Genomic DNA, 56,108 nt, shown 5'->3' on the forward strand with positions numbered 1-56,108 from the left:
TTCGGGCAGACCTGCTTCGAACCCGGCGAGGCCAAGTGCACCTACGGCACCGGCGGCTTCCTGCTGATGAACACCGGCACCACACCGGTCCGGTCCCGCCACGGCCTGATCACCACGGTCGGCTACCGGATCGGCGCCGAGAAACCGGTGTTCGCGCTGGAGGGATCGATCGCGATCGCCGGGTCGCTGGTCCAGTGGCTCCGCGACAACCTGGGCCTGATCGGCACCGCCTCGGAGATCGAGACCCTCGCCGGGACGGTCCGCGACAACGGCGGCTGCTACATCGTGCCGGCGTTCTCCGGCCTGTTCGCGCCCTACTGGCAGAGCGAGGCGCGAGGGGTCATCGTGGGGCTGACCTCGTACATCACGAAGGCGCACCTGGCCCGCGCGGTGCTGGAGGCGACCGGCTGGCAGACCCGCGACGTGGTCGACGCGATGAACGCCGACTCCGGCCTGGCGCTGACCGCGCTCAACGTGGACGGTGGAATGACCGCGGACAACCTGCTGATGCAGATCGTCGCCGACTTCCTGGAGGTCCCGGTGCGGCGGCCGATGGTCGCCGAGACGGTGTCGCTGGGCGCCGCCTACGCGGCCGGGCTGGCCGTCGGCTACTGGTCGGACCAGCGGGACCTGCGCGCCAACCGGCACATGGCCGGCCGGTGGCGGCCCCGGATGGACGCGACCCGGCGCGCCACCGAGTACGCGAACTGGCGGCGCGCCATCGAGAGCTCGATCGTGTTCAGCCGGACCGATCAGAGTGGTCTGCGGTAGACCGAGATGTGGTCGGTGCTCTTGTCGTCGAACGGGTCGCGCTGCCAGTTCGCGTAGCGGGCCTCGAGTTCGAGGCCGGCGGCCGCGGCCATCGCGTCGATCTGCTCCGGCCACTGGTAACGCATGCCGAACGGCTGCAACCGGACGCCACCGTCGGTGAAGGTGACGGTCTGCCGGACGAACGTCTGGGCGGCCCGGTCGTAGCGGTGCAGGCGGACGCGGACCGCCTCCTCGGTGACCGAGTGGACCTGGACCTCACGCTCCTCCCGGTCGAACTTCTCCTCGTCGGGCACGAACGCCTCGATGACGAACCGGCCGCCGGGCGTCAGCACCCGGGCCACGTTGCACAGACAGTCCTCCTGACGGCCCGGGACGGTCAGGTTGAACAGGGTGTTGAAGACCAGGTAGACGAGCGGAAAGGGGCCGGGCCGGGGCACGTCCGCCATGTCGGCCACGGTCACCGGCACGGCGTCACCGCCGGGCTTGCCGCGCAACAGCTCCACCATCTCCGGGGAGGCCTCGATGCCTTCGACCGGTACGCCGAGGGCGGCCAGCGGCAGCGCCACCCGGCCGCTGCCGATCGCCAGTTCCAGAGCCGGACCGCCGCCGGCCAGACCGGCCAGGAACGCGGCGGCCGGGCCGGGGTCGGGGTTGCCGGGGGAGTCGTAGACGGCGGCCCACTGGCGGCCGAACAGTCCGGGATCGTCGAGAAGCGCCATGTCTCCACGTCTACCGGCGCCGCCGTGGACCGGCAACCCGAAACGATCCGATCAGGACGGAGGTCAGCGGATGGTGAAGGCGTCGAAGCCCTCGGCCGGTTCGTCGTGGATCTCCAGGTTGTCCACGCGGGCGCCGGTCGGGCCGGTCCGCGCCCAGCTGACCAGCCGCGCCACGCCCTCCGGGTCGCCCTCGAAGACCGCCTCGACCCGGCCGTCCGGCAGGTTGCGCACCCAGCCGCGGACCGCGTGCCGGCAGGCGACGCGGCGGCACGAGTCGCGGAAGAAGACGCCCTGCACCCGCCCTTCGGCGAGGACGCGTTTGCGGATCACCGGCCCACCCTACGTCGGGACGTGTCATCGGGAGTCGCTATTGATCAGGCCTCCGGTGGGCTTTCCGGTTAGCCGGATGGTGAACATTTCCCTTGCCTCACACCAACCCCGGCTGCCTCAAGATCCACTACAGTCGCGTGCACACACGCGCGCCGGCCGGGTCGCGTGAAGCACGCATGCGAAAGGAGGCCGACGTGGGTAAGACCAAGGAGAAGGCCAAGAAGGCGGTAGTGGTCGAGGCCGCGCCGGTTGTCGAGACGCCGGTCGTCCCGGCCAAGGTCAAGAAGGCCAAGAAGGAGAAGGCGGCCGTCGTCGAGGCCGCTCCCGCTCCCGCTCCCGCCAAGCCGGAGAAGAAGTCCAAGAAGGACAAGAAGAAGAAGTGATTCACCGGGCCGCCGCGCGATGGCGCGGCGGTCCGTTCTCACGGGGCCGGTTGTTTCGCGGGGCCGTTCGTTTCACGCGGCGTTCGTTTCACACGGCGTTCGTGAACAGTTCGCAAGTCATGTTGTAGTACCGGTCGGTCTGCCCCAGATGGCGCATGCCGAGCCGTTGGCAGACCGCCTGCGAGGCGGTGTTCTCCGGCCAGGTGACGGCCAGCACCGGGGAGACGCCGGAGCGGGTCGCGTACGCCATCACGGCGGTGGCCGCCTCGGTGGCGTACCCCTTGCCCCACGCGTCCGGATGCAGGTGCCAGCCGATCTCGGTCTCGTCGGTGGGCGCCAGCTTCTCGCCGGAGCCGAGCAGCGGGACCAGCAGCGCGGTGCCGAGCAGGTGGCCGGTCGCCCGGTCCTGGATCGCCCAGATCGTGTGCACGTCGTCCTGCCGGGCCCGCCAGCGGGTCAGCGTGGCGACGGCGTCGTCGTGGCCGCTCAGAGCGCGTGGCGCCGAGCCGAGATAGCGGGCCACCTCCCAGCGCGAGTACATGTCGAGGAGGAAGTCAATGTCCTTCTCCTCCCACTCACGCAGAAGCAGCCGTGGCGAGATCAGTGACCGCATCGCCGCAGCGTAACGGGGAATGTGAAGGAATGTAACCAGCCGGTAACCCGGCAACGTCTGTGACGTTGGAAAGGCGTGCGCTCGGAGGAACTCGCCATCGACATGGTCTACGGTCGGCACGTGCTTGAAGAGGAGACGGAGTCCACTGGTGGCTTCACGGTCCGGTTGGAGAATTTCACCGGGCCGTTCGATCTGCTTCTGCAACTGATCGGCAAGCACAAGCTGGATGTCACCGAGGTGGCGCTGCACCAGGTCACCGACGACTTCATCGCCTACATCCGGGCCATGGGCGACGACTGGGACCTGGGCGAGGCCAGCGAGTTCCTGCTGGTCGCGGCGACCCTGCTGGACCTCAAGGCGGCCCGGCTGCTGCCCGCCGCCGAGGTCGAGGACGAGGAGGACCTGGCCCTGCTGGAGGCGCGCGACCTGCTGTTCGCCCGGCTCCTGCAGTACAAGGCCTTCAAGGAGGCGGCCGCGCACATCGCGGAGCTCGAGGCCACCGGGGCGCGTCGCTGGCCGCGGCTGGTCACCCTCGAGCAGCGGTACGCGGACGCGCTCCCCGAACTGGTCCTCGGCGTCGGCCCGCAACGGCTGCTGAAACTGGCGCTGAAGAGCTTCCTGCCCAAGCCCGGCCCGCCGCAGGTGTCGATCGCCCACATCCACCAGGTGCGGGTGAGCGTCCGGGAACACGCCACGCTGCTGCGTGACCGGTTGCGCCGGGCCGGCACCGCCACGTTCAGCCTGCTGGTCGCCGACTGTGCGAACACCCTCGAGGTGGTGGCCCGGTTCCTGGCCCTGCTGGAGCTCTACCGGGAGGGGCTGATCGACTTCGAGCAGCCGGTCTCCCTGGACGAGCTGACCGTCCGCTGGATCGGCGGTGACTCGGACGTCGAGCTCGACATCGACGACTACGAGGGCAGCAAACCGGAGGCCGAAAGTGCCGAATCGGGCGAAACACCGGCGGAGCGGCTTGACGAGCCCGGCTCCGATGGCGATCTTGGCACGGGTGACGATGCGCCGGTGGCCGTGAAGGAGAGTTCGTGAGCAGCGAGGAGCGTCCCGAGTCGCTGGCGGCGCAGGCGGCCGCGTGGGTGCCGCCGTGGGAGCGGCACCGCGAGCCGGACCGGGAGTACCAGGCCGAGGCCGAGTCCTCGCCCCCGCCTCCGGACGAGCCTTCTGAGCCTTCGCCGTCTTCGGAGCTTTCGGAACCTTCGCCGCCTTCGCCGCCTTCGCCGCCTTCGCCGCTTTCGGAACCTTCGGAACCTTCGGAACCTTCGGAGCTTTCGGAACCTTCGCAGCCGGAGCCTTCGCAGCCGCAGCCGCAGCCGGAGCCTTCGCAGCCGCAGCCGCAGCCGCAGCCGCAGCCGCAGCCGCAGCCGCAGCCGCAGCCGCAGCCGGAGCCGGAGCCGGAGCCCAGGGCCGCGGCGGTCCCCGCCCAGGCACGGCCGCGGCGGGAGGATCCGCCCGCTCCCACCCGTACCCCCGCTGTTGTGATGGACGACGCAGAGCTGGCGGCGGCCCTCGAATCGATCATGCTGGTGGTCGACGAGCCGGTAGGCGAGTTGCAGTTGGCGCAGGTCCTGGAACAGCCGGTGGAGCGGATCGCCCGCGTCCTGGAGGACGTCTCGGCGCGCTACACCGCAGCCGGGCACGGCATCGACCTGCGGCGGGCGGCCGGCGGGTGGCGTCTCTACACCCGCCCGGAGTACGCCCAGTACGTCGAACGGTTCGTCCTCGACGGCCAGTCGGTCCGGCTCACCCAGGCCGCCCTGGAGACACTCGCCGTGGTCGCCTACAAGCAGCCGGTGACCCGATCGCGCATCTCGGCCATCCGCGGTGTGAACTGTGACGGGGTGATGCGTACGCTGGTCACTCGCGGCCTGATCGAGGAGTGCGGCACCGAACCGGAAACCGGGGCATACCTGTACCGGACGACGTCGCTGTTCCTCGAGAAGCTCGGCCTCAACTCGGTCGACCAGCTGCCGCCGCTCGCCCCGTTCCTGCCCGACGATGTGGAAGAAGTGCTCGATGCCTCAGGCTGACACCGCCGAACGCCTCCAGAAAGTCCTGGCTGCGGCCGGTGTTGGATCCCGGCGCGCCTGCGAAGACCTGATCTTCCGGCGGCGCGTGACCGTCAACGGCCGGGTCGCCAAGCTCGGCGACAAGGTCGACCCCGCCACGGCGGAGATCCACGTCGACGGGCAGCGGGTGATCACCAACACCAAGCTCGTCTACGTGGCGCTGAACAAGCCGCGCGGTGTCGTCTCCAGCCTCGACGACGAGAAGGGCCGCACCGAGCTGGCCGACTTCCTCGGCGCCAACTTCGAGCAGCGGCTGTTCCATGTGGGCCGGCTCGACGCCGACTCCGAGGGGCTGCTCCTGTTCACCAACGACGGCGGGCTGGCGCACAAGCTGATGCACCCGTCGTACGAGATCAACAAGACCTATCTGGCCGAGGTGGTCGGGCCGCTGCCGCGCTCGGTGGGCCGGGCCCTGCAGGCCGGTGTCGAGCTGGAGGACGGCCCGGCGAAGGTCGACTCCTTCCGCCTGGTCGACGCGATCGGCAAGACCGCCCAGGTGGAGATCGTGCTGCACGAGGGCCGCAAGCACATCGTCCGCCGGATGATGGACGCCGTGGGGCACCCGGTCACCCGGCTCATCCGGACGGCGGTGGGCCCGATCCGCCTCGGCGACCTGCGGCCGGGCGGGTTCCGCCACCTGTCGCAGGCCGAGGTCGCGGCCCTGTTCAAGGCGGTCGGCGACTAGTAGGTGCGGTCGGGCAGCGCGTCAGCGGCACTGTCGGAGTCGAAGACCGCCTTCTGCGACTCCACGCGCTTCTGCACCTGGCCGCCGAAGAACAGGTCGACGACCACCGTCATCAACTGCTCGCCGATCTCCGGGCTGCACTCGACGACGTAGTTCAGCTTGCCCTCCACCAGGGCCGTCAACCCGGCCCTGGTGGCGTCCACCGTGACGATGCGGACGTCGGTGCCGGGCTTCTTCCCGGCGGCCTGCAACGCCTTGACCGCGCCCAGGCCCATGTCGTCGTTCTGCGCGAAGACGGCGTCGATGTCCTTGACCCGGCGCAGCAGCTTCTTCATGGCCGTCTCGCCGCCGGCCACCGTCCAGTTGCCGGTCTCGCTGTCCATCACCCGCAGCTTGCCGTGCCGGGAGGCGGTCTCCCGGAAGCCCTCGGTACGCAGTTTGGTCGGCGACGATCCGGGCGTGCCGAGCAGCTCCACGACGTTGACGTGGCCGCTGTAGTCCTCGTAGTCGTTCTCCAGGTAGAGCGCCGCCAGGTTGCCCTCGGAGGCGAACTCGGCGCCGATCGAGCTGACGTACAGCGAATCGTCCGTGGTCTCGATGAGCCGGTCGGTGAGCACCACCGGGATGCCGGCGTCGCGCGCCTGGCGCAGCACGCCGTCCCAGCCGGTCTCCACCACCGGGGAGAAGGCGATCACGTTCACCTTCGCGGCGATGTACGACTGGATCGCCGCGATCTGCTTCTTCTGGTCGCCCTCGGCGTTGTCGAATTTCAGCGTGATCCGGTTGCGCTCGGCCGCCTTCTTGATCGACGCGGTGTTCGCCTCACGCCAGCCGCTCTCCGAGCCGACCTGAGAGAACCCCAGTACGATCGGGCCACTGGGGACGTCGCGTAGGTTGAAGCCCTCCGGCTCGTCTCCGCAACCGGCCAGCACCGAGCACACGCCCGCGGTACCGAGTGATAGGAACGAACGTCTGCGCATCGGTGAATCCCCCGTCAACGGCGATCATCAATCCCGGAACGGGTGTCGACGATAACAACGCGTCGATCGGCGCTCTACCCCATGTGGCGCCAGCAGTGGAAAACACCGCCGGCGCCACCGATGATCACGCTCTCATGACCGTGGCGATGGGGATTCCGGCCGCCCGGAGCGCCGGAACGAAGCCACCGAGCACACCGGCGATCAGACCGGCGATCACCCCGGCCACCCCGGCGTCCCAGGGGAAGACGACACCCTGGAGGAACGGCTCGGAGTTGCCCGCCAGCACCACCACACCCTTGAGGGCGGCGGCGCTCACCCCGATCGCCAGAGCCGCGGTGAGCAGGCCGGTGATCAGCGTCTCGGCAAGCACGATGCCGGCCAGCAGGGCCCGCGGTGTGCCGACCGCACGGCGCAGCGCGAACTCCTCGACCCGCTCGCCGACGGTGGCCAGACCGACGTTCAGGATGCCGGCCACGCCGATCAGCAGGACCAGGCCGGCCATCGACAGGAAGATCAGCCGCATCAGGGCCAGTTCCTTCTCCTGGTCCTTGCGCGAGTTGATCAGTTCGACGTACGGCTCCGCGTTGATCGCCTTGAGCTTGCTGGTGAGCACCTGCTCGACCGGCGTGTCCCCGGTCATCAGCACGTTCATCTCGCCCATCGACGGGTCGACGAGTTTCGTGGCCGGGATCCAGTTGGCCATCTCGTCCATCCGCACGTACGCCCGCGGCTGGTAGTCCCCGTCGTCCACCACACCGATGAGCTGCGGTGTCATGTTCGCGCTGGCGCCCGGCACGCGCATCTCGGCCGGCACCCGGTAGCGCTCGAAGCCCTTGGCCGCCTCCTCGTTGAGCACCAGCCGCGGCGCCATCGACGGCACCGAACCGAAGTCGAGCCACTGGCCGGACTTCGGACGGAACGGCTTGAACTGCCGGATGTCGCCGGTGAGCGCGGTCAGGCGTACCTCGATGGCCTGTCCTTCCGGACCGGCCTCCGCGGGCGTCTGCTCCCGGCAGTTGCCGGTCGCATCGCAGACCATCGGCATGCCGTAGAACCCGATCTCGTCGAACGGCGAGGCGTTCGGGTTGACCGGCCGGACCCCGGGCTCACCGATGATCGCCGAGACGCCCACCACGGCCACCGCGTCGTCCCGGCCGGGAACGGTGTCCATGATGATCTCGCTGACCCGCGGCTGCGGGGCCATGCCCATGACCTTGGTGCCGTCGATGCCGCGCTGGAGTTCCATGTCGGCGAGCAGGGCCCGCTCGGCGATGCTGGCGCCGGCCTGCACCACCACGACGGCGAGCACACCGAGGAAGAGGCTCACCATGGACAGCAGGGTGCGGGTCTTGCGGGCCCGGATGCCCTGCAACCCGATGATGAGAGCCGAGCGGAAGCGCCCGGAGAGCCGGATCACACCGCACCTCCGGAAACCCGAACAGGACCGCGATCGTGACGCTCGCTTCGCTCGGTCACGCCGCCACCTTCTGTTCGGCCAACACACCCTCGTTGAGGTGCAGGATCCGGCCCATCCGGGCCGCGTGGTCCCGGTCGTGGGTGACCAGGATGAGCGCGCAGCCGCGTGCGGTGACCCCCTGGAGGGCGTCGATCACCAGCGTGCCGGTCTCGGTGTCCAGGGCGCCGGTCGGCTCGTCGGCCAGCAGGATCCGCGGCTGCCGCACCAGCGCGCGGGCGATCGCCACCCGCTGCTGCTCACCGCCGGACATCTTGGCCGGCCGGTTCTTCGCCAGATGCGCGATGCCGACCTCCTCGAGAGCCGCCATGACCTTGGCCCGGCGCTGCCGGCGGGGCAGCCAGCCCTGGCCGTTGACCAGCGCCATCGCCACGTTCTGTGCCGCGGTCAGATGCTTGAGCAGGAAGAACCGCTGGAACACGAATCCGAAGTGCGAGCTGCGCAGCTTCGCGGCCCGGCGCTCCGGCAGCCGGCTGATCTCGGTGCCGTCGAGCAGATAGCTGCCCTGGTCCGGGCGGTCGAACAGGCCCAGCACACTGAGCAGGGTGCTCTTGCCGGAACCGGACCGGCCGACGATGGCCAGGCTCTCCCCGGGGTGCACGCTCAGGCCGACGCCGTCGAGGATCGTCCGCGGCTGCTCCTGTCCCTTGAGGACCTTGGTGATGCCGTTCAGCTCGATGAGGGCCGTCACCCGGTCACCTCGCCCGGCGCCGGGGTCGGCAGGTTCGGCCCGGGCACCGCGATGGTCTCGTTCCCCTGGAGGCCCTTCTTGATCTCGATGACCTTGCCGTCCGAGATGCCCAGCGTCACGTCGATCGTCTTGCGCCGCCGCTCCTCGCCGATGACCAGGTCGACCTTGCCCTTGCCCTGCGAACCGGCGACCGCCTCGACCGGCAGGACGAGCGCGTCCTCGGACCGGCCGGTGATCACGTCGAGGGTGACGTCCGAGCCGTTGATCAACTTGATCTTCGCCGGGGCGACACAGACCACCTGGAGACCGGTCGGCTCGGAACCGGTCGCGCCACCCGCGTCGGGCGCCGGCTCCTCCTTGGCCACCGGGGGCGCCGACGGGTTCGCGGCCGGCTGCGTGGTCGGATCCGGCTCGGGCTCCGGCAGCGTCCCGGCCGGCAGCGCCGCGATCGTGCCGATCGGCTTGCAGCTGAACGGCCCCGGACCGTTCTTGATCTGCGCCTTGATCGACTTCACGGCGCCGGAGATCCGGTACGCCTGCGCGCTGTCGATGTCGGCCACGATGCCGTAGCCGACATGCTTCGCCGAGATGATCGGCATGCCCTTCGACACCGGCGACTTGTCGGCCATCAGCCGCCCGGCCATGATCGAGCCCTCCGGGATGTACACCCGGCGCGGGGCGCCCCCGTCCCACACCGACGCCACCCAGGTGTCCCGCACCACCGGCACGGTCGTCGGCTGCCGGTCGGTGAACCGGAGCTCGCCCTCGGCCGGCGCGACGATCCCGAAAGTCGGGTTGATGGTCACCTTCCCGGCCAGGCTGATCTGGTTCACCAGATCCTGCCGCGTCGGCTGAACGGTGGTGAGCACGGTCCCGCGGGCCTCGAGCTCCGGAGTCTGCGCCTGCTCGCCCTCCGACGTACAGCCACCCAGGAGCACCACGACAGCCGAGGCCATCACGCACACACGTCTCTTCACCCGGTTCCCCGATCACCTTCGATAGCGGACATACCGGCATCGAAGGTGATGCCTCCCGACCCCGGCGCGACGGAACGGTACATGACCGTCGCAAGCCAGGGCGAGTCCATGAGTCCCGGTATTCGAGACGCCACGATGAGTCATCGCCGGGTGTGCGACATCTGTTGCTGTGCGGCAGCTGTGAGTGATCGACAGGCCGTGTGCCCGACAGCCCTTCCCCGGCCGGCCTCGTGGGTCATCGGCGGGCCGGGACCGGCTCAGTCCCCGCGGTATCCGTGTGCCGCGAGCACCGTCAGCAGCCTCTCGTCGAACGCCGTCTCGTCCCCGTCACGCCACCGGTGCCCGCCGGGGCACTCCCAGTTGGGTGGTTGCCGGGGCATGACACAGCCACCGAGGGCCAGCTCTCCGCTGCGCGCGGCCGCGAGCGCCTCCGGCATCGGAAGACCGAAGATCAGCGGCACCCCGGCCACACCGCATTCGGGACACGAACTCACTCCCGCACCGTACCCGCGACCTCGCCCACCACACCCGGGTCTTCCGCCTCGGCTACGCCTTCGCCTCCACCCCGGTCACCCCGGTCGTTCCCCTTCCGCCCTTTCCCGGTACGCCTACGCGCCCCGCGTCGTGCAGCCGGCGACCTGACTGCCACGCGCGCCCGCGACGTCCGGCGCGGGCCTCGCGGGCGTGCCCGGCAGGCGGGTCGCCACCGGCACGATGGGGGGCGCGTAGGCGTACAAAAGCAAGAAAGAGGCGAAGCGGAGCGAGCCGGGTCAGGTCAGACGGGTGACCAGGATGCGGCCGCCCTCGAAGACGCCGCCGTCGACGGCGATGACCCGGCCGCCGGTGTAGCGGTGGGCGGAGAGGGCCTGGGCCGGGGTGAGGCCGAAGTGGCTGAGCAGCGTGCTGTGGCCGTGCACGATGGTGGAGCCGCCGTAGGCGGACAGCAGCTTGTCGACGGCGGCGGGGGAGCCGAGGTCGCCGCGGCCGCAGAAGCGGGACCACAGGTGCAGCCAGATGTACGGGTCGCTGCTGGCCAGGGCGCCGGTCACGTGCTCGTTGACGGCGGTGCGGGTGGCGCCGAACTCGAGGTACGCGGTGCTGTCGCAGTGTGCCAGCAGGTGATCGTCGGCGACGGTCAGCGCCGGGAGGGTGGCCAGCCAAGCCAGGTGGTCGGGGGTGAGGCCGCGCAGATCGTTCTCGCGGCCGCCGTAGAGGCGCCAGGCCCCGTAGTAGCCGCCCTGCGACGGTGCCCATCCCGGCACCGGATCGGTGCCGAAGCGGTGTGCGGCCAGCAGGAAGATCTCGTGGTTGCCGAGCAGCGCCCGGACGTTGCCGCCGGACTGGACGTTCAGGCGGCGGATGTCGTCGACGATGCCGAGGCCGTCGGGGCCGCGGTCGAAGTAGTCGCCGAGCAGCCACAGCCGGGCGTCCGCGCCGCACCAGTCGCCGGCCGCGTCGATCAGGCCGGCTTCGTGCAGGGCGTCGCGGAACTCGGTTCGGTGTCCGTGCATGTCACTGGCGGCGAAGAGAGGCGGCACGGGCGAGGACTATAGCCCTGTCATGTGTCGGTGGTGTTGAGATTCATGCCGTCAGCATGGGGGCGTTGAGCAGGGCGTCGATGCCTTCGGCCGGGATCGGGCGGGCGAAGTGGTAGCCCTGGGCGTACCGGTAGCCGAGCGCGTACAGCCGGTCCGCCTGGTCCTGGGTCTCCACGCCCTCGGCCACGGCGCGCAGGCCGAGCGTCGACGCGATGGTGCTCAGCGACGAGGCGATCGCCTCCTGCTCGGCGGTGCCGTTGAGGTCGTCGATGAACGACTTGTCCACCTTGAGGGTGGTGACCGGGCAGGTCCGCAGCAGGGTGAGCGAGCTGTGCCCGGTGCCGAAGTCGTCCAGTGCCAGGCCGACGCCGAGTTCGCGGAGCTCGCGGACGGTCTCCATGGCCGCGCCACCGGCGAACACCGCGGTCTCGGTGATCTCGATGGTGATCCGGTCCGGGGCGAGCCCGTGCCGGGACAGGGCGCCGGCGACCATGCCCGGCAGATCCGGGTCGAGCAGCTGCCGGGCCGAGACGTTGATGTTGACGCGTGGGCCGGCGGCGCCGTAGCGCAGCTGCCAGACGGCGGCGTCGGCGCACGCGGTGTCGAGGATCCAGGCGCCCAGGTCGATGATCAGGCCACTGTGCTCGGCGACCGGGATGAACTCGGCCGGTGAGATCACCGGCTGGTCGTCGGGCTGCCACCGGATCAGCGCCTCGACACCGGTGACCGCGCCGCTGGGCAGTTCCACGATCGGCTGGTAGAGCAGCCGGAACTCGCCCCGCCGGAGGCCACCGCGCAGGGCGGCGGCCAGTTCGGCGTGGTGCTGGGCGGTGGCGTCGAGGGCGCCGCTGTGCTCGCGGGCCCGGTCCGTGCCGGTGTACTTGGCCGCCTGCAGGGCCACCTCGGCGCGGCGCAGCAGGTCCGGTACGGCGTCCCCGGCGCCGGTGGCCACCCCGGACGTGACGGTGACCAGCAGATCCCGGTCGTCCACCCGCAGCGGGACGCGGAACGCGTCCACCAGGGTGTTGGCGAGGCCGGCGTCGATGCCGGGCATCAGGATCCCGAACTCGTCGCCGAGCAGCCGGGCCACCACCACGGCGTCACCGGCGACCGCGGAGACCCGTTGGGCGGCGGCGCGCAGCAGGACGTCGCCGGTGTCGTCGCCGAGCTGGTCGTTGAGCGCCGCGAACCCGTCCAGGTCGCAGACCGCGACGGTGGCCGGTGCGGTGCGCGCCGACAGGGTGGCGGTGAACAGCCGCCGGTTCGGCAGGCCGGTCAGGTCGTCGTGCTGGGCCTGGTCCTCCAGCCGGTCGAGCAGCACCGCGTTGTCGAGCAGCGCGACGAGCTGCCGGATCATCACGAGGACGGTCAGCGCCACGGAGCCGCCGGCCAGTCGGGGCGGCAGGAATCCGGTGCGCAGCGTGACGGCGATCAGCATGACGACGACCACCGCGACCGCGATGTACGGGACGAGGCTGATCCGGCGTGTGGCGGTCCGGGGCCCGCTCGTCAGGGTCCGGGTCTGGATCCAGGCGGCCAGCGTGAACAGGAAACCGGCGATCGGCACCGTGATGACGGTGCCGCTCAGATGCGACCAGCGTTCCAGGGTGGGCCAGAGCAGCCAGCCGGCCGGGCCGAGCAAACCGATCGGGGCGACCGCCCACAGTGCCGGAGCGAGGACCGGGCCGGCGCCGGTGACACCCACCTTGAGCACCATGACGATCGTCGACGACGCGACCACTATCACGCTGACCAGGAGCGTGCTGATCGGGCTGCCGGCGTCGTCATGGGTGGTGCGCCACAGGAAATGGGTGAGGACGACCGCGGCGGCCACCCCGACGATCGCGACGTCCAGGAAGTTCGCGAGAGCGGCCCGCCAGGTGCGGCGGGTCGTCGGCAGCCGGAAGACCGCCAGCATGGCGTAGCCGGCCGCCGCGGCGAGCAGGGCCGCCGTGACCGGGCTCATCGGCATCAGGTCGGCGCCGAGGACCACCTGGTCGACGACCTGCGTGCCGATGCCGGCGAGCAGTAGCGAGCAGGAGATCGAGAATCGCCGCCAGAGGACGCGGACCGGCCCCGTTCCGGCGGCCGCGGCGACCCGGCAGGCCGCGATCGCGGTACCGATACCGCCGGCGGCGGCGGGCCAGAGCAGCCATGACGGCACCGGCCGGAGCATGCCGACGGCGCCGAGCATGATGGCGGCCAGCACCCAGGCCGCCGCACACACGACCAGCCCGGTGGCGGTGCGCACGGATGGTTTCGTCACGGGCGCTCGATCGGCGGCCGCGTGCCGCCGGGTGAGTCAATCGCCGGAGAGCAAACCTTTTTGCACCTTTCCCATGGCGTTGCGGGGCAGTTCGGCGACGTGCCGCACCCGGCGGGGCCGTTTGTGGGCGGCCAGGCGTTCGGCGACGAAGGCGATCAGCTCCGGCTCGGCGACCGGATCACCGACGACGTACGCGGTGATCTGCTCGCCCAGGTCGGCGTGCGGGGTGCCGACCACCGCGGCCTCCCGTACCGCCGGGTGCAGCAGCAGGGCGTCCTCCACCTCGCCGGCGCCGACCCGGTAGCCGCCGGTCTTGATCAGGTCGGTGGAGGCGCGGCCGACGATGCGGTGCCAGCCGTCGGGGCCGATCGTCGCCACGTCACCGGTCGGGAACCAGCCGTCGGCCAGGTCCGGGGCCCCAACGCCACCGTCGCGCAGATAACCGTCGAGCAGGGTCGGGCCGGTCACCTGGAGGTGGCCGATGGTCTCACCGTCGGCGGGCAGCGGGGCGCCGGACTCGTCGACCAGCCGGGTCGCGACCCCGGGCAGGGGAGTGCCCACCCGGCCGGGACGGCGTTCGCCGTCGGCGCGGGCGCTCACCGTGATCAGGGTTTCGGTCATGCCGTACCGCTCGACCGGGGACTGCCCGGTGAGCGTGGCGAGACCGTCGAAGACCGAGGGCGGGAGTGGCGCGCTGCCGGAGACCAGCAGGCGGGCGCGTCGCAGGGCCGTCGCCGCCGTGGGGTCGGCGGCGATTCGGGACCAGACGGTGGGTACGCCGAAGTACATGGTTCCGGCCGCGGCCGCGTAGTTCGCCGGGGTGGGACGGCCGGTGTGGATCAGGCGGCATCCCAGGCGCAGCGGTCCCAGGACGCCGAGGACCAGACCGTGGACGTGGTAGAGCGGCAGGCCGTGGACGAGGGTGTCGCCGGCGGTCCACTGCCAGGCCTCGGCCAGGGCGTCGAGGTCGGCGGCGATGGCAGCTTCGGAGATCACCACGCCTTTGGGAGCGCCGGTGGTGCCGCTGGTGTAGAGGACGAGCGCGGCGGCAAAGTCCGACTTTTCCGGGTTTAGCCCGATGAAATCGGGCAGGATGATCGCTGCTCGCGAGTCGTCCAGAATGTGCCGCCGTTCCAGCACGCCCGCGTCCGGTGGGATCGGCACGATCGGCACCCCCGCCAGCAGCGCCCCGGTCACCGCCACGATCGTCGACAGGCTCGGCGTCGCGTCCACCGCCACGATCGGCGCCCCGGCGATCTCGGCGGCCACCCGCCCGGCCCGGGCCAGAAGGTCGTGCCGGGACAGCGACCCGTCCGGCGCGGTCACCGCCGCTTCCATGTCGGCGGCGTCGTGCAGTGCGGTGAGCAGCGGCATGACCGGATCCTACGAAAGTGCGACGGCTCGCCCCTTGCCGCGCCTGGCATCGGGCGCCGGCGTTGTCGCTGTCCGAAACGTCTGCCTACGGTCGGAATCTCCCTGGTGAGAGGGGCGGTGGGATGGCTGACCTGGCCCGGTGGCGGGATCTGCGCCGGCTGGCTCGCGGCTATCGCGGGCGCATCCTCGCGGCGGCGGCACTCAGCCTGTTCGGAACCCTGCTGGCACTCACCCAGCCGCTGCTGGCCCGGATCGCGGTCGACGGCGCCGCGGCTGGCCGGCTGCCGTGGCCGGTGATCGGCGCACTGGCCGCCCTGTTCGCGGCACAGGCCAGCGCCCTGGCCCTGGCCCGGTACGTCCAGGCGCACACCGGCGAGACGATGACCCGCGACCTGCGCCGGGACGTGACCGGTCACCTGCTGCGGGTGCGGCTGTCGGTGCTGGAGCGCGGGCGTACCGGGGATCTGATCGCCCGCGCCTGCGGTGACACGGCCGCCGTGAAGACGCTCATCGCGCAGAGCCTCGGCACCGGCCTGGCCGGGCTGATCGGCCTGATCGCGGCGGTCGGCGTGCTGGCCTGGCTGGACCCGTGGCTGCTGGCCGCCGTGGTGGTGCTGTTCGGCGGCTCGTTCGGGGCGCTGCTGGCGGTGGTACGCCGGGTGCGGATCGCGTCGCGCAGCGCCCAGTCCGCCGAGGGGGTGCTGCTGTCCGACCTGGAACGCGTCCTCGGCGGCATCCGGGTGGTGCGGGCCTGCCGGGCGGAACGGGCCGAAGCCGACCGGCTGGACTCGTCGGCCCGGCGGGCCTACCTGGCGAACCTGCGGATGGCCGGCATGGTCGCCCTCAGCGGCCCGGCCAACGACCTGGCGGTCAGCGGCGCGTTCCTGGCGGTCCTGCTGGTCGGCGCCTCCCGCGTGTCGTCCGGCGCGATGACCCTCGGTGAACTCGTCGGCTTCACCCTGGCGATGACCTACCTGGCGGCGCCCGTCTACGAGATCTTCCAGGCGGTGAGCGCCGTCCAGCAGGGCTCCGGCGCGCTGCACCGGATCAACGAGGTGCTGTCGCTGCCGGTGGAGGGCGACCGCCCGATCGCGGTGGCCCGGGTCGACGGCGCGTCCCGCCGGCCCACGCCGGTCCTGGAGTTCCGCGACGTCTGGTTCGGCTACGAACCCGACCGCCCGGTGCTGCGCGGCATCGACTTCACCATCCCGTCCCGCGGCCAGACCGCCCTGGTCGGCCCGTCCGGCGCCGGCAAGTCGACGATCTTCGCCCTGGCCGAACGCTTCTACGACCCCGACCGTGGCACGGTCCTGCTGAACGGCCGCGACGCCCGCTGGACCCGGTACGCCCACCACCGCGCCACGGTCGGCCTGGTCGAGCAGGACTGCCCCCTGCTGGCCGGCACCCTCCGCGAGAACCTCCTCTACGGCACCGCCCGGCCCGACGACCACGAACTGCGCCGCGTCCTCGCGATGACCGGCCTGCTCCCGGTGGTCGCCGCCCTCCCACAGGGCCTGGACACCCCGGTAGGCGAACGCGGCCGCCGCCTCTCCGGAGGCCAGCGCCAGCGCGTCGCGATCGCCCGCTGCCTGCTCTCCCGCCCCGAACTGATCCTCCTGGACGAACCCACCGCCCACCTGGACCCCGACAGCGAACGAGCCCTGACCGCCACCCTCCGCGAAGTCTCCACGGTCTGCTCACTCATGGTGATCGCCCACCGCTCCACCACCATCCGCTCCGCCGACCAGATCCTGGTCATCGACGCAGGAGTGGTCACAGCCACAGGAACACACAGTGAGTTGTCGCGCTCCGACCCTTACTACCGCTCCCTAGCAGATCAAACCCCATCAATCGTACGAATTACGCCGTCCCCTCTCCTATGACCGCTCCGCCGTCCCCCGCGACCCAGCGGCAACTCCAGCCTGTGCCGCCCCCGCCGGGCTGAGCTGCCCACTCACCCTCTCCCACACCCGCGCGCCTCCCTCAGTCGCCCACCACAGCCCGGTCCGGGTTGCCCGCTCTCTCTCCCGCACCCGCGCGCCTCCCTCAGCCGCTCACCACAGGCCGGTCCGGGTTGCCCGTTCCCTCTTCCGCGCCCGCGTGCCTCCCTCGGTCGCTCACCACAGGCCGGTCCGGGTTGCCCGCTCTCTCTTCCGCACCGGTGTGCCCCCTCGGCCGTCTGTTGCAGTTCAGGCTGGCCTGTCCGCGCGCGCGCCCTCTTGGCCCGTTGTCGCGGGTGGGGCCGGGTTGTCTGCTCACCCTCGCCGGCGCCCGCACCCCCAAACCAACCCTCACCACCCGCCACCGGACCAGCTGCCTGCACCCATCGTTGGCCAGCGTCCGCACCGTGAGTGCTTACCGCTTCGGTGGCCTGATCGGTTGCCCGAGCCCATCGTTGGCCAGCGTCCGCACTGCGAGTGCTTACCGCTTCGGCGGCCTGATCGGTTGCCCGAGCCCATCGTTGGCCAGCGTCCGCACTGCGAGTGCTTACCGCTTCGGCGGCCTGATCGGTTGCCCATACCCACCGCTGACCAGCGCCCACATCGCGAACGCTCACCACCTCGGCCACCCGATCAGCCGCCCACACCCACCCCGGCCAGCGCACACAGCGCCACCGACCACTCACACCACCAGGCCCACCACTCCGGCGACCCGATCAGCCACACAGTCACACAGCCCACCCGCGCCGACATCACCTGCCAATCCGACACCCGGCCAGCGGTACTCCAATGCTCACCGCCACAGCAGCCCGACCGGCCCGGACCGGTTGGGATCAGATGAACCACGTATGCATCCCGCCGCCGAGAAACGTGGCGAGAATTGTGACAACAATTTTCACAGTTCACGTCTGCCAGATTGGCATGATCGACTTCTTGTGCGGTCTTACACTTTCCCTTCCGGGTGCAGGACAATTTTCATATGGCCCAGCTCCAGTTGTTTACTGCAAAAAAGATTGTCGCAATGCGCGACCGGCGCGCACGCCGCAACTATTCTCCGGCCGCCGAGGACTTCCGCCGTGAGCATGAGCGCCATCGCGCATGGGGTCTAAGCCAGCGTCACGCACTGCGCTTGCGCCGCGCCCGCACCCAGGCGCTCCCCAGAGTCCATACAGACCTCGTGCCCGAGGCCCACCTTGACTTCGTGCCCGGGCCCTGCGTCGATCCCGTGCCCGAGTGCTGCGTCGATCCCGTGCCCGAGTTTTGCGCTGATCCCGTGCCCGAGTCCTGCGCTGATCCCGTGCCCGAGTCCTGCGCTGATCCCGTGCCCGAGTCCTGCGCCGACCCCGCGCCCGAGTCCTGCGCCGACCCCGCGCCCGAGTCCTACCCCGACTTCGAGCGAGCGCCGCAGGTCCAGGCCCGTGCCCACACCGACGCCCTGTCCATAGTTGAGACCGACACCCCACCCGAGACTCGCACCGGCCCCAACGTCCGGATTCGAATCCCTCGAGTGGCCACCGCCGATGCCGACACTCCACCGGAAACCTGTATCCGCGCCGGCCACGAGCGCCCGGCTCCAGGCTGGAGAAGGCCGAACGAGGGGCTGTTCGTCAACGATCACGGCGCCTGGTGTCAGGAGACTGCACCGCGGCCGGCAACCGGGTTCCGTGTCACCTCAGTGGCTCGGCCATCCACCCAGCGTCGGAGCGGCAACGCGCATACGCATAGGGGACCCGCCGAACCGGATCCGGCCCTGAATTGCTTCCAGAATAATTCCGGACTCGCCTACGGTCAGAGGGAGTGCCGGTTGTCGCATCGTTCCTGGAGAGGCCGATCGCCCCCTATCGCGCGCTGTAACCTTACTGCTGATGCACTTTTCCTGGCCTGGCTTTCGGAATGGTGTGCTACTTCAATGGCGACGCCATGATTCGGCGCGCTCGAATCCGGCTCGCGATGCGCGAGAGTGGCTTGGGGCTGTCCGTTTTCGGTTGGCTGCGCGCTGAGGTCGATCTTGTCCGCGTGCGAATCTGATCGGCACTGATACGGCGCCCGGATCGGGAAGAAGATGAACGGGCAACGCGATCCTGTCCGCGGCGACCGCCCGAGCGGCACACGGGAGCAGGAGAGAGTGAGTGGACAACTCAGCCCGGCCCACGACGACCGGCCGAGAAGGCACGCCGGCACCGGAGACGGTGGAAGGTGTGCAGGCTACCCGGGAGCTGTGGCAGGTGGGCCTTGTCGTCGAAGGGGGCGTCCGGACGGCTCGGGTGGGGATGATGCGGGCGAAGCGGGAGCTGGCGGGGTCGGCAGGTCGCCGGACCGGTGGGCCTCGTTGCCCAGGCCGGTGATGTCGGGGGGCACGGGTTACCCCGGGAAGGTGGCCAGCTCCTTCACGGCCATGGCGAGGCGGGTGTCGAATCCGGAGTGGACCAGTTCGCGGCAGTCGTGGTCGCCGGCGGTGGCCAGGCGGCGGATGTCGTGGATGGCGGCGCTGATGCGGTCGCGGACTTCGCGGATCATGTCGGCGGCGGTGCCCTGCCAGCGGTAGGCGTCGAGGAGCAGCCGCAGCCGGCGGGGGCGGTCGGCGAAGGCGGTCCAGCCTTCGGCGAAGGCGACGTCGCGGGCGTTGAGCGGCACCCAGGCGAAGGCGGTGAAGGCGAGGTCGGCGGCGCGGGTGACGGGGCCGGCGAAGTCCCAGCCGACGAAGCCGGTGAGGCGCTGCCCGGCCCGGGTGGCGTTGTAGGGCGCCACGTCGTTGTGGCCGATGACGAGTCCGGGTTCCCAGGTGCCGCCTTTGCGCCAGACGGCGTCGCCGGGCGGGACGAAGTCGGCGACGGCCTCATGGTATTCGCGCAGCCATTGGGCGACCTGCCAGAGGGTGTCGTCCTGGCGGGTCCATTCGGGCCAGGGGAGCACGGCTCCGGTCCGTACGCCCCGGAGGGTCTGCTCCTCGACCGGCGGCGCGCCGTCGAAGCCGGCGTCCGCCAGGTGCCGTAGCAGGGCCTCGACCGCGGGGGTCCACGGCTCGCCCGGTAACTCCTCGTCCTGATTCATGATCAACCTCCGGCATGGACGGTAGTCCGGAGATCATGGATCATGCATCGGCCGGGTGTCCGACCGGCGGCCGTCAAGTGACGGATATCGCGCAGGCCCGCCCCCCTGTGCGTAGGGGAGCGGGCCGGCAGAGACTCAGGCGAAGATCTCGCCCGCGTCCGCCTTGGCGATCAGCAGCGGCGGCGGGGTGAACCGGTCGCCGTAGCGCTCGGCGAGCTGCCGGGCGCGGGCCACGAAGCCGGGCAGGCCACCTTCGTACTGGTTGATGTACTGGAGCACACCGCCGGTCCAGCCGGGGTAGCCGATGCCGAAGATGGAGCCGATGTTGGCCTCGGCGACCGACAGCAGCACCCCCTCGTCGAGGCATTTCACCGTCTCGATCGCCTCGATGAAGAGCATCCGCTCCTTGAGGTCCTCGAACGGGATGGTCACGTCCGGCTTGGCGAAGGCGGACAGGCCCGGCCACAGCCCGGTGCGCTTGCCGTCGGCGTACTCGTAGAAGCCGGCCCCGCCGGAGCGGCCGGGCCGCCCGAACTCGTCGATCATCCGGTCGATGACCTGGTCGGCCGGATGTGCCTCCCACTGCTGGCCGGCGGCCGAGGCGGCGGCCCGGTACTCGTTGCGGATCTTGCGGGGCAGGGTGAGGGTCAACTCGTCCATCAGCTGGAGCACCGGGGCCGGGTAGCCGGCCTGGCTGCTGGCCTGCTCGATGCTGGCCGGCGCGACACCCTCGGCGAGCATCGCGATGCCCTCGTTGGTGAAGGTGCCGATCACCCGGCTGGTGAAGAAGCCGCGGCTGTCGTTGACCACGATCGGCGTCTTGCGCAGCCGGCGGACCACGTCGAGCGCCCGGCGTACGGTCAGGTCGCTGGTCTTCTCGCCCTTGATCACCTCGACCAGGGGCATCTTGTCGACCGGGGAGAAGAAGTGCAGGCCGATGAAGTCGGCCTGGCGCTGGACGCCCTCGGCGAGCGCGGTGATCGGCAGCGTGGAGGTGTTGGAGCAGAGCAGCGCGTCGGGCGCCACGATGCCCTCGATCTCGGCGAAGACCTTGTGCTTGAGGGCCGGGTCCTCGAAGACGGCCTCGATCACCAGGTCGGCGCCGGCCAGGTCGGCCACCTGGTCGGTGGCGGTGATCAGGTCGAGCAGGGCGCGGCCCTTGTCCTCGGTGATCCGGCCGCGGCCGACGTCCTTGGCGACGATCTTCTCCGAGTAGCCCTTGCCGCGGACGGCGCCTTCGAGGGAGACGTCGCGCAGGACCACCGGCAGGCCGGCGCGGGCGCAGACGTACGCGATGGCGGCGCCCATCATGCCGGCGCCGAGCACGGCCACCTTGGTGATCGGCGGCACCTCGCCGATGTCGCGCTGGCTGACCTCGTTCAGGTCGAAGAAGAACGCCTTGATCATGTTCTTGGCGACCGGGCCGGTGACCAGCTCGACGAAGTAGCGCGTCTCGATGACGAACGCGGTGTCCACATCGACCTGGGCGCCCTCGACGGCGGCCGACAGGATGTTGCGCGGCGCCGGGTAGAACGCGCCCTTGAGCTGCTTGCGCAGGTTCGCCGGGAAGGCCGGCAGCATCGAGGCGAGCGCCGGGGTGGACGGCGTGCCGCCGGGGATCTTGTAGCCCTTGGTGTCCCACGGCTGGGCGGCGGCCGGGTTCGCGGCGATCCACTCCCGGGCGGCGGCGATCAGCTGCTCGGGCGTCTCCACGATCTCATCGACGAGTCCCAGTTTGTGCGCCGCGCCGATCCGGTGCCGGGTGCCCTGGAGCAGCACCTGGGTCAGAGCATTGACAAGACCGAGCAATCTCACGGTACGGACGACGCCGCCACCCGCCGGGAGCAGGCCGAGGGTGACCTCGGGGAGGCCGATCTCGGTCTTCGGGTTGTTCAGCGCGATCCGCCGGTGGCAGGACAGCGCCAGTTCCAGCCCGCCGCCGAGGGCCGACCCGTTGATCGCGGCCACGACCGGTTTGCCGAGCGTCTCGAGCCGCCGCAGCTGGCCCTTGACCCGGGTGGACAGGTCGAAGACGTCCTGGCCGCGGTCGGCCGGTACGGAGCCGAGCTGGTCCAGGTCACCGCCGGCGAACCAGGAGTTCTTCGCCGAGGTGATGATGACGCCGGTGATCTGGTCGCGTTCGGCCTCCAGGCGGGAGACGGTGGCCTCCATGCTGGCGACGTACGCGTCGTTCATGGTGTTGGCGCCGCGGCGCGGGTCGTCGAGGGTGAGCACGACGATGCCGTCGTCACCGCGGTCGTAGCGAATGGTGTCAGTCACTGTCGGTTCTCCCTCAGAGCCGTTCGACGATGGTGGCGATGCCCATGCCGCCGCCGATGCAGAGCGTGGCCAGGCCGTATCGCCCGCCGCGCCGCTCCAGTTCGTCGACGAGGGTGCCGAGGATCATGGCGCCGGTGGCGCCCAGCGGGTGGCCCATGGCGATCGCGCCGCCGTTGACGTTGACCTTCTCCGGGTCGAGTTTGAGGTCGTCGATGAAGTGCAGCACGACGGCCGCGAACGCCTCGTTGATCTCGACGAGGTCGAGGTCGTCGACGGTCAGGCCGGCCTTGGCGAGGGCCTTGCGGGCGGCCGGGGCCGGGCCGGTCAGCATGATGGTGGGGTCGGCGCCGCTGAGCGCGGCCGACACGATGCGGGCGCGCGGGGTGAGCCCGGCGCGCTGCCCGGCCCGCTCGGAGCCGATCATGACCAGGGCCGCGCCGTCCACGATGCCGGAGGAGTTGCCGGCGCTGTGCACGTGGTTGATCTTCTCGACCCAGTGGTATTTCTGGAGTGCCACGGCGTCGAAGCCGCCCTGGTCGCCGATGGTGGCGAAGGAGGCGGGCAGCTTACCCAGACTCTCCACCGTGCTGTCCGCGCGGATGTGCTCGTCGCGGTCGAGGATCAGCAGGCCGTTGCGGTCGCGGACGGGGACGACGGAGCGGTCGAACCAGCCGTTCTGCCAGGCCTTCGCCGCCTTCTGCTGGGAGCCGACGGCGAAGGCGTCGACGTCCTCACGGCTGAACCCGTCCATCGTGGCGATCAGGTCGGCGCTGATTCCCTGCGGGATGAAGTCGGTGTTCAGCGCGGTGTCCGGGTCCATGGCCCAGGCGCCGCCGTCGGAGCCCATCGGCACCCGCGACATCGACTCGACGCCACCGGCGAGGACCAGGTCCTCCCAGCCGGAGCGGATCTTCTGGGCGGCGATGTTGACCGCCTCCAGACCGGAGCCGCAGAAGCGGTTGAGCTGGACGCCGGCCGTTTCGTACGGCAGGCCGGCGGCCAGTGCCGCGGTCTTGGCGATGTCGGAGCCCTGGTCGCCGAGCGGGGACACCACGCCGAGGACCACGTCCTCGATGTCGGCCGGGTCCACTCCCGGGTAGCGTCGCCGCAACTCGTCGATCAGGCCCACCACCAGTGAGATGGGTTTCACCCCGTGCAGGGATCCGGTCTTCTTCCCCCTGCCGCGCGGCGTGCGCACGGCGTCGTACAGATAGGCCTCGGTCGTCATCGACTGCTCCCCTGGATGCGAATTGCGGCTAACTTTTGCCGATGTTTCCGCTAGGTGTCAAGGATACGGAGACGAAGGTCGGGCGAACCACAGATCACCGATAGGCTGTCATCATGAGCATCGCCGCGGCCGGCGAGCCGGCCCCAGCCGAGGTCCGCAAGCGGCCGAAGAACCGTAAGACGCAGCTCGCCCTGGCCGCTGCGGAGATGTTCTGTGACCGGGGTTACCACGGGGTGAGTCTCGACGAGATCGCCACCGTGGTCGGGATCAGCGGTCCGGCCATCTACCGCCACTTCCCGAACAAGTACGCGATGCTGGTGCACGCCACCCGCCAGCTGGCCGACGCCGTGCTGGCCGCCACCGACCTGCCCGACGGCCCCGATCCCGGGCAGCGGCTCGACCGGTTGCTGGCGGTGCTGGCCCGGCTGGCCGTCGAGCACCGCCGGGTGGCGGGGCTCTACCAGTGGGAGTGGCGCTATCTGACGCCCGAGCACCGGGAGGAGTTCATGGTCCGGCTCGGGGTGCTGGCGGAGCGTCTGGCCGTACCGTTGCGGGATCTGCGGCCGGAGCTCTCCGGCCGGGACGCGGCCGCGATGGTCCGTGCCGCTCTCAGCGTGTTCGGCAGCCTGGGCACGCACCGGGCGGCGATCGCGCGTGGCCGGGGTGAGGCGGTCCTGCGCCGCGTGGCCTGGGCGGTGCTGCGTGACGAGCCGGCGACGCCGGCGGCGCCCACGACGGAGTACCCGGAACCCGAACCGGCGCTGGGGGTGACCGCGCGCCGGGAGATCCTGCTGGCCGAGTCGGTCAAGCTCTTCCATCGGTACGGCTACCACGCCGTCGGTGTCGAGGACATCGGCCGTGCCGCGGGGATCAACGCGTCCAGTGTCTATCGTTACTTCCCCGGCAAAGCCGACATCCTGGCCGCCGCCTTCTACCGCGCCTCGGAGCGGGTGGCCGAGTCGACGGCCGCCGCCCTGGCGGGAGCCGCCGACGACGAGGACGCGCTGCGCCGGATGGCCGAGTCCTACGTGGAGCTGACCTTCGAGCGCAGCGCGCTGGTGTCGGTCTACCTCGCGGAGAACAACAACCTGCCCGAGGTCGACCGTCATGAGCTGCGCAAGATGCAGCGGCTGCACGTGGAGGAGTGGGTCCGGCTGCTCGGCCGGCTGCGCCCGGGACTGCCCGTCCCGGAGGCCCGGGTGCTGGTCCACGCCGGTCTCAACCTGGTCACCGACCTGAGCCGGCTGGTCCGTTTCGATCGTCGTTCGGGCATGGACCGGCATCTGGTCCGGCTCGCTCTGACGGTGCTCCATGCCTGATCGGCGACGAAAAAGTTAGGCCGGATTCGCTCCTTGCCTTCCCAGGAAGTTAGTGCGCGTTTACAGTCGCGCCATAGCCGTCCGTCTTCGGCTCTCCAGGAGGCAGCTCATGGATCCCGCCCTTGCACAGCGATGCGCCGACATCGCCCGCGACCTGACGATTCCCGCACTGCTGCACCGCAACGCCACCGAACACCCCGATCTGCCGGCGCTCAGTTCGCTCGGCTCACCAGAGACGCTGACCTGGCGGCAGCTGCGCGACGAGATCGCCGTGGTCTCCCGCGGGCTCGCCGATCTGGGGCTGAGTTCCGGCGACCGGCTGCTGATCATGATGTCCAGCCGGCCCGAACACTGGATCGTCGACCTGGCCGCCGCCCACCTGGGCGCCGTCCCGTCGACCGTCTACGCCACCCTCTCCACCGACCAGTTGCGCTACCTGGCCCGGCACAGCCGCGCCGAGATCGTCGTCCTGGAGAACCAGGCGGCACTGGAACGCTGGCAGCCGATCCTCGACGAGGTGCCGGAGATCCGCCGGGTGGTGGTGGTCGACGCGGAGAACACCGGCGACACCGACCGGGTGGTCTCGCTGCGCCAGGTCGCCGTCCGTGGCTCGGCCGCACATCAGGCCGACCCGGCCGCGTTCGAGAAGGCGTGGCGGGAGGTCCGGCCGGACCAGCCGGTCACCCTGCTCTACACCTCCGGCACCACCGGCGACCCCAAGGGCGTGGTGCTCACCCACCACAACGTCATCTATCAGACGGTGGTCATGCGGCACACCATCGACACCCCGGATCACACCGAGTCGCTGGCCTACCTGCCGCTCGCGCACATCGCCGAACGCGTCCTCGGCGTCTACAACCCGATCTACCGGGCCGGGCACGTCACCATCTGCTCCGACCCGGCCCAGCTGCTCGCCGGGCTGGTCCGGATCCGGCCGGTGTCGTTCTTCGGCGTACCCCGGATCTGGGAGAAGATGGTCGCCGGTGTGCAGGGGCAGCTCGCCGCCGCCGACCCGCAGGTCAAGGCGGCCGTCGACATGGCCCGGGAGGTGGCGCTCCAGGTCTACCGGCTGCGCGGCGCCGAACAACCGGTGCCGGCGGAGCTGGCCGCCAAGCACGCCACCCTGGACGCCCAGGTGCTCAAGCCGTTGCGCGCCCGGCTCGGCATGGACGACATGCTGTGGGCCGGCAGCGGCGCGGCGCCGATCCCGGTCGAGGTGCTCGACTATCTGGCCAGCATCGGGATCGACGTGCTCGAGGTGTGGGGCATGACCGAGACCACCGGTACGGCGACGATCAACACGCCGGAGCACTTCCGTACCGGATCGGTCGGGCGGCCCAACGGCGGCATGGAGATCAGGCTCGCCGAGGACGGCGAGATCCTGGTACGCGGACCGCTGGTCTGCGCCGGCTACCTGCGCGCCGACGGCGGCATCGAGCCGGTCACCGACGCCGACGGCTGGCTGGCCACCGGTGACGTGGGCGTCCTCGACGACGAGGGCTTCCTCACCATCACCGACCGCAAGAAGGAACTGATCATCAACTCGAGCGGGAAGAACATCTCACCCGCGCAGATCGAGAACCTGCTGCGGGCGCATCCGCTCATCGCGCAGGCGGTCGCGGTGGGTGACCGGCGGCCGTACGTGACCGCGCTGATCGTCCTGGACGAGGAGATCGCCCCGCTCTGGGCCCGGTCCAAGGGCCTGCCGTCCAGTGCGATCGCCGAGCTGGCCGGCGATCCGGTGCTGATCGCCGAGATCGAGGCGGCGGTGGCCGTCGCCAACGCGAAACTGTCCCGGCCGGAGCAGGTCAAGTCGTTCCGGATCCTGTCGCGTTCGTGGACCCCGGAGACCGGGGAACTCACCCCGACGCTGAAGCTGCGCCGCCGGGTGATCCAGGAGCGCTACGCCGGCGAGATCGGCGCACTGTACGGCGGATGAACGGCACCGGCCGGAACAGCACTGTTCCGGCCGGTGACGTCAACAACACTCAGCGGCAGAAGATGCGCCATCCCCGGGCGAAGCCGGTGTCGTAGCCGCGCTCGTAACCGCGCTCGTAGGCGTTGCGGTAGCCGCCGCCGTACCGGTAGTTGTAGCCGCCTGCCTTGCGGCAGAACCGCTTGGCCTGACGGAAACCTTCCTCGTATCCGCGGTCGAATCCTGCCCGGAAGGCGCCCCGCTCGCCGTAGCCGCGGTAGACGTCGTCGTAACGGTCCCGGTAGCGGTCCCGGTAGCCGTAGTCGAAGTCGTCGTCATCGTCCGGCGGCGGGTAGACCGAGGCGACGGTCATCACGGCGCTGGTGTCCGGCGCGGCCATCGCGGGCGATCCGGTCAGTGACGTTCCCACGGTCGCCAGGACGAGCGTGCTGGCGGCCAGGACACAACTCTTGCGAAGTTTCATGAGTACTCTCCCCGTTGTCGCCGGAGCCTTTTGTGGCGGTCCGGCACTCGGCAAAAAAGCTACGCCTCAAGTCCGCGGGCATCCGGCGAAACGGCGTGGCAGAGACGTTCGGCCGGATTTCTGCGGTCGTTCAGGTAACCGCGCGCGAACGATCCCGCGGAGTGGTATCAATCAGCGGCAGTTCTTGCCGGACCCCTTCGCGAAGCCCGACTCGAATCCCTGCGCATAGCCGCGCTCGAAGGAGCCGTCGCCCTTCGTGGGCGCCTCGCGGTATCCCGACGGGCGCTGGCACGACTTCTTGGACAGCTTGAGGCCGTCCTTGAAGCCCTCCTTGAAGCCCTTCTTGAACTGCTTCTTCGACGACTTCCCGATGTCGCGGTAGTCGCCCGGTTTGCGGTCGTCGTCCTGGTAGCCACCGGGCCTGCGGTCGTCGTCCTGGTAGCCGCCGCCGGGCATTCCACCAGGCATTCCACCAGGCATTCCACCAGGCATTCCGCTGTCGCCCGGGTAACCGCCCCCGCCGGGGTAGCCTCCTCCGCCGGGGTAGTCGCCGCCGCCCGGATAGCCGCCTCCGCCGGGGTAGCCGCCTCCGCCCGGGTAGTCGCCCCCACCCGGATAGCCGCCTCCACCGGGGTAGCCGCCTCCGCCGGGATAGCCGTCGCCGTACGGGTCGCCGGGTGGCGGGTAGTCCGCACCCACCACGACGGTGTCCGGCGCGGCCACGGCCGGAGCGGCGGTGGCGAGGGTGAGGCCGGCGGTCGCCAGGACGAGGCATCCGGTGGCCAGAACGCGATTCTTACGAATTTTCATCAATCAATCTCCTGATTCTCACCGAGGTCGCCGGAACGGCGTCCCCGGCACTCGCCGATGAAGTTACGTGCCATTTCGGTCACCGTCCGGGAAACGGCCGACACGGTGGGGGCCGAGCCGGTGGCAACCGGACAAGAATGCCCGCGGAGCCCTTGTCGGACATGGTGGAAAGTGCCCGGGATCCGGCTGTGGGCTTGGTCATCCGGCTGTTCAGCTGACACGGGTTCCGCGCGGGTAGGGCATGATGAGGCGGATTCACGGGTCGTCTCATCGGGGGTGGGTGTCGTTTTGGAGCCGGGCAACGGGCGTGTGCTGAAGCGCCGTCAGCTGCTGACCCTGCTGGCTCTCACCGGCGCCGCCGGCTGCGGCTCGGCGTCGTCGGCGGAGACGCCGGCCGCGCGGGCGGGAGGGACGCCACCGGCCCCCGCGCCGCCGTCCGCGTCCCCCGGGGCCACCGCCCGGCTCGGCCCGGCGATGACCGTCACCTCCAGCGCTCCGGCCCCATCCGCCTCGGTGTCCACCGTGGCGTCGTCCGGTCTCGGCGGCGCCGTCCAGGCCCCGGCCGACCAGGTGATGCTCGGCTCCTATCTGGCGCTCGGCGGCAAGACCTTCCAGCAGAGCCTCGCCCTGCGCCGCAAACAGCTGGGCCGGGAGCAGCGGATCGTCCACCGCTTCTACCCGTGGGACGGCTATGTGCCCAGCTCCGAGCCGGAGGTCGCCAAGAGCAGCGTCCTGATGGTCTCGTGGCACGGCGCCCCCTACGCCGGCATCCTCGACGGCAGTTCGGACGGCAACATCCGCTCGGTCGCCCGCAAGCTCAAGGGCATGAAGCGTCCCATCCTGCTGCGCTGGGGCTGGGAGATGAACGGCGACTGGTTCGAGTGGGGCGGCGCCCGGAACGGGCAGAGCGCCGCGAACTATGTGAAGGTGTGGCGCCGCCTGCACCGCGTCTTCGCCGAGCAGGGCGCCGACAACGTGTCCTGGGTGTGGAGTCCCAACTGGAACTCCTCGCCCGGGGACTCCTGGAACCGGGTGCAGGGCTACTACCCCGGCGACGACTACGTCGACTGGGTCGGCATCTCCGGCTACAACTTCTTCAACGAGACCCCGTCGACCCTGTTCGACCCGATCACCGACCGGTTCGGCGGCAAGAAGCCGATCATCCTGTCGGAGACCGCCGCGGTCCAGGGCAAAGCCAAGTGGATCAAGCAGCTGCACACCTGGGTCGAGAAGACGCCCGCGGTCGGCGCCGTCGTCTGGTTCGACACCGACATCCAGGAAGGCACCGACAACAACTTCCGCTTCGACACCGACTCCGCCGCGCTCGCCGCCTACCGGGCCATGGCGCGCAGCTCACGCTTCAGCGGTTAATCATTTGATCGTACGGGCGGGGCGGGCAGACTTGCGGGCATGTCCGGAGTGATGCGAACCGTCGACGACCTGGTGGTGGCCGAGGCCGAGGAGCAGCGGCTGAAGTTCCTGTTCTTCTGGGGGCACCAGCTCGAGCACGACGGCGGCATCGGCGCCGGTTGTCTCAGCCAGTGGTTCCCGTCGCCGTTCACCGCGGAGGGCACGCGTTTCGCCACGGCCGAGCACTACATGATGTGGCGCAAGGCGGTGCTGTTCGGCGATCACGCCATGGCGCAGCGGATCCTGGCCGCCGGGCACCCGCACGAGGCGAAGCAGCTGGGCGGCCGGGTGGCCGGTTTCGATCAGAGGAAGTGGAACGAGCACCGCGTACCGATCGTGGTGGCCGGCAATCTGGCGAAGTTCGGCGGCGACCCGGCGCTGCGCTCCTACCTGCTGGGCACCGGCGACCGGATCCTGGTCGAGGCCAGCCCGCGGGACCGGATCTGGGGCATCGGCCTGTCCCGCGACGACGACGCCGCCTCGTCCCCGTCCCGCTGGCGCGGCCTCAACCTGCTGGGTTTCGCCCTCATGCGGGTCCGCGAGCAGCTGCGGTAGCGTCCGTCCGTGCCGAAGCCGCGGATCATCGAGTCCATCGACCGGAACCGTCCGTCCTTCGAGGACCCGTCACGGCCCCGGCCGGTGCGGATCCACCTGTGGGAGCCGGACACCGGCGACCCGGACCGGCTGGTGCTGCTGTCGCACGGCACCGGCGCCGCCGGGCCGGATCTGGCCTGGCTGGCCGAGCCGCTGACCCGGGCCGGTTTCCTGGTCGCCGCCGTGGACCACCCCGCCCGAGCAGATCGCGCTGCGCTACCTCGACCTGATTCCGGGCGCGACGGGCCGCACCCTGGGCGAGGATGTCGAGCACCACCACCTGTTCCCGGACGACCCGGCGGGCGCCGGCGCCCGTGCCGACGCGGCGGCCGGGGCGGTCGCCTTCCTCACGGCAGCGTCAGAGTCTGACGGGGTGCGTAGCCGTCGCGTTTGAGCCAGTGATCGGTGTAGACGATCCGGGCCGGGCTGATCACCCCGAGCACGCAGCGTGACGGGTCGGCGAGGAAGCCGGTGCGTTCGGCCTCGTCGATCCGCGGGCTGACCACCCGCCAGTGCTCGTCGAAGCCGGGGTCGGCGGGGGCCAGCACCCGGGCGGTCCCGAAGAGCTGTGCCCCGCGGCTGCTCTCCGGCCCGGCGAGCGGGGCGAAGATCCCGGCCGAGATTCGCGGGTCGGCCCGCAGGTTCCGGATCTTCGGCGAGCTGCCGAGCGCGGTGAAGACCAGGGTGAACTCCCGCGAGAAGTAGCGGACCGGTGTGGCGTGCGGCGCCCCGTCCGGGTCGTTGGTGGCGAGCACGCACATGTTCAGCGTCGCGAACAGGTTGAGGACCCGCTCCGCGAGCCAGTCCGGTTCCAGTACCCGGGTGGGCTTGATCGTCATCCGTTCAGCAAACACCCGGGCGCCCGCCGGATGAACGGCGGGCGCCCGGAGTGCGGGGAACGGAGGTGCGGTCAGCCGCCGAGGCTGGTGGCGGCGGAGCGGATGGCGGCGGAGAAGTAGCTGACCTGGGTGTAGACGCCCGGCTTGTTCGGGCGGGCGCAACCGTCGCCCCAGCTGACGATGCCGACCTGGACCCAGCCGGACGCGCCCTGGCGGAACATCGGGCCGCCGGAGTCGCCCTGGCAGGTGTCGACGCCGCCGGAGGTGTAGCCGGCGCAGATCTCCTCGGCGGCGATCACCTCGCCGCCGTACATGGCGGAGGAGTTGCAGGTGGCGTCGCTGACGAACGGGACGGTGGCCTTGAGCAGGTAGCGCTGCTGGGAGCCGCCCTCACTGGCCGCGCCCCAGCCGGCGATGGTGAACGTGCCGCTGTCGTACGCCGTGGACGTGACGATCGGCAGCGTGGCGATGCCGGTCACCGGGCTGGCGAGGCGGATGAACGCCCAGTCGTCGCCGTTGCCGTTGTAGCCGGGCGCCCGGTAGACGTAGTTGGACCTGCGGGTGATGCGGCTGGACGACTGGAGGTCGACGACCCCGAGCGTGGCGGTGATCGACGTGTTGGCGCCGGTGCGGCTGACGCAGTGGGCGGCGGTGAGCACGAGCGTCGGGCTGTAGAGCGCGCCGCCGCATCCCATCGAGAGCCGGACCATCCACGGGAATTCACCCTGGGCGGCGCGGGTGCCGCCGACGACGTACGGAGTGACGGGGTCCGAGGCCGCCGCCGGGCTGGGGGACATGGTGGCGGCGGTGACGACCGCGGCCAGTATCGCCAGAAGGGTTCGCCATCTGCGCATCTCGGTTCTCCTCTGATTCCGGGGGTGCACCGAGCTTCGCATTTAAGTGCATCGATATAAACATCCCGGCTCGCTTATATCGCGAGCGGGCGGTCCCGGCACGCGCCGGAACCGCCCGGAGGCGAGATTCAGCAGTAGGTGGACTGCTTGTTGATCACCTTGTACGGGCAGTCCGCCGCCTCGGCCAGCATCAGCGCCGCCGTCCGGTTGCGGGAGGTCTGCGCCGGGATCACGCTGGCCGGCGGGTAGAAGCCGCCACCGCCCGAGCTGCCCGGGTACAGCTCGAAGGTGTACGCGAAGATCTTGTGCACGCCCCACAGCCAGTCGAGCGAGTCACCGTCGGTGATGTAGAGGTCGCTGGACTGTTGCGGGGTGTAGCCGTTGGTGGCCGCCATCTGCCGCCCCAGGGTGGCGAACGTGTTGGCCTGGTCGGCGTTCATGCCGGTGGCGGTGTTCGCCGTGGTGTGCCCGTACGGCCACAGCACCAGCTGCGAGTAGGAGTGGAAGTCGATGGCCACCTTGATCTGCTGCACCCCGCCGACGACCCGGCTGTTGACGAAGTCCCGGATGACCCGGGTCTCCGGCGCCGAGAACGCGGACGGACCGCGGTAGGTGGCCGACGACGTGCTGCCGGACGAGCCGCCGCAGCAGCCCCAGTTGTAGCCGTAGTTGCGGTTGAGGTCGGTGCCGACGTAGCTGGAGCCGCTGTTGGGCTGCCGGTTCTTGCGCCACGACCGGTAGCTGCCGGTGGCGATGTCGTACTCGACGCCGTCCGGGTTGACCATCGGGACGATCCAGATCTCCCGGGTGTCCACGATGTTCTTGATCCGGGTGTCGGTGGCGTACGACCTGGTGAACTGCCCGAGCAGGTAGAGCGCCTGCTCCACGGTCAGGTGCTCACGCGCGTGGTGGTTGGCGTCGAACAGCACCTCGGGCTCGGACTCGTCGGTGCCCACGTTGTCGGAGATCTTCACGGCCACGATCTGCCGGCCCTCGTACGACGTGCCGAGCACCCGCTTGCTGGCGATCGCCGGGTACGCGGCCACCACCGAGTTGATCTCGGCGATCGTCTCGGCGTAGTTGTGGTAGGCCGAGTCCGCCGGCGGGAAGTCGAGCGTGCGCAGCGCCGGTTCGACGGTGAAGCCGAGCCGCTTGAGCCGGGACACCTCGGCGCCGGTGGCGGTCACCGTCGCGACACCGTGCTCGATGTCGTCGATCGCCACACCGGCGCGGGTGATCGTGTTGCGCTGGGCCAGGGTGCGGACGTCGTAGATCTCGTACTCGCCGGCGGGGTCGGGCACCGTCTCGGCGGTGGCGGGGGAGGAGGCGCTGATCGCCGCGGTCGCGCACATCGCGACCGCGGCGAGCACCGCGAGGGACCGTCGTCTCATGAACGACCTCCGGATCTGGGGAAGACAGTGCTCACAGCAAACCCCCAGAGATAGAAGGTCAGCAATGCATCAGGCCATGTCAATATTCCCCTGGTCCTGACGTGATGGCCGGCGCAGCTCGGCCGGAAGATCGTCCGGCGGAGGCGGCGCGCCCAGGTCCGAGGGCCGGTAGCCGCCCGGATAGCCAGGGTACGTGTGGTTGCTCTTCGGCCTGCCGAGAACCGACTCGCGGCGCGGCGGGAAGAATCGCAGCGCCCCGGCGCGGGCTTTCAGACCGGCTCCGGCCAGGGCGCCGACCCATGCGGGCGCCGGCTCGAACCCGAACGCCCGCAGCATCCGGTCGTCGAGCATCCCGCGGACGCCCAGGCGCACCGCCGGGCGCGCGAACCCCGGGAACCAGCCCGCGAACAGGCCGACCGTGTACTCCCCGATCTCACGGTTGGTGTCCGAATAGACGAAGTGCTTCTCCTCGTACGAATCCTTGAAGTTCCGGAAATCCGGAAAGGTCTGCGGGATCTCCTTGATCCCCATCCGCCGGCCGACCTCGCGGTAGTAGTAATAGGCGGCCAGCTTCTCGTTCGAGTGCAGCGGGCGCCAGCCCCACCGGGTGATCCAGTCGATCGGGTCGTAGATGAACGTCGACAGCACGTACAGCATGTCGTCGTTGCTGATCGTGTAGTGGCCGTGCGCCCGGTTCACCACCCGCAGCGCCTCCCGGCCGCGGTCCGAGTCGTAGCCGTGCGCCGCCATCTCCGCCATCAGCAGCGCCGTGTCGTCGTACCGTCGCTGTGGTCTGTCCCGGAATTCGCCGGTCGCCGCCAGCAGCCGGGAGATGCTCGGCACGCAGTAGGTGCGGAACAGCGCGAACTCCAGCGCCCGGGTGTAGTCCCAGGGGAACTCCTGCCCGGACGAGATCTGGTAGATCTCCAGGTGGTCGGACTCCGGGTCCAGGGCGGCGATGCGTCTCGCCAGGTCGAAACGGCCCATCTCAGCTGATCAACTCCTTCACGCGGGCGATCTGGCGCAGCGGGTCACCGAACGGGATCACGTTCAGCACGGTCACTCCGGCCTCCTTGTACGCGGCGATCCGGTCCCGGACGTACGACTCCGGGCCGATCAGGCTGGTCAGCTCCAGCAGCTCGTCGGGGACCGCGGCCGCCGCCTCCTCCTTGTGTCCGGACAGGTACAGCTCCTGAATGCGGTCGGCCTCGGCCTCGAAGCCGTACCGGCTGACCACGTCGTGGTAGAAGTTGCGGCCCCGGGCGCCCATCCCGCCGACGTACAGGGCGACGATCGGCCGGGCCAGATCACGCAGGCCGGTGACGTCGTCGCCGATCGCCAGCGGGCCGCCGGCCACCACCTCCAGCGGCGCCAGGTCGGCCGGGCGCTTCGCCGTGCCCTCGGCCAGCGGCTTGCCCCACACGTCGGCGGCGCGCTCGGGGATGTAGAGGAACGGCAGCCAGCCGTCGGCGATCTCGGCGGTCATCCGTACGTTCGCCGCGCCCAGCGACGCCACGTAGACCGGGATCCGGTCGCGCACCGGGCGGGTGAGGATCTTCAGCGGCTTGCCGAGGCCGCCGGGCAGCGGCATCCGGTAGAGCCCGTCGTGCTCGATCACCTCACGCCGCCAGATCGCCCGGCAGATCTCGATGATCTCCCGGGTCCGGCCGATCGGCTTGTCGTAGGGCACCCCGTGCCAGCCCTCCACCACCTGCGGCCCGGACGCGCCGAGCCCGAGGACGGCCCGGCCGCCGGACATCGCGTCCAGTCCGGCCGCCGTCTGCGCGAGCAGCGCCGGCGTACGCGAGTAGATCGGCAGGATGGCCGAGCCGATCTGCACCCGCTCGGTCTTCGCCGCCAGGTAGCCCATGATCGTGGGAGCGTCGAACCCGTACGCCTCCGCCACCCACAGGATGTCGAGGCCCGCCCGTTCCCAGCCGGCCACCTCGTCCGCGGTCGTCCGCGGATCTCCCGCATACATCAGTGTCGTTGCCAGGCGCATCGTCAACCTCCCGTGTTTTTGATATTTGATACGGTGAAACCCGATAAAGCGAGAGGTGGACGGACATGCTCTCCGAAGAGGTCGCATCCGCGCTGCGGACCAGGATCATGTCCGGAGACCTCCGCCCCGGCGCCCGCATCAGGCTCGAGGAGGTCGCCGCCGGCCTCGGGGTCAGTATCACCCCGGTGCGGGAGGCGCTGTTGACGCTGCGCGGCGAGGACATGGTCGTCCTGGAGCCGCGCAAGGGATACGTGGTGGCCCCACTGTCCCGGCAGGACATTCTCGACGTCTTCCAGTTGCAGGGCGACATCGCCGGTGAGCTGGCCGCCCGGGTGGCCGTCGCGATCGGCGAGGCACAGCTGGCCGAGCTGCGGGTGGCGCACGCCAAGCTGGCCCGCGCCCGGCGTGCCGCCGACGTCGAGACGCTGGAGTACGAGTTCCACCGCGCCGTGAACCGGATGGCCCACTCCCGCAAGCTCAGCTGGTTCCTGCACACCGCCACCCGCTACACCCCGGCCCGTGTCTACTCCGCCGACCCCGGCTGGCGCGACGGCATGCGCACCGACCACGAGGCGCTGCTCACCGCCTTCGCCGACGCCGACGCGGGCGCCGCCCGCACGGCGATGACCAGGCACTTCACCGATGGGGCGGAGCGCCTGGTCAAACACCTCGACGGTCTGGGCATCTGGGACGTCTAACGCCCGTGGCGCATCCGGAAGAGCTTCACCGCCCGGGCCATCACCTTCGGGTCGCGGTCCAGCCGCATCAGATCCAGCGGCGCGTGGAACCGCTGCCGGGTCACCGACTGCGCCCGGGAGAACTCGCGCAGCCCGTCCGCCCCGTGGATCCGGCCGAACCCGGAGTCGCCCACCCCGCCGAACGGCAGTGACGGCACCCCGGCGAACCCCAGCACCGCGTTGACCGACGCCGCCCCGGTCCGCAGGCGGCGGGCGATGCCGGTCGCCGCGTGCGCATCCCTGGAGAAGATCGACGCGGCCAGGCCGTACCTCACCGCGTTCGCCCGGCGGACCGCCTCGTCGAGGTCGTCGACCGGGTTCACCACCAGCGTCGGCCCGAACGTCTCCTCGGTCACCGCCGTCGACTCCTCCGGCACGTCGGCCAGCACCACCGGCGCGATCCGGGCGCCCCGCACCGACTCCGGCCCGCCGACGATGGCGCGGCCGCCGCGGGCCAGCGCGTCCTCCACGTGCGACAGGACGATCGCCGGCTGCTCCGGGGTGGTCATCGGGCCGTACGACGCCGACTCGGCCAGCTTCTGGAGCCGGTTCAGGAAGTCCTCGTAGACGGACCGGACCACGTACACCCGCTCCACGCCGGCGCACGTCTGCCCCGAGTTGCCGAACCCGCCGAACGCCGCCGCCCGGGCCGCCGCGTCCAGGTCGGCGTCGGCCGCCACGATCAGCGCGTCCTTGCCGCCACCCTCCACCACCAGCGGGGTCAGCGTCTCGGCGCAGGCCGCCATCACCTTGCGGGCGGTGGCCGCCGACCCGGTGAACGCGATCTTGTCCACTCCGGACCAGCACAGCGCCGCGCCGGTCGTGCCGTCGCCGACCACCGCCTGGAGAACCGGCTTCTCACCGGGCCACGCGCCGGCCAGCCACTCGCCGACGCCCGGGGTGTGCTCGCTCGGCTTGAACACCACGGCGTTGCCGGCGGCCAGCGCGTACGACACCGAGCCCAGCGGCGTGTAGACCGGATAGTTCCACGGCCCGATCACCCCGATCACGCCGAGCGGCAGATACTCCAGGGTCGCCACCTGGTTGGCCGCCAGCATCCCGGACGGCACCCTGCGCCGGCCCAGCACCTTCGCGGCGCTGCGGGCCGCCCAGTCCAGATGCTCGACCGCGAGCATCACCTCCAGGACGGCGTCGTCGACCGGCTTCCCGGTCTCCGCCGACACCAGAGCGGCCAGTTCCTCGATCCGGGTGGCGATCGCCCGTTTCCAGGCGAGCAGCCGCACCCGGCGCTCCTTGAAACTCAGGCCGCCCCACCAGCGGGCGGCGTCCCGGGCCCGGTCGACGGTGGCCCGAACGGCCTCGGTATCGGCGACCGGGTATTCCCCGACGACGTCCGTGGTGCCGGGTGAGTAGGAGCGCAAGACAGTGCCCATGGCGAACTCCCGACGCTGAAAATTTGATATTTGATATGTTACGGTCGCTGTCAACAAAGCGCCTCACCTGCACAAACCATCGGAAGGTGACGACATGAGCATCGATCTAACGGATGAGCAGCGGGCCTTCGTGGACGCCGTCGCCGACTTCTGCCGCCGGGAGACCGGCACCCGCGAACAGCGCGGCGACGGCCCCCACCACCCGGACGTCTACCGCAAGATGGCCGACCTCGGCTGGCTCGGCGTCACCGTCCCCGACCAGTACGGCGGAGCCGGCGCCGGCATGGTCGACACCTGCCTCTTCCTCGAACAGGTCGCCTACGGCCAGGCCCCCGTCGGCGGCTTCACCACGAGCGCCATCGTCGCCGCCGCCGTCGAACGCTCCGGCAGCGAACCCCAGAAGAAGACCGTCCTCGGCGGCCTCGCCACCGGCCGCGTCTACGCCATCGCCATGAGCGAACCGGAAGCCGGCTCCGACGTCGCCAACCTCTCCTGCCGCGCCGTGCTCACCGACGACGGCTACGTCGTGAACGGCCAGAAGACGTGGTGCTCCAACGCCCACATCGCCGACGCCATCCTGCTGGTCGCCCGCACGTCCGGAAGCCCCGGCGACCATCACGGCCTCACCATGCTGCTGGTCCCCACCGACACCCCCGGCCTGCGGATCAGCGGCATCGAGACGATGGGCGGCCGCGAGGTCAACGACCTCTACTTCACCGACGTCGTCGTCCCCGCGGACGCCGTCGTCGGCACCGTCGACCGCGGCTGGCAGCAGCTCATGGCCGGCCTCAACGTCGAACGCCTCATCCTCGCCGCCCTCATGCTCGGCACCGCCCAGCGCGCCTTCGACGACGCCCTCGACTTCATCAAACAGCGCAAACAGTTCGGCCGGCCGGTCGGCTCCTTCCAGGCCCTGCGCCACCGGGTGGCCGACCTCGCCACCGAGATCGCATGCTGCCGCCTGCTCGTCCACCGCGTCGCCACCCTCGCCGACCGCGACCCCCACAAGGTCCTCCCGCGCGAGAGCTCCATGGTCAAACTCAAGACCACCGAGGTCGCCCGCCAGGTCGCCCTCGCCGGCATGCAGATGATGGGCGGCTACGGCTACGCCACCGAATACGACATGGAACGCCACGTCCGCGCCACCCTCGTCAGCACGATCTACGGCGGCACCAGCGAGATCCAGCGCGACATCATCGGCAAGACCTACGGCCTCTGAAACACTCCGATTTGGTACGGGTGAGCCGGCACCACCACCGCAACGACGGCCGTCCCGCCGGTTCGGGACGGCCGTCTGCCGGGTCAAGGCCGTGGGCCCGCCGCGGGCGTGAGACTCGGGCAAGCACATCCGGTTCGGTGATCGCGACGCCGGTGACCCGGTGGACGGCCGTCAGGGCCGTGGTTCCCGCGGCCTGCCGGGGCAGCAAAGCCCGGCGGTCGCGGCACGGGCGCGCCCCGGCAGGCGGTCGCGTGAACCTGCGGGACGGGGCCGATGCGGCGGGACGGCCATGCCCGTACCGGAAAAGGGGTCGTGAATTTGAGAGAGTGGCCCGGTGCTGAGCGAAAGAGACCGGGAAACCGCCGCCGAAGCCGGGATCGTGGTTTTCGCGAACCGGATCATCACCGGAGCGGAACCGCCGATCGACGGCGAAACGCTCGCGGCTGTGGCAGCGCGATGTTCCGGAACCATTCCGGTGGAACTGGTCGCGCTGTGGCGGACCGCTTTCGGCGGCCGACTCGATTACGACCTGGACGCGCCCGTCTCGTTCAGCGAGGTGTTCGGTTCCCACGACGGCTATCACGACCTGTGGGGATGGATCGACCACGAGGCCGAGCTGGCCGGATCACCGCGGCTGCGGTATCTGCCGTTCGGCGGATTCGAATACCTCGACCGGCTCTATGTGGACACCGAAGGCGAGGGCGCCGTCGTCTACTGGCAGCAGGGACTCCCACCCGGATGGGAACTCGAAACCGGTGACCACGCCGATGCGCTGGCGTCCGGGCTGACGGAACTGTTCGGCCGGCTGGCCCTGGAGGAAGACCCGTGGAACGGCGGCGATTCCGGCCTCGAACTGCGCGACGCCATCGACGAACTGGGCGACGAATCACCGGACGTGGCCGCGAAACTGCGTGAACTGGCCCGGTCGACGATTCTCGACTGGCGTGCGGCACTGGCACGGGGCGAGATCGCCGCACAGCCCCGGATGCGGCGCATCGGCCTCGACCGCGCCGCCGCGACTGGCGACATCGACCTGCTCGACCGCCTGGCCGCCGCCGGCTGCGACGTGGCCGAACCGGTCCGCAACGGCCTCACCCCGATCGACATCGCCCTGGCCAACCGGCATCTCCCGGCCGTCGAATGGCTGCTCACCCGCCAGGTCCCGGTGACGAACACGCTCCGCGTCGGCGCCCACGCGGCCGACGTCACCCTGGCCCGCCGCCTGGCCGCCCAGGGCGCGCTGATCACCCCCGGCGCGTTCGGCCACGTCATCGAGAGCGAGGACATGGACCTGGTGACGTTCCTGGCCGCGTCACTGCAACCGTCGGAGGAGATGCGCGTCTATGGCCCCCGCCTGCGGATGCAGTCCGCGCAGGCCCGGATCGCCGCCGACCGCACCGCCGACGAGACGCTGCGCCACCGCTCGACCGTGCTCCGGGAACTCGCCGAACGCTTCGACCCCGGCGGCCGCTAGGCTGTCGCACGAGTGAGGGCCGTAGCGCAGAGGTCGTCGCGCCGCCCTGCACAGGCGGAGGACACCGGTTCGAATCCGGTCGGCCCTCACTCCCCTTCCGCGATCATCTCCGCGTATTCGACCGCAAGCTTCCGAACCACAGCCTCGAAAACCCGATCTTCCCGGCTCGCCATCGGCGCAGCCTAGCGGGCGTCAACCCCGGGATGGCCTGAGGATGTCGCCGAGAACCTCCAAGCGGTGCTCTATCCGCCGCTGCTGGTATCTGATCCACTCCTTACCCTCGGCGGCGACACCCTCCAGCACGTTGAGGGTGCGGGGGAGACCCGAGGCGTCGAGCGTGGCCTCGGACAATGCGGTGACGTCCTCGTCCGGGTGGATGTTCTCGTCGATGGTCTCGCTGATCAGAGCGGTGATCGGTTCGCCGTTGACGGGGGTCAGTTCGAAGTGCTGGCGGCTGGTCGGCGAGCCGTGGACCCGAACCGCGGCGACCGCGTCGAAGCGGTAGTTCAGACGCTCGGTGGGGAAGGAATCGGTGTCCTCGAAGTCGTGCAGGAAATTGACCTGCCGGACGCCGTCGTCGGTGAGCAGGAACAGCAGCATCTGGTACTTCGAGTAGCGCAACGGCCCGTGATGAACCCGGGCTCGCTTGGTGCCGCGATGCGGCGCCTCGATGAAGGCGTGCGCGATCACCTGGCTGGCTCTGAGCCGGTACTGCCGTAGGGCCCTGTCGACGAGGAGCTTGCGATCGCATTCCAGCCAGTCGGCCATCTCCCGGTCCGAGGGGCGGGGCGCCAGCTTGTCCGCCCACCGTTGATAGGCCAGAAAACGGTCCCGGTACTGCTCGTCGTACTCGGCCTGGTCGGCGGGCACACGCAGGTGTTCGCCGACGATGGCGAGGAGTGCCGGAGCGCAGATCACCGCTGAGACCAGAGCGAGCACTATCCAGCCCGTTCCGGCGATCGGCGAGGTGGCAACGACAGCGGGAGCGATCTGGAAACAACCGATGGCGAGGACCGGCAATCCGGCAAGACAGCTCACCTGGACCCACGCCGGAGTGCGCCACCGCTGCCGGTAGGCGGTCAGCGTGTCCTTCTGCCATCGCCGTTTGACATCGGCGACGAGGTGGCGGATGAGCCAGGCGATCTCATCAGCCTTGACCGGCTGGTCCCGGTACATGTCGACCACTTCGTCGCGCAGGCGCTCACGCAGGCCCCGGGTCTGCTTCAGCCAGTAGGAGCGATCGGTGTCGCGGGGCACGTAGCGCCCGAAGCAGTCGTCGAAGATTCGGTCGACCCGGCGCGCGAACCCACCGGCCGGCGCCTCCCGCCGGCGCCGCCGGGAAGGCACGAGCTCGGCGTCCTTGACCCGCACCCGTCGCACCCGGAAGTGCCATATCGAGCCGGACCAGAGGGAGACGGCGGTTCCGGCGACGGCGGCGGCGAAGGAGAGCAGAAGCGTGGCTTCGCCGCCCCGGGCGAGCAGCCAGCCGATGCTGCCGATCGCGTACAGGAACGCCGCGCCGCCGAGACCCGCCCGCAGGAGATCAGCGAGACGGATGCGGGGGCGTCCGGCATACCGGCGCCGCGGGCGTCTGGGTTCCGGCTCGAAGAAGATCCAGACCCGGTTCTCGCGGTCATTCGCCAACTGGAGTTGTCCAGCACGTTCGACGGACCGCAGCCACATCCGGTCCTGAACCGATCCGTCGAGCAGCTCGCCGAGGTGGTCGACGATCAGTTCCCGTTGGAGCGGGGGCAGACCGGCCAGTTCCTTGTCCAGTAACGCGGGTTCGTCGGTGCTGGAGAAGTAGGTGAGCATCGCCACCACCGACCGGAGCCCCACGGTCCAGTCGTCGTTGCCGCGCAGCTCCGGGAGTTCCGTGCAGATCGTCTTCAACCCCTCCATATCGTCGCTGTTCAACTCGCGCAGATTCTTCCCGCTGAGTTGCGCCAGCAGCCGATAGAAGTGGACCTCCTCGGTGGCGTGACCGAGAGCGATCGCCTTCGCGATGAGCTTGCGGGCTTCGAGCGGCATCCGGGCCTTCAAGAACTCGACGCCGATCCGGAAGATCTCCTCCGGCGTCGCCCCCGGCGGCACCTTGTAACTGCCGTTCAGGTTCACCACGATCCCGGCCTGGTAGCCGACCCGTGCGTCGCCGGAGGCGGTGTTGGTGAAGTCCGTCATGGTCATGACAGCTCCCGTACCGCGCCGATCACCGCCGACAGGCGGGTGGCGAGCTCCGCGATGTCGGCGACCAGCCCCCGCAACCGCTTGAGTGCCAGCATGACCCGGCTTCGGCCCGCCTTCGTGCCGTCCGCGGCGTGATCGGTGGCGTCGTCGAGTTCCGCCTCCGCCGCCTTGTACGTGTCGTCGTCGAGCCGCCCGTCCTGGTGTGCGGCCCGCACCAGCCCGCGCAGCTCCGCGATCGCCGCCACGATGTCGACCGGCTGATCCGCTCGGTCCCCGGCGTGCGCTCCACCGAAGATCTGCCCGGCCTGGATGCCGACTCGTGCGTTTCCGGTGGCGATGTTGCGGAAGCTCGGTCCCATCTCGGCGTTCCTCTCCTGTCGCTCGGTGCTGTCGGTGACGATTTGCCGGGCCAGCGCGACGGCGAAGGCGGCGGCGTTCGCGGCGGCTCTCGGCTGCCAGTTCTCTCCGTCGGTCGACGACTTGGTGCCGTCGGCCCGGTCGCTGATGCCGCGGATCACGACGACCGGAAGCGCGTCGTTGAGGTGCGCGGCCTGGGCGACCCCGGCGGCCTCCATCTCGATGGCGAGAGCGTCGTTGTAGTGCTCCAGCACCCAGCGGGCGTGTTCGGAGACGCTGGAGTCCTGCACCACCTCGCCGGCCGCGATCGGCCCGAAGTGCACGGTCGGCCCGTCGCCGTCGGCCGACGGGTCCCGCCATTCCTCGCTGCGGATCAGATGCTGCGCGATCTGCCCGGCCCGGTGCGAGATCTCCCAGGACCGCGGTCGCGCCTTCGGGCCGTCGTCCTCGCTGGTGGCGCCGTGGTAGGCGTAGACCTGCGAGGCGACCACGACGTCGCCCAGTTTGACGCTCGGCCACAGACCGCCGGCGACGCCCGCGAAGATCACCGCGGCGGGGGAGAACTCCGCGATGGCGCGCTCGGCCAGGACGGCGGCCGGATGGTTGCCCTTGCCGACCAGACCGATCGCCACCCGGCAGCCGTCACCCAGCCGGCCCGTCTCGAAGCGGGTGCCGGCCTGGTGCCAGTGGACACGTGGGTTGTCGATCCGGCTGCGAACCGCCTCGTATTCGAGGTTCAGCGCGGTGAGCATGACGACGAGGTCGCTGTTCATGACGGTGTCCTCTCGGTGGCTGGCGGCCGGTTCATCGGCGGGTGCAGGGATTGGCGTGGGCCGGGCCGGAACAGTCGGGCGGGCCGCCCGTTCTCCGTCTTGCGGACCGGCCCGGCCGGCTCGATGAAGCCGTCGACGCTCTGGACCTTGCGGTAGAAGTTGCGCGGATCGAGGCGCACACCCCAGACCGCCTCGTAGACCTCCTGCAGCTCGCTGATGGTGAACAGCGGTGCGCAGAACGCGGTCGCCAGAGCGGAGTGCTCCAGCTTGGTGCGTGCCCGCTCGACACCGTCGGCGACGATCCGCCGATGGTCGAAGGCGAGCCGGGTGTCCGGTGAGAGTGCCCGGTCGGTGGGGATCCACCAGGCGTCGGACGCGTCGGTGCCGGCGACCGGCTCGGGCAGCCGGGGCGTGATGGCGAGATAGGCGACCGACACGACCCGGCCGCGTGGGTCCCGGCCGGGCGTCCCGTAGACACCGAGCTGTTCCAGATGCAGCTGGTCGGCGGCGAATCCGGCTTCCTCGGCCAGTTCCCGGTGGGCGGTGTCGAGCAGGTCCTCCTCAGGGTGGGCGAGGAAGCCGCCGGGCAGGGCGAGGGCGCCGCGGAACGGATCGATCCCACGCTCGACGAGGAGCACCTGTAAGCGTGATTCGCGCAGCGTGAAGATCACGAGATCGACCGCGACAAGCACGGCCGGCGGTACCCAGGAATCGTCTTCCATGGATGCAACGTAGCTTCCTGTCAAACTGACAGGAAGTGCTTCCGCGTGTCAGTTTTCCGGCTGCGGTCAGAAAACGGACCCCACCGGGGTGGGTCCTTCTCGCCTCTGCCGTTCGCATAATCGGGTTCCCGGGGGAGTGGCGCGCTGCCAGGCTCGAGCGGGTGACGACCTTCGCGCTCCAGGCCGTACCCGATGACGCCGCCTCCTGGCTCGCCCTGGCGAGACGTGCCGAGGCCGCCGGATTCGATGCCCTCTACTCGCCCGACCATCCCGGATCATGCGCCGCCCCGAGCGTGGCGCTCGCCGCCGCGGCGGCGGTCACCGAGCGGATCGGCCTCTGCGCCTATGTGTCCCATGCGGGCGTACGCGAGCCGATCCACCTGGCCGCCGACGCCGCGACCCTGGACGTGGTCTCCGGCGGCCGGGCCCGGCTCGGCCTCGGCGCCGGGCACACCCCGGCCGAATGGCGGGCGATCGGCCGGGAGCGTCCGGGCGTCGACGGCCGCGTGGACCGCTGTCTGGCCGTAGCCGAAGCCACCCGTGCCCTGCTCGCCGGCGACACCGTCACCGTCCACGAGGCCGGACTTGACATGCACGAGGCTCATCTCGCCAAGCCGCGCCCGGTGCAGGAACGGATCCCGCTGCTCCTGGGCACCGCCAACTCCCGCATGCTGCGCTGGGCCGGCGAACACGCCGACATCGTCGGCCTGAGTGGCCTGGGCCGGACCCTGGAGGACGGCCACCGGCACGAGGTCCGCTGGCGCCCGGACCAGATCGACCACCAGATCGAGCGGGTCACCGCGGGTGCGGCAGGCCGTGACACCCCGCCCGCCCTGGAGGCTCTCGTCCAGATCGTGGCGGTCACCGACGACGCCGAGGCCGAGGCCGCAACCCACGCCGAACGCCTCGGCATGACGGTCGCCGACGTCCTGGCCGCGCCGTTCGTGCTGATCGGCACGCCCGCCGAGATCCGCGCCGCGATCGAACGCCACGAGAAACGCTGGGGCATCACCCGCTACGCGGTCCGCGTCGCCGCTGTCGACGCGATCGAGTCCCTCGGCCTCCTGGCCGCGACCCGTCCATCACCCTGATCCCGCCGCAGCGCCTCACCTCGCGCCGGCCGCGATCCCCGATCACTGCGATCCGCGCCTTCCCTCACCGCCGGCAGCGATCGCCGATCGCTGCGATCTGCGCCTTCCCTCGCCGCCGGCAGCGATCGCCGATCGCTGCGATCCCTTACCGCCGGACGTGATCGCCGGTCGCTGCGATCCGTGCCTTCCCTTGCCGCCGGACGCGAGGCTGTGTTCAACGCGACGTCCGATTCTCGCTAGCCGCGTGCCGCGCGGCACGCTTAGCTTGTCCCACGTGACCCCAGACTCTGTACGCCCGGAGCGTTCCGCCGTCGTAGCCGCAGCCGTCACGGTGGTGCTGTGGGCGTCCGCGTTCGTCGGAATCCGGGCGGCCGCCCCCCATTTCGCCCCCGGCTCGCTGGCTTTGGGCCGCCTGCTGGCCGGTGCCGTCACCCTGCTGATCTTCCTGCTGATCAGCCGCCAGGGCCTGCCGCCGAGAGCCGCCTGGCCGGGCATCGCGGTGTCCGGCGTCGTCTGGTTCGGGGGCTACATGGTCGCCCTGAACTGGGGCGAGGAACTGGTGGACGCCGGCACCGCCGCCATGCTGGTCAACGTGGGCCCGGCGATCATGGCCCTGCTGGCCGGATGGCTGCTGCACGAGGGTTTCCCGCCACGGCTGCTGGCCGGAATAGCGGTGTCCTTCGCCGGAACGGTCATCGTCGGCTTCTCGATGTCCGGCGGCGGCGGTTCCTCGGTCCTGGGTGTGGTCCTGTGCCTGGTCGCCGCGGTGACCTACGCCGCCGGGGTGGTCGCCCAGAAGCCCGCCCTGAAGCACGCGTCGGCGTTGCAGGCGACCACGTTCGGCTGCGTGATCGGCGCGGTCGCCTGTCTGCCGTTCGCCGGTCAGCTGGTCGCCGACGTCCGAGCGGCCCCCGTGTCGATCACCCTCAACGTCGTCTACCTGGGCGTCTTCCCCACCGCGATCGCGTTCACCACATGGGCGTACGCGCTGGCCCGCACCACCGCGGGGAAGATGGGCTCGACGACCTACGCGGTCCCGGCCGTGGTCGTCCTGATGTCGTGGCTGCTCCTCGCCGAGGTGCCCGGCTGGCTGACTCTGGCCGGCGGCGCCCTGTGCCTGGCCGGCGTGGCCGTCTCCCGCAGCCGCCCCACCCCGGCCCGCGACGCCGAACCGGCCGAGGCCACCCGTGGCTGAAACCGGGCGCGGCCGGCCGATCCGGTCGGTTCGGCTGCGGTGAGGTGAGAGGGGTCACCAGGCCGTGGTGGCTGGATCCGGGCGCGGCCGGCCGATCCGGTCGGTTCGGCTGCGGTGAGAGGGGTCACCAGGCCGTGGTGGCTGGATCCGGGCGCGGCTGGTCGATCCGGTCGGTTCGGCTGCGGTGAGAGTGGTCACCAGGCCGTGGTGGCTGGATCCGGGCGCGGAGGGGCTCTGCGGGAGTGCGAGCGGCGGGCCACCACCGGCTTCCTGGCTGAGGGGAAGCCGGTGGGTGGGCCCGCCTTTTGCGCTGGGCGGTGCGCTTTCGGCGTACCCCTAAAGCTGGGGTGAGCGCAAGGCTTGCAGAACGTCGGGGTACAGGCGGGTTTTGATCGTGCCCAGCGCGGGGCTCGCCTTGCTCGCCAACGACGCGGCGAGGGAGATCGCGGTCGGGAGGACGTCGTCGGCGGGGACCGCCTGGTCGATGATGCGCAGCTCAGCGGCTTCGAGGCCGCCGTAGCGGCGGGCGGTGACCATCGCCTCGTGTGCGGTCTGCGGGGTGAGGCGGGCCTGGATGAGGGCGCTCATGCCGGGGGTGAACGGCAGGTTGATGTCCGCTTCCGGCAGGCACCAGAACCCGCGGTCGGCGCGCATGACGCGCAGGTCGTGGGCGAGCGAGAGCATGGCGCCTCCGGCGAAGACGTGGCCGGGCATCGCGGCCACGGTCACCATCGGGAGGGTCAGGATGCGGGCGAAGAGATCGTGTACGGAGATGACGTACGCCAGTTGCTCCTGTGGGTGGCCGGCCACCCAGTCGAGGTCGAGCCCGAGGCTGTAGTGGCGGCCGCTCGCGGTGGTGACCAGGGCTACCGGGCGTGGCGCGTTCCGGATGTCCGCCTCGATCTCGTCGAGCAGTTTGTTGAGTGCGGTGAGCATGTCGGGATGGAGCCGGTTCTCGGTGTCGCCGAGGTCGAGGACGTAGACGTCGTCGTGGCGGTCAAGGGTCGGCATGTCGGGCCTCCTTAGTTACCTGTCGGTAACATAGCGGACCGGCCCCGGTTCGTCGATGGCTCCACGCCCCGGCACAATGGGAGGGTTGGTTTGCCATGAGAACCCCTCAGGAGGAACGGTGGCGCTTTCGGAACGGCCGGAGAAGTGCGTGGTGGCCGTCGACGGCCCGTCCGGATCGGGCAAGTCCACCGTCTCCCGGCGACTGGCCAGCGCTGTCGACGGGGTCTACCTCGACACCGGCGCGATGTACCGGGCGATCACCTGGGCCGTCCTGCAGGGTGGCGCCGACCTGGCCGACCCCGACGCGATCGCCAAGATCGCGCTGGAGACCGAGCTGTCGATCGGCACCGATCCGCTGGCCCCGCACTTCGCCGCCAACGGCACCAACGTCGACGCACCCATCCGCGGCTCCGAGGTGACCGGCGCGGTCTCCGCGGTCGCCGCCGTCCCCGCGGTCCGCAAGCACCTGGTCGCCCTCCAACGGGCGATCATCGCGGCCCACCCGCGGATCATCGTCGAGGGCCGCGACATCGCCTCCGTGGTCGCCCCCGACGCCGACCTCAAGGTCTACCTGACCGCGTCGGCCGCCGCCCGCGCCGCCCGCCGCAGCGCCGAGAACGCCACCGACGTCGCCGCGACCGAGGCCGACCTGGCCCGCCGCGACAAGCTCGACTCCAGCCGCGCCGTCGACCCGCTCAAGCAGGCGTCCGACGCCATCGAGGTCGACACCACCGGTATGGGTATCGACGAGGTCGTCCAGCATCTTCTCGGTCTGCTCAACAGCAAGGTAAGTAAGTGACTGAACTTCCCGCCGGCCTCGATCTCAACGACTTCGAGGGCGGGTTCGAGTTTTCCGATTCCTCCCCTGACGCCTCGTCCGAGGAGTTCACCGGCCCGGTGCCCGTCGTCGCCGTCGTCGGGCGGCCCAACGTGGGCAAATCCACGCTGGTCAACCGAATCATCGGCCGTCGCCAGGCGGTCGTCGAGGACAAGCCCGGCGTGACCCGCGACCGGGTGCCCTACGACGCGCAGTGGAGTGGGCGGCGGTTCACCGTCGTCGACACCGGCGGCTGGGAACCCGACGCGAAGGACCGTGCGGCGGCCATCGCGAACCAGGCCGAGATCGCGGTGCAGACCGCCGATGTGGTCGTGTTCGTCGTCGACGTGTCCGTCGGCGCCACGGACGTCGACGAGGCGGCCGTCAAGATGCTGCGGCGCAGCCACAAGCCGGTCATCCTGGTCGCCAACAAGGCGGACAACCAGAACCTCGAGCTCGAGGCCGTCTCGCTGTGGTCACTGGGGCTCGGGGAGCCGTACCCGATCTCCGCCTTGCACGGCCGTGGCTCCGGCGACCTGCTCGACAAGATCCTCGAATCGCTGCCGCCGACGCCGCCGGTCACCGAGGGCGGCCCGCGCGGGCCGCGCCGGGTGGCGCTGGTCGGCCGCCCGAACGTGGGCAAGTCCAGCCTGCTCAACCGGGTCGCCAAGGAGGAGCGGGCGGTCGTCGACTCGGTCGCCGGCACCACCGTCGACCCGGTCGACAGCCTGGTCGAGATGGACGGCGAGGTCTGGCAGTTCGTCGACACGGCCGGCCTCCGCAAGCGGGTGCACCAGGCCTCCGGTACGGAGTACTACGCGTCCCTGCGCACCGCCGGCGCCGTCGAGGCCGCCGAGGTCGCGGTCGTCCTCCTCGACTCCGGCGAGGTGATCAGCGAGCAGGACCAGCGGGTGATCACCCAGGTCATCGAGTCCGGCCGTGCCCTGGTCATCGCCTTCAACAAGTGGGACCTGGTCGACGAGGACCGCCGGTTCTACCTCGACAAGGAGATCGACCGGGACCTGAAGCGCGTCACCTGGGCCGTCCGGGTGAACATCTCCGCGAAGACCGGCCGCGCCGTCGACAAGCTGGCCCCGGCGATCCGCCGCGCCCTGGCGTCGTGGGAGACCCGAATCCCGACCGGCGCCCTGAACCAGTGGCTGACCGCCCTGACACAGGCCACGCCACACCCCGTTCGCGGTGGTCGCGCCCCGCGAGTCCTCTTCGCCACCCAGGCCGGCGTGGCACCGCCCCGCTTCGTCCTCTTCACGACGGGGCCCTTCGACGCCGGTTACCTGCGCTTCATCGAGCGCAAGCTGCGCGAGGAGTTCGGCTTCGAGGGTACGCCGGTGGAGATCTCGGTGAAGCCCCGCAAGAAGACAGGGCCGGGGGGTCGCGGAAAAGCCCACGGGTGAGGTTGGTAGTCTTTAGGAGATGTCGCGCGGGGCTGGGGTTCCGGGCGAGATCGGGCTGTAGCGCAGCTTGGTAGCGCACTTGACTGGGGGTCAAGGGGTCGCAGGTTCAAATCCTGTCAGCCCGACTTAAACAAAAGGCCAGCGTAGCTGGCCTTTTGTATTTCTGGACATCGATACATCCGCAGTGGCGTGACACGAATTTTTGCACGTACGCGCGTACGGTTTGCGCCAGGACTCCGGCTGATCTTCAGGGCCTGCTCTTCCTCAGCAGCTCTTGAGCCTTTCATCTGTGTCGACCTCGCTGTCGGGAACCTTGGCTGAGCAGGGCATTCATGTCTGGACTGATCGAATCTCGGCTCGGCGGGCCTCCTTGTCGGCGATGCCGAATGTCGATGCGCTGTTGCCTCCTATGTGGATGATCACGACACTTCGATGACACGAACGCCCGTACGGTGATCTTCGCTGGGTTGGCCGGTCCCGTCTGGGTCGGTGAATCCATGATCGCGGTTGGTGGCTGGGCGCGGAAAGTTGTCCGCGGTTGTCCCGGCAGTCGGCTGATTCTCCTGCGGCGGGCGGCGGAGTAGAGGGCAATCGGGCGTGGAGCCTGTCGATTCTCGGGGCGGGTTCACCCGGCACTGTTGGTCGAAATCGACGCCTACGACGACCGGGTTGCGTCGGCGCGCACCGTGCATGGTCTTGCCGGGCAGAAGCGCACGCGGGATGCGGCGGACGAGACTGTCGCCGCTTGGTGGAGGGATGGGCGTCAGGTTTAGTTACGGGCGCCGCACTGGGCAGGGCCTCGGGACGGTGGCTCGTAGTCGCACGACGGTGCAGTCGTGGGGGTGCAGGCTGACCGGCGTGTTGCCGAACCGGCGAGCTTCCACCTGCGTCCGCGGATGGTCACCCTGGCCTCGACAACCGCTGTGCCTTCGTGCAGCTACGGCCATTGGTCGGCTTCAGACCGTGGCGCTTCGCATGGCGCTCGCGGCTACGAAGGGGATCACGGCGAGTGCCAGTAGTCCGCCGATGATGGAGAGGGTGGCGTAGCTGGTGGCGTCCATGATGATGCCGCTGGCGAGGCCGCCGCCGGCGCCGGCGAGGGCGACGCTGACGTCGATGGTGCCTTGGGTTTTGGCGCGGGTGTGAGTGGGCGCGTTGTCGGTGATCATGGCGGTGCCGGAGACGAGTCCGAGGTTCCAGCCGAGGCCGAGCAGGGCCAGTGCCAGGGTCAGCAGGATGACGGAGTCCTCAGGTGCGGTGGCTGCCACGACGCCGGAGGCGAGCAGGGTGACGCCGGCAGCAACGGCGACGGGGATGCGCCCGATACGGTCGACGAGGATGCCGGTGATCGGTGAGGGTAGATACATGGCGCCGATGTGCACGGCGATGACCAGGCCGGTGGCGTGCAGGTCGTGGCCGTGGGCGTGCATGTGGACCGGGGTCATGGTCATGACGGCGACCATGACGAGTTGGGTGAGGACCATGGTGACCGCGCCGGCGGTGACGGCGCCGGCGAAGCGGCGGCCGTGGCCCGGTCCGGTGCCCGCAGGGGTGGCGGCGGGTGCGGGTGTGGTGCGAGAGAACAGCAGCGGGTCGGGGCGTAGCAGCAGCAGGATGGTGCCGGCGATGGCGTAGGCGATCGCGGCGAGGGCGAACAGTCCGGCCAGGGCAGGGATGCCCCAGTGTTCGGCGAGGGTTCCGGCGGGGCCGACGAGGTTGGGGCCGGTGACGGCGCCGATGGTGGTGGCGACCAGGATGGTGCTGACGGCGCGGCCGCGGCGGGCGGGGTGGGCCAGGTCGGTGCCGGCGTAGCGGGCCTGCAGGTTGGTGGCGGTGCCGGCGCCGTAGACGAGTAGCGAGGCGAGCAGCAGCAGGACGTTGTCCAGGGTGGCGGCCAGGACCACGCCGCCGCCGCCGAGGGTTCCGGCGGCGTATCCGGCGGCGAGGCCGGCGCGGCGGCCGTACCGGTGGGACAGGCGTCCGACGAGCAGGGCGGTGGCCGCGGACCCGGCGGTGAACAGCGCGGTGGGCAGGCCGGAGAGACTGGTGGTGCCGAGCATGTCGGCCGCGAGCAAGGCGCCGACAGTAGCGCCAGCGGCGAGCCCGGCGCCGCTGAACACCTGCGAGGCCATGACGACGGCCAGGGTTCGCTGCTGCACCGCCTGCCGGGACTCGGCAGCGTCGGAGGTGGAGGTCATGAGGTGCCCGAGTCCTTGCTGCTGCGGGGGTGGGTTTCGTACATACGCGCCCAGACCAGCAGGCCGGAGGCGGCAGTGAGGGCAGCGACGACCCAGACGGCGGCGCGGATGCCGGCGAGGTCGGCGACGATCCCGGCGACCAGGGCGCCGGCGGCGAAACCGCCGTCGCGCCACAGCCGGTAGACGCCAACGGCGCGGGCACGCCAGGCGGGGTGGGCGACATCGGAGATCGAGGCCAGTAGGGTCGGGTACACCGCGGCAGTGCCCGCGCCGAGCAGCACCGCGGCGGCGGCCCAGGCGGCGAACCCGTCGGCGAGCGCGATCAGCGCGAGGGCGGCGGCCTGGGCGAGCATCCCGGCGACGATGAACGGTTTGCGGCCGTAACGGTCGGAGGCCGGGCCGGTGGCGAGTTGCCCGAGGCCCCACACGGCCGGGTACAGGGCGGCCAGTGCGCCGATCTGGGTCAGCGACAGCCCGGCGGTGGCGAACAGGATCGGGAACAGGCCCCAGGCCAGGCCGTCGTTGAGGTTGTTGACCATCCCGGCCTGGCTGGCCGACGAGAGGGCCGGTTCGCGCCAGCTGGCCAGGGCGAACACCTGCCCGGTCGACAACTGACCGCTGTGCGGGCCGGCGGTGTGGGTGGCGGCTTCGTGGCGGGCGTGGCCGCGGGTCTCGCGGACGAACACCGCCGACAGGCCGAGGCCGAGGGCGATGTAGGCGGCGGTGAGCAGGAACGGCGCCGGACGCAGCCCGTACTGAGCAGCGAGGACGCCGGTGGCCATCGCGGTCGCGGCGACGGCGATGTACCCGGCGGCCTCGTTCAAGCCCATCGCCAGGCCACGCCGGTGGGGTCCGGCGAGGTCGATCTTCATGATGACGGTGGTAGACCAGGCCAGCCCTTGGTTGATGCCGAGCAGCACGTTCGCCGCGACGATCCAGCCCCAGCTCGGCGCCCAGATCAGCGTGGCCGGGATCGGGATCGCGACCGCCCAGCCGGCGAGCAGGACCGGTTTACGCCCGTACCTGTCGGCCCACGTGCCGGCGAAGAAGTTGGTGGCGGCCTTACTCAGGCCGAACGCGAGGATGTAGGTCAGCGCGGCGATGTAGGCGCCGAGGCCGAACTCGCGGTCGGCGAGCAGCGGCAGCACGGTGCGTTCGGAGCCCAGGACACCACCGACCAGGGCGTTGACCACAACCAGCAGGGTGAACTGGGCGGCGTTGACCGCCAGCCCCAGCCTGGGCACGGTGCCGGCGGTGGTCACGAACCCTCCTGCAGGCGGCGGCCGGTGGCGGCGGCCCAGTCGTCCGGCCCACCGGCCAGCACCGTCAGGTCGCGGCGGCCGGTACGCCCGAGCAGGGTGGCGGCGGTCATGGCTCGTTCGCCGTGCCCGCACATCACCACCGCGGGCCCGGCCGGTGCGGCGTCGCCGGCGGCGGACAGGCCGCCGAGCTCGAGATGCAGGGCGCCGGGCAGGTGCCCGCCTTCGTACTCGGCGGCCTGCCGGATGTCGAGCACCGGTGCGTCGACCTGGTCGGGGCGGATCAGGCGGGTGGTGGTGACCTCCCCGGTCCACGCGTTCATGCCGTCGGCGAGCTCTCCGACAATGCGGTCGAAGCCGATGTTCAGCGCCGGCCACAGGATGTCGGCCGGGTCTTGGCCGTGGTTGCGCACGATCACCACCGGGACCTCGGGGTCGACGAGCCAGCCGAGCCAGGTGGCGAACTGCGCGCGCAGCGGGATCGCGATCGCGCCGGGGATGTGCCCGGCTGCGACGTCGGCCACCGGCCGCACGTCCACGATCACTGCGCCGTCGGCGAGCAGCTGCCGCACCTCGCCCTCGGACAGGTGGGGCAGGGTCGGGGTGGTGTAGATGACGGCGGGGCCGCGCCGGTTGGTCTCGCCCAGCCACCGGAAGTACGCCGGGTAGGAGCCCAGCGAGCCGACGAGCTGGGCGACGAACGCGTTGACGTCCGCCGCGGCCAGCAGCGGGTTACTCGTCTTCTCCACACCGATGGTGCTGGTGCGGGCGGCGCCTGGCGGGGCGGAGCAGAACGAGCCAGCACCGTGGGTGGGCCACACGTGCGTGGCGTCCGGCAGCGTCGCGAGGCGGTGCACCGACGCGTACTGGGCCTGGGCCAGCTCGGCGGTGCGGTCGTCGCCGAGCAGGTCGGTGCGGGCGGCGGAACCGACGATCAACGACCCGCCGGTGAACACCCCTACCGGCGCCGGGCCGTCGAGCAGCAGGAATGACAGGTGCTCGTCGGTGTGCCCGGGAGTGGCGAGGGCCCGCAGGGTGAGCCCGCCGAGGTCGACTTCGTCGCCGTCGGCCAGGCCGCGGTGGTCGAATGCACGCATCCCGGCCGCCGAGGCCAGGATCTGCGCGCCGTCGGTCGCCGCGAGCTGCACGGCGCCGGAGAGGAAGTCGGCGTGCAGGTGGGTGTCGGCCGCCCACGCCACCGTCAGGCCCCGCCGACCGGCGGCGGCCCGCAACGCCCGCAGGTCCCGCGGCGCGTCGACGGCCAGGGCCCGGCCGTCGCCAGTGTCGAACAGGTAGGCACTGTTACCCAACCCCTCGTCCACCAGCGGGATCAACCGCTCCTGCCGCATCTGCACCACACCCTCCGACCCGGGACGGCGGATCCCGCCACAGCTACTACACTATTCCACAGAACATTGGAGGATGGTCATGGGTGATCCGATCGCCAAAGCCGAACTGTTCGACTCCCTCGCCCGCGTCGGCAAGGCGCTGGGCAGCGGCAAGCGCCTGGAACTACTCGACCTGCTCGCCCAAGGCGAACGCAGCGTCGAGCACCTCGCCACCGCAGCCGATCTCGGCCTGACCACCTGCTCAGCGCATCTGCAGACGCTGCGCCAAGCTGGTCTGGTCGTGACCCGCCGTGACGGCACGAAAATCCACTACCGGCTGGCCGGCCCGGACGTCGCCACCCTTTACGCCCTGCTGCGTGACGTCGCCGGCGCCCGCAACGCCGCAGCGGCCGCCGCTCGCGACGCTTACCTCGGCCCGGCCGACACCGAGGCCGTCGACCGCGACGAACTACGGCGCCGCCTCGCCGCCGGTGACGTGATCGCCGTGGACGTGCGCCCGGCCGAGGAGTACGCCGCCGGCCACATCCCCGGCGCCGTCTCCATCCCCCTGGACCAGCTCGCCGAGCGGATCACCGAGCTACCCGCCGGCGTCGAGGTCGTCGCCTACTGCCGGGGTGCCTACTGCGTGCTCTCCCACGAGGCGGTCCGGCTGCTCACCGCCCACGGCCGCCCCGCGGCCCGGCTCACCGACGGCATGCTCGAATGGCGACGCGACCAGCTACCGATCGCCGCGTGAGACCGGTCGTCCTCGACGGCGGCGACCGCCGTTGTGTCCTGCTCCTGCTCGAACTGCGCCGGCTGATCACCACCGTGCCCGCGGGCACGGTCGTCCACCTGATCGCCAACGACCCGGCCACCCCGCTGGACCTGCCCGCCTGGTGCCACCTGACCGGCCACACCTACCTCGGACCCGTGCCCGGCGGGCAACCGACCTACGCGGTGCGGGTTGCCGGCACGGCGGTGCTCACCGATTTGCGGTCGCCGTGGCGACCTGCGCCAGCCGGACCATGACCGTGTCCATGGTGGCCACGAACTGCCGCACCTGCTCCTCCGGAAGTCCGGCGAACAGGTAGGCCGAGTGCCGCTCGTACTCGGCGGCCAGCCCGGCGGTCACCGCACTGCCCCGATCAGTCAACTGCACCAGCAGCGCCCGCCGATCTTCCGGATGCGCCGTCCGCCGCACGAACCCGGATTCCTCCAGACCGTCAACCAGAGCGGTGACATTGCGCGCCGTCACCCCTATCGCCCGCGCTAGCTCCCGCTGCGTCTGCGGGCCGCCCCGGTGCACCAGCCACACCACCGTGGCCCGGGCCCGGCTCAATCCGTGTTCGGCGAGCCCGGCCTCCATGTACTGCTGGACCGACGCGGCGAACCCAAACACCCGCTCCAGGACGGCCGGGAACGCGGGACAACCCGTCGATACATTGTGTATGTCATTCACTATGTATAGCCTCCGTAGGGAGCGTACCGATCCACGCCACCGGAGGCGACCGATGCGACATCCGATCTTCGCCCGCGTCTACGAGAAGCTCAGCGTGCAGATGGACCGCGCCGGAGCCGCCGAACACCGCCACACCCTGGTCGCCGGCCTGCGTGGCCGGGTGATCGAGATCGGCTGCGGCAACGGCCTGATGTTCGCCCACTACCCGGACGGTCACCGAGGTCCTCGCCGTCGAACCGGAACCCCGCCTGCGCGCGACCGCCCAGGCTGCCGCCCGGTCCGCGCCGGTGCCGATCCGTGTTGTTGACGGTCTCGCCGATGCGCTGCCGGCCGGCGACGGCGAGTTCGATGCCGCCGTCACCGCTCTGGTGCTGTGCACTGTGCCCGACCAGCAGGTCGCGCTCGCCGAGATCCGGCGGGTGCTGCGGCCCGGGGGTCAGGTGCGGTTCCTCGAGCACGTGCGCGCCGAC

50 protein-coding genes, 2 tRNA genes and 1 pseudogene (1 of these 53 running past the window's edge) are annotated in these 56,108 nt (G+C 70.6%); 23 read left to right on the forward strand and 30 right to left on the reverse strand.

What is annotated here, in order from left to right; genetic code table 11:
• The coding region (locus tag J5X75_RS08860; RefSeq protein WP_274383479.1) for an FGGY family carbohydrate kinase at nt 1–771 on the forward strand (771 nt) is incomplete at its 5' end.
• Here the strand turns inward: J5X75_RS08860 and J5X75_RS08865 are convergent.
• Together J5X75_RS08865 and J5X75_RS08870 are read right to left on the reverse strand one after the other, a co-directional pair.
• Complete coding sequence (locus J5X75_RS08865; RefSeq protein WP_208466846.1) at nt 753–1,490, reverse strand: class I SAM-dependent methyltransferase; 738 nt, start codon at nt 1,488–1,490, stop codon at nt 753–755. The two genes, J5X75_RS08860 and J5X75_RS08865, sit on opposite strands and share 19 nt — an antisense overlap.
• 63 nt (nt 1,491–1,553) lie before the next feature.
• A complete protein-coding gene (locus J5X75_RS08870) occupies nt 1,554–1,820 on the reverse strand; it encodes an acylphosphatase (protein ID WP_208466847.1) in 267 nt (88 codons plus the stop codon).
• Between the two features lie 194 nt (nt 1,821–2,014).
• On the opposite strand from J5X75_RS08870, the gene J5X75_RS08875 reads away from it, so the two are divergent.
• Complete coding sequence (locus J5X75_RS08875) at nt 2,015–2,203, forward strand: hypothetical protein (protein WP_208466848.1); 189 nt, start codon at nt 2,015–2,017, stop codon at nt 2,201–2,203.
• A gap of 88 nt (nt 2,204–2,291) precedes the next feature.
• On the opposite strand, the gene J5X75_RS08880 is transcribed toward J5X75_RS08875, so the two are convergent.
• Complete coding sequence (locus tag J5X75_RS08880) at nt 2,292–2,816, reverse strand: GNAT family N-acetyltransferase (RefSeq protein WP_208466849.1); 525 nt, start codon at nt 2,814–2,816, stop codon at nt 2,292–2,294.
• A 102-nt stretch (nt 2,817–2,918) separates the two neighbouring features.
• Here J5X75_RS08880 and J5X75_RS08885 point away from each other — a divergent pair, with 102 nt between their 5' ends.
• Genes J5X75_RS08885 through J5X75_RS08895 form a run of 3 tightly spaced genes read left to right on the forward strand, consistent with a single transcriptional unit; the run spans nt 2,919 to nt 5,582 of the window.
• Nucleotides 2,919–3,860 (forward strand): segregation and condensation protein A, encoded by a 942-nt coding sequence (locus J5X75_RS08885; protein ID WP_208467127.1) that lies wholly within the window; start codon nt 2,919–2,921, stop codon nt 3,858–3,860.
• Entirely contained in the window at nt 3,857–4,858 is a 1,002-nt protein-coding gene (scpB, locus tag J5X75_RS44065; RefSeq protein ID WP_307797994.1) for an SMC-Scp complex subunit ScpB, read from the forward strand. The genes J5X75_RS08885 and scpB overlap by 4 nt, the downstream gene beginning before the upstream one ends.
• Nucleotides 4,827–5,582, forward strand: a complete 756-nt coding sequence (locus tag J5X75_RS08895) for a pseudouridine synthase (protein WP_208466851.1) — start codon at nt 4,827–4,829, stop codon at nt 5,580–5,582. Before scpB ends, J5X75_RS08895 begins: the two co-directional genes overlap by 32 nt.
• On the opposite strand, the gene J5X75_RS08900 is transcribed toward J5X75_RS08895, so the two are convergent.
• From J5X75_RS08900 to J5X75_RS08935, 8 genes are all read right to left on the reverse strand, one after another.
• Nucleotides 5,579–6,562: an ABC transporter substrate-binding protein gene (locus J5X75_RS08900; RefSeq protein ID WP_208466852.1), complete on the reverse strand. Its 984-nt coding sequence runs from the start codon at nt 6,560–6,562 to the stop codon at nt 5,579–5,581. The two genes, J5X75_RS08895 and J5X75_RS08900, sit on opposite strands and share 4 nt — an antisense overlap.
• Nucleotides 6,563–6,686: 124 nt before the next feature.
• Nucleotides 6,687–7,979: an ABC transporter permease gene (locus J5X75_RS08905; protein ID WP_208466853.1), complete on the reverse strand. Its 1,293-nt coding sequence runs from the start codon at nt 7,977–7,979 to the stop codon at nt 6,687–6,689.
• Between the two features lie 55 nt (nt 7,980–8,034).
• Nucleotides 8,035–8,727, reverse strand: a complete 693-nt coding sequence (locus J5X75_RS08910) for an ABC transporter ATP-binding protein (protein ID WP_204300996.1) — start codon at nt 8,725–8,727, stop codon at nt 8,035–8,037.
• The gene (locus J5X75_RS08915) at nt 8,724–9,704 is read right to left on the reverse strand and encodes an efflux RND transporter periplasmic adaptor subunit (protein WP_208466854.1); all 981 of its coding nucleotides are present in this window, start codon (nt 9,702–9,704) and stop codon (nt 8,724–8,726) included. Before J5X75_RS08915 ends, J5X75_RS08910 begins: the two co-directional genes overlap by 4 nt.
• Before the next feature lie 257 nt (nt 9,705–9,961).
• On the reverse strand, nt 9,962–10,198 hold the full coding sequence (locus J5X75_RS08920; RefSeq protein WP_307797995.1) for a hypothetical protein: 237 nt from the start codon (nt 10,196–10,198) through the stop codon (nt 9,962–9,964).
• 276 nt (nt 10,199–10,474) lie between these two features.
• A complete protein-coding gene (locus J5X75_RS08925; RefSeq protein WP_208466855.1) occupies nt 10,475–11,242 on the reverse strand; it encodes a metallophosphoesterase in 768 nt (255 codons plus the stop codon).
• Nucleotides 11,243–11,285: 43 nt separating this feature from the next.
• A complete protein-coding gene (locus J5X75_RS08930) occupies nt 11,286–13,508 on the reverse strand; it encodes a putative bifunctional diguanylate cyclase/phosphodiesterase (protein WP_307797996.1) in 2,223 nt (740 codons plus the stop codon).
• Between the two features lie 36 nt (nt 13,509–13,544).
• Nucleotides 13,545–14,882 carry an AMP-binding protein gene (locus J5X75_RS08935; RefSeq protein WP_208466856.1) on the reverse strand — a complete coding sequence of 446 codons (1,338 nt, stop codon included), beginning with the start codon at nt 14,880–14,882 and terminating at the stop codon, nt 13,545–13,547.
• A 122-nt stretch (nt 14,883–15,004) separates the two neighbouring features.
• Here J5X75_RS08935 and J5X75_RS08940 point away from each other — a divergent pair, with 122 nt between their 5' ends.
• Nucleotides 15,005–16,765 carry an ABC transporter ATP-binding protein gene (locus tag J5X75_RS08940; protein ID WP_208466857.1) on the forward strand — a complete coding sequence of 587 codons (1,761 nt, stop codon included), beginning with the start codon at nt 15,005–15,007 and terminating at the stop codon, nt 16,763–16,765.
• 2,418 nt (nt 16,766–19,183) lie between these two features.
• On the opposite strand, the gene J5X75_RS08950 is transcribed toward J5X75_RS08940, so the two are convergent.
• The 3 genes from J5X75_RS08950 to J5X75_RS08960 all read right to left on the reverse strand — a co-directional run bounded on the left by J5X75_RS08950 (nt 19,184) and on the right by J5X75_RS08960 (nt 23,381).
• Nucleotides 19,184–19,873 carry a phosphotransferase gene (locus tag J5X75_RS08950; RefSeq protein WP_208466859.1) on the reverse strand — a complete coding sequence of 230 codons (690 nt, stop codon included), beginning with the start codon at nt 19,871–19,873 and terminating at the stop codon, nt 19,184–19,186.
• Nucleotides 19,874–20,008: 135 nt separating this feature from the next.
• Nucleotides 20,009–22,153, reverse strand: a complete 2,145-nt coding sequence (locus tag J5X75_RS08955) for a 3-hydroxyacyl-CoA dehydrogenase NAD-binding domain-containing protein (protein WP_208466860.1) — start codon at nt 22,151–22,153, stop codon at nt 20,009–20,011.
• Nucleotides 22,154–22,166: 13 nt separating this feature from the next.
• The gene (locus J5X75_RS08960) at nt 22,167–23,381 is read right to left on the reverse strand and encodes an acetyl-CoA C-acetyltransferase (RefSeq protein WP_208466861.1); all 1,215 of its coding nucleotides are present in this window, start codon (nt 23,379–23,381) and stop codon (nt 22,167–22,169) included.
• A 113-nt stretch (nt 23,382–23,494) separates the two neighbouring features.
• Here J5X75_RS08960 and J5X75_RS08965 point away from each other — a divergent pair, with 113 nt between their 5' ends.
• Nucleotides 23,495–24,700 (forward strand): TetR/AcrR family transcriptional regulator, encoded by a 1,206-nt coding sequence (locus J5X75_RS08965; protein WP_208466862.1) that lies wholly within the window; start codon nt 23,495–23,497, stop codon nt 24,698–24,700.
• 109 nt (nt 24,701–24,809) lie between these two features.
• Entirely contained in the window at nt 24,810–26,639 is a 1,830-nt protein-coding gene (locus J5X75_RS08970) for an AMP-dependent synthetase/ligase (protein ID WP_208466863.1), read from the forward strand.
• 49 nt (nt 26,640–26,688) lie between these two features.
• On the opposite strand, the gene J5X75_RS08975 is transcribed toward J5X75_RS08970, so the two are convergent.
• Nucleotides 26,689–27,099, reverse strand: coding sequence for a hypothetical protein (locus J5X75_RS08975; RefSeq protein ID WP_208466864.1), 411 nt, complete (start codon nt 27,097–27,099; stop codon nt 26,689–26,691).
• A 171-nt stretch (nt 27,100–27,270) separates the two neighbouring features.
• On the reverse strand, nt 27,271–27,909 hold the full coding sequence (locus tag J5X75_RS45380) for a hypothetical protein (protein ID WP_274383481.1): 639 nt from the start codon (nt 27,907–27,909) through the stop codon (nt 27,271–27,273).
• A 309-nt stretch (nt 27,910–28,218) separates the two neighbouring features.
• On the opposite strand from J5X75_RS45380, the gene J5X75_RS08985 reads away from it, so the two are divergent.
• Together J5X75_RS08985 and ybiA are read left to right on the forward strand one after the other, a co-directional pair.
• The gene (locus tag J5X75_RS08985; RefSeq protein ID WP_208466865.1) at nt 28,219–29,280 is read left to right on the forward strand and encodes a glycoside hydrolase family 26 protein; all 1,062 of its coding nucleotides are present in this window, start codon (nt 28,219–28,221) and stop codon (nt 29,278–29,280) included.
• Between the two features lie 39 nt (nt 29,281–29,319).
• The gene (ybiA, locus tag J5X75_RS08990) at nt 29,320–29,874 is read left to right on the forward strand and encodes a riboflavin biosynthesis intermediates N-glycosidase (RefSeq protein ID WP_208466866.1); all 555 of its coding nucleotides are present in this window, start codon (nt 29,320–29,322) and stop codon (nt 29,872–29,874) included.
• Nucleotides 29,875–30,260: 386 nt separating this feature from the next.
• On the opposite strand, the gene J5X75_RS08995 is transcribed toward ybiA, so the two are convergent.
• The 5 genes and pseudogenes from J5X75_RS08995 to J5X75_RS09015 all read right to left on the reverse strand — a co-directional run bounded on the left by J5X75_RS08995 (nt 30,261) and on the right by J5X75_RS09015 (nt 34,999).
• Nucleotides 30,261–30,752 carry a pyridoxamine 5'-phosphate oxidase family protein gene (locus tag J5X75_RS08995; RefSeq protein WP_208466867.1) on the reverse strand — a complete coding sequence of 164 codons (492 nt, stop codon included), beginning with the start codon at nt 30,750–30,752 and terminating at the stop codon, nt 30,261–30,263.
• 71 nt (nt 30,753–30,823) lie between these two features.
• Nucleotides 30,824–31,606 carry a S1 family peptidase gene (locus J5X75_RS09000; RefSeq protein ID WP_208466868.1) on the reverse strand — a complete coding sequence of 261 codons (783 nt, stop codon included), beginning with the start codon at nt 31,604–31,606 and terminating at the stop codon, nt 30,824–30,826.
• A 131-nt stretch (nt 31,607–31,737) separates the two neighbouring features.
• Nucleotides 31,738–32,997 (reverse strand): annotated as a pseudogene (locus J5X75_RS09005) (M14 family metallopeptidase); the annotation flags it as partial.
• Between the two features lie 69 nt (nt 32,998–33,066).
• Nucleotides 33,067–33,984, reverse strand: a complete 918-nt coding sequence (locus tag J5X75_RS09010; RefSeq protein WP_208466870.1) for an oxygenase MpaB family protein — start codon at nt 33,982–33,984, stop codon at nt 33,067–33,069.
• A gap of 1 nt (nt 33,985) precedes the next feature.
• Nucleotides 33,986–34,999, reverse strand: coding sequence for an LLM class F420-dependent oxidoreductase (locus tag J5X75_RS09015; RefSeq protein ID WP_208466871.1), 1,014 nt, complete (start codon nt 34,997–34,999; stop codon nt 33,986–33,988).
• Nucleotides 35,000–35,064: 65 nt separating this feature from the next.
• Between J5X75_RS09015 and J5X75_RS09020 the strand changes: the two genes are divergently transcribed.
• Nucleotides 35,065–35,697: a GntR family transcriptional regulator gene (locus J5X75_RS09020; RefSeq protein ID WP_208466872.1), complete on the forward strand. Its 633-nt coding sequence runs from the start codon at nt 35,065–35,067 to the stop codon at nt 35,695–35,697.
• Here J5X75_RS09020 and J5X75_RS09025 read toward each other — a convergent pair.
• On the reverse strand, nt 35,694–37,130 hold the full coding sequence (locus J5X75_RS09025; protein ID WP_208466873.1) for an aldehyde dehydrogenase family protein: 1,437 nt from the start codon (nt 37,128–37,130) through the stop codon (nt 35,694–35,696). The two genes, J5X75_RS09020 and J5X75_RS09025, sit on opposite strands and share 4 nt — an antisense overlap.
• Nucleotides 37,131–37,224: 94 nt before the next feature.
• Between J5X75_RS09025 and J5X75_RS09030 the strand changes: the two genes are divergently transcribed.
• The 3 genes from J5X75_RS09030 to J5X75_RS09040 all read left to right on the forward strand — a co-directional run bounded on the left by J5X75_RS09030 (nt 37,225) and on the right by J5X75_RS09040 (nt 39,911).
• Nucleotides 37,225–38,349, forward strand: coding sequence for an acyl-CoA dehydrogenase family protein (locus tag J5X75_RS09030; protein WP_208466874.1), 1,125 nt, complete (start codon nt 37,225–37,227; stop codon nt 38,347–38,349).
• Nucleotides 38,350–38,683: 334 nt separating this feature from the next.
• Complete coding sequence (locus J5X75_RS09035; RefSeq protein WP_208466875.1) at nt 38,684–39,823, forward strand: ankyrin repeat domain-containing protein; 1,140 nt, start codon at nt 38,684–38,686, stop codon at nt 39,821–39,823.
• Nucleotides 39,824–39,838: 15 nt separating this feature from the next.
• Nucleotides 39,839–39,911 (forward strand) — tRNA-Cys (locus J5X75_RS09040).
• Nucleotides 39,912–40,015: 104 nt separating this feature from the next.
• On the opposite strand, the gene J5X75_RS09045 is transcribed toward J5X75_RS09040, so the two are convergent.
• The 3 genes from J5X75_RS09045 to J5X75_RS09055 are packed head-to-tail and all read right to left on the reverse strand — an operon-like array spanning nt 40,016 to nt 43,862.
• Complete coding sequence (locus J5X75_RS09045; protein WP_208466876.1) at nt 40,016–42,010, reverse strand: hypothetical protein; 1,995 nt, start codon at nt 42,008–42,010, stop codon at nt 40,016–40,018.
• Complete coding sequence (locus J5X75_RS09050) at nt 42,007–43,140, reverse strand: 5'-methylthioadenosine/S-adenosylhomocysteine nucleosidase family protein (protein WP_208466877.1); 1,134 nt, start codon at nt 43,138–43,140, stop codon at nt 42,007–42,009. The genes J5X75_RS09045 and J5X75_RS09050 overlap by 4 nt, the downstream gene beginning before the upstream one ends.
• On the reverse strand, nt 43,137–43,862 hold the full coding sequence (locus J5X75_RS09055; protein ID WP_208466878.1) for an NUDIX hydrolase: 726 nt from the start codon (nt 43,860–43,862) through the stop codon (nt 43,137–43,139). The genes J5X75_RS09050 and J5X75_RS09055 overlap by 4 nt, the downstream gene beginning before the upstream one ends.
• Nucleotides 43,863–44,023: 161 nt before the next feature.
• On the opposite strand from J5X75_RS09055, the gene J5X75_RS09060 reads away from it, so the two are divergent.
• Complete coding sequence (locus J5X75_RS09060) at nt 44,024–44,953, forward strand: LLM class flavin-dependent oxidoreductase (RefSeq protein ID WP_208466879.1); 930 nt, start codon at nt 44,024–44,026, stop codon at nt 44,951–44,953.
• A gap of 274 nt (nt 44,954–45,227) precedes the next feature.
• Nucleotides 45,228–46,148: a DMT family transporter gene (locus tag J5X75_RS09065; RefSeq protein ID WP_307797997.1), complete on the forward strand. Its 921-nt coding sequence runs from the start codon at nt 45,228–45,230 to the stop codon at nt 46,146–46,148.
• A 336-nt stretch (nt 46,149–46,484) separates the two neighbouring features.
• On the opposite strand, the gene J5X75_RS09070 is transcribed toward J5X75_RS09065, so the two are convergent.
• Nucleotides 46,485–47,159, reverse strand: a complete 675-nt coding sequence (locus tag J5X75_RS09070) for an enoyl-CoA hydratase/isomerase family protein (RefSeq protein WP_208466881.1) — start codon at nt 47,157–47,159, stop codon at nt 46,485–46,487.
• 118 nt (nt 47,160–47,277) lie between these two features.
• Here J5X75_RS09070 and cmk point away from each other — a divergent pair, with 118 nt between their 5' ends.
• The 3 genes from cmk (at nt 47,278) to J5X75_RS09085 (ending at nt 49,516) form a co-directional block, all read left to right on the forward strand.
• Entirely contained in the window at nt 47,278–47,958 is a 681-nt protein-coding gene (gene cmk / locus J5X75_RS09075; protein WP_208466882.1) for a (d)CMP kinase, read from the forward strand.
• The gene (der, locus tag J5X75_RS09080; RefSeq protein WP_208466883.1) at nt 47,955–49,391 is read left to right on the forward strand and encodes a ribosome biogenesis GTPase Der; all 1,437 of its coding nucleotides are present in this window, start codon (nt 47,955–47,957) and stop codon (nt 49,389–49,391) included. Before cmk ends, der begins: the two co-directional genes overlap by 4 nt.
• A 51-nt stretch (nt 49,392–49,442) precedes the next feature.
• A tRNA-Pro gene (locus J5X75_RS09085) sits at nt 49,443–49,516 on the forward strand.
• 831 nt (nt 49,517–50,347) lie between these two features.
• On the opposite strand, the gene J5X75_RS09090 is transcribed toward J5X75_RS09085, so the two are convergent.
• Genes J5X75_RS09090 through J5X75_RS09100 form a run of 3 tightly spaced genes read right to left on the reverse strand, consistent with a single transcriptional unit; the run spans nt 50,348 to nt 54,197 of the window.
• The gene (locus tag J5X75_RS09090; RefSeq protein ID WP_208466884.1) at nt 50,348–51,589 is read right to left on the reverse strand and encodes an MFS transporter; all 1,242 of its coding nucleotides are present in this window, start codon (nt 51,587–51,589) and stop codon (nt 50,348–50,350) included.
• On the reverse strand, nt 51,586–52,851 hold the full coding sequence (locus J5X75_RS09095; protein ID WP_208466885.1) for an MFS transporter: 1,266 nt from the start codon (nt 52,849–52,851) through the stop codon (nt 51,586–51,588). The genes J5X75_RS09090 and J5X75_RS09095 overlap by 4 nt, the downstream gene beginning before the upstream one ends.
• Nucleotides 52,848–54,197 carry an MBL fold metallo-hydrolase gene (locus J5X75_RS09100; protein WP_208466886.1) on the reverse strand — a complete coding sequence of 450 codons (1,350 nt, stop codon included), beginning with the start codon at nt 54,195–54,197 and terminating at the stop codon, nt 52,848–52,850. The genes J5X75_RS09095 and J5X75_RS09100 overlap by 4 nt, the downstream gene beginning before the upstream one ends.
• A gap of 79 nt (nt 54,198–54,276) precedes the next feature.
• Here J5X75_RS09100 and J5X75_RS09105 point away from each other — a divergent pair, with 79 nt between their 5' ends.
• Nucleotides 54,277–54,933 carry an ArsR/SmtB family transcription factor gene (locus J5X75_RS09105; RefSeq protein ID WP_208466887.1) on the forward strand — a complete coding sequence of 219 codons (657 nt, stop codon included), beginning with the start codon at nt 54,277–54,279 and terminating at the stop codon, nt 54,931–54,933.
• A complete protein-coding gene (locus J5X75_RS09110) occupies nt 54,930–55,208 on the forward strand; it encodes a sulfurtransferase TusA family protein (protein ID WP_307797998.1) in 279 nt (92 codons plus the stop codon). Before J5X75_RS09105 ends, J5X75_RS09110 begins: the two co-directional genes overlap by 4 nt.
• On the opposite strand, the gene J5X75_RS09115 is transcribed toward J5X75_RS09110, so the two are convergent.
• On the reverse strand, nt 55,162–55,578 hold the full coding sequence (locus tag J5X75_RS09115) for a MarR family winged helix-turn-helix transcriptional regulator (RefSeq protein ID WP_208466889.1): 417 nt from the start codon (nt 55,576–55,578) through the stop codon (nt 55,162–55,164). The two genes, J5X75_RS09110 and J5X75_RS09115, sit on opposite strands and share 47 nt — an antisense overlap.
• A 112-nt stretch (nt 55,579–55,690) precedes the next feature.
• On the opposite strand from J5X75_RS09115, the gene J5X75_RS44075 reads away from it, so the two are divergent.
• Nucleotides 55,691–55,945, forward strand: a complete 255-nt coding sequence (locus J5X75_RS44075) for a hypothetical protein (protein WP_238487602.1) — start codon at nt 55,691–55,693, stop codon at nt 55,943–55,945.
• Nucleotides 55,887–56,108: the 5' portion of a class I SAM-dependent methyltransferase gene (locus J5X75_RS09120; protein ID WP_238487622.1), read on the forward strand. It continues 225 nt past the right edge of the window; only the first 222 of its 447 coding nucleotides appear in the window; the start codon lies at nt 55,887–55,889; its stop codon lies beyond the right edge, outside the window. Before J5X75_RS44075 ends, J5X75_RS09120 begins: the two co-directional genes overlap by 59 nt.

Source organism: Actinoplanes flavus (assembly GCF_017592555.1).
Taxonomy (GTDB): Bacteria; Actinomycetota; Actinomycetes; order Mycobacteriales; family Micromonosporaceae; genus Actinoplanes; species Actinoplanes flavus.

Excerpts from the sequence above, each read along its gene's own strand:
- J5X75_RS08885 (WP_208467127.1), top strand. The coding sequence starts at position 2,919 with ATGGTCTACGGTCGGCACGTGCTTGAAGAGGAGACGGAGTCCACTGGT.
- J5X75_RS09105 (WP_208466887.1), top strand. The coding sequence starts at position 54,277 with ATGGGTGATCCGATCGCCAAAGCCGAACTGTTCGACTCCCTCGCCCGC.
- J5X75_RS09010 (WP_208466870.1), bottom strand. The coding sequence starts at position 33,984 with ATGGGCCGTTTCGACCTGGCGAGACGCATCGCCGCCCTGGACCCGGAG.
- ybiA (WP_208466866.1), top strand. The coding sequence starts at position 29,320 with ATGTCCGGAGTGATGCGAACCGTCGACGACCTGGTGGTGGCCGAGGCC.
- J5X75_RS08960 (WP_208466861.1), bottom strand. The coding sequence starts at position 23,381 with ATGACGACCGAGGCCTATCTGTACGACGCCGTGCGCACGCCGCGCGGC.
- J5X75_RS08940 (WP_208466857.1), top strand. The coding sequence starts at position 15,005 with ATGGCTGACCTGGCCCGGTGGCGGGATCTGCGCCGGCTGGCTCGCGGC.
- J5X75_RS08995 (WP_208466867.1), bottom strand. The coding sequence starts at position 30,752 with ATGACGATCAAGCCCACCCGGGTACTGGAACCGGACTGGCTCGCGGAG.
- J5X75_RS08880 (WP_208466849.1), bottom strand. The coding sequence starts at position 2,816 with ATGCGGTCACTGATCTCGCCACGGCTGCTTCTGCGTGAGTGGGAGGAG.
- J5X75_RS08865 (WP_208466846.1), bottom strand. The coding sequence starts at position 1,490 with ATGGCGCTTCTCGACGATCCCGGACTGTTCGGCCGCCAGTGGGCCGCC.
- J5X75_RS09025 (WP_208466873.1), bottom strand. The coding sequence starts at position 37,130 with ATGGGCACTGTCTTGCGCTCCTACTCACCCGGCACCACGGACGTCGTC.
- J5X75_RS08900 (WP_208466852.1), bottom strand. The coding sequence starts at position 6,562 with ATGCGCAGACGTTCGTTCCTATCACTCGGTACCGCGGGCGTGTGCTCG.
- J5X75_RS09070 (WP_208466881.1), bottom strand. The coding sequence starts at position 47,159 with ATGCCGACCCTTGACCGCCACGACGACGTCTACGTCCTCGACCTCGGC.
- J5X75_RS09000 (WP_208466868.1), bottom strand. The coding sequence starts at position 31,606 with ATGCGCAGATGGCGAACCCTTCTGGCGATACTGGCCGCGGTCGTCACC.
- J5X75_RS08975 (WP_208466864.1), bottom strand. The coding sequence starts at position 27,099 with ATGAAACTTCGCAAGAGTTGTGTCCTGGCCGCCAGCACGCTCGTCCTG.
- J5X75_RS09020 (WP_208466872.1), top strand. The coding sequence starts at position 35,065 with ATGCTCTCCGAAGAGGTCGCATCCGCGCTGCGGACCAGGATCATGTCC.
- J5X75_RS44075 (WP_238487602.1), top strand. The coding sequence starts at position 55,691 with ATGCGACATCCGATCTTCGCCCGCGTCTACGAGAAGCTCAGCGTGCAG.
- J5X75_RS09055 (WP_208466878.1), bottom strand. The coding sequence starts at position 43,862 with ATGGAAGACGATTCCTGGGTACCGCCGGCCGTGCTTGTCGCGGTCGAT.
- J5X75_RS09050 (WP_208466877.1), bottom strand. The coding sequence starts at position 43,140 with ATGAACAGCGACCTCGTCGTCATGCTCACCGCGCTGAACCTCGAATAC.
- J5X75_RS09045 (WP_208466876.1), bottom strand. The coding sequence starts at position 42,010 with ATGACCATGACGGACTTCACCAACACCGCCTCCGGCGACGCACGGGTC.
- J5X75_RS45380 (WP_274383481.1), bottom strand. The coding sequence starts at position 27,909 with ATGAAAATTCGTAAGAATCGCGTTCTGGCCACCGGATGCCTCGTCCTG.
- J5X75_RS09015 (WP_208466871.1), bottom strand. The coding sequence starts at position 34,999 with ATGCGCCTGGCAACGACACTGATGTATGCGGGAGATCCGCGGACGACC.
- J5X75_RS08935 (WP_208466856.1), bottom strand. The coding sequence starts at position 14,882 with ATGCCGCTGCTCACCGCACTGCACGACGCCGCCGACATGGAAGCGGCG.
- J5X75_RS09030 (WP_208466874.1), top strand. The coding sequence starts at position 37,225 with ATGAGCATCGATCTAACGGATGAGCAGCGGGCCTTCGTGGACGCCGTC.
- J5X75_RS09100 (WP_208466886.1), bottom strand. The coding sequence starts at position 54,197 with ATGCGGCAGGAGCGGTTGATCCCGCTGGTGGACGAGGGGTTGGGTAAC.
- J5X75_RS08950 (WP_208466859.1), bottom strand. The coding sequence starts at position 19,873 with ATGAATCAGGACGAGGAGTTACCGGGCGAGCCGTGGACCCCCGCGGTC.
- J5X75_RS09090 (WP_208466884.1), bottom strand. The coding sequence starts at position 51,589 with ATGACCTCCACCTCCGACGCTGCCGAGTCCCGGCAGGCGGTGCAGCAG.
- J5X75_RS08970 (WP_208466863.1), top strand. The coding sequence starts at position 24,810 with ATGGATCCCGCCCTTGCACAGCGATGCGCCGACATCGCCCGCGACCTG.
- J5X75_RS08965 (WP_208466862.1), top strand. The coding sequence starts at position 23,495 with ATGAGCATCGCCGCGGCCGGCGAGCCGGCCCCAGCCGAGGTCCGCAAG.
- J5X75_RS08895 (WP_208466851.1), top strand. The coding sequence starts at position 4,827 with ATGTGGAAGAAGTGCTCGATGCCTCAGGCTGACACCGCCGAACGCCTC.